Raw genomic sequence first — 57671 nt, 5'->3', positions numbered from 1 at the left:
CGACGAGCTTTACCTGACGCTGAAGCCACTTTCGACCAATAGAGGAGCGGTCGACTACGAGCGGCTGGTCAAAGGCGGCGACATCTTTCCGCACCGCAACCCGGCGGGCGGCTTCGTCCTCTACCGCATCGGCGATGCTGTCGCCTCGAGGAACATTCATGCCGCCGTCTATGACGCCGTGAGGTTCACGCTGAGAACGTGAGGTGCTGCACGAAGGCCCGCGCCGCGCCAGCAAAATACAGGGAACGCTAGTCCAGAAAATACAAACCAGGAAACAAGAAAGGGAGGAGAAAAAATGGGGTTCTTCAGAAACAATGGCGATCGTGTGCCCGCGGCCGTCGAGGAGATGGCCAGGGAGGTCCTGGAAGGCCGCGTCGACCGGCGCGAGTTCCTGGCGCTGGCAAGCGCGCTCGGCGCATCGACGGCGCTCGCCTATGGCATGGTCGGCTTGGCTGTTCCTGCTCCGGCCTTTGCCGAGGAGCCAAAGAAGGGCGGCACGCTTCGCGTATCGATGCCGGTCAAGGCGCAGAAGGATCCCCGCACCTATGACTGGGTGGAACTTGCGAATGTTTCCCGCAGCTGGCTCGAGCCGCTTGTGCGCTACACCCGCGAGTTCACCTTCGAGCCGGTGCTGCTCGAAAGCTGGGACGTCAACGACGACGCGACCGAATATGTCCTGCATGTGCGCAAGGGCGTGACCTGGAACAACGGCGATGCCTTCACAGCCGACGACGTCGCCTACAACCTGACCCGCTGGTGCGAAAAGGCCGCCGCCGGCAATTCCATGGCCGGGCGCATGGGCGCACTGATCGACGAGAAGACCGGAAAGGCGACGGAAGGCGCGATCACCAAGGTCGACGACCATACGGTGAAGCTGAAGCTCAAGGAGCCGGATATCGCGCTCGTCCCGAACTTCACCGACTATCCGGCGCTCATCGTCCATCGCAACTTCGACGCGGATGGCGCCGATCCGGTCAAGAAGCCGATCGGTACCGGCCCCTTCGAACTGGTGTCCTATGCCGTCGGCCAGAAGGCCGTGGTCAAGCGGCGCGAGAACGGCAAGTGGTGGGGTGGCGAGGCCCCGCTCGACGGCGTCGAATTCACCGACTACGGAACCGATTTCAACGCTTCGGTGAATGCGTTCGAGTCGGGCGAGATCGACCTCAACCTGGAGACGCCGGCCGATTTCATCGACATCCTCGACAAGATGGATCTCGTCAAGTCGGAGGTGGCGACCGCCACGACGCTGGTGGCGCGCACCAACGTCACACACAAGCCCTACGACGACCAGCGGGTGCGCAACGCGTTGCAGATGGCTGTCGACAACAATGTCGTGCTGCAGCTCGGCTACAGCGGGCGCGGGACGGTCGGCGAGAACCATCATGTCAGCCCGATCCAGCCCGAATACTACGCGTTGCCCAAGAAGGAGCGCGACGCTGCCGGCGCTAAGAAGCTGATGGCCGACGCCGGCCAGGCCGACTTCGAGCATGAGCTGATAACGATCGAGGACGACTGGCAGAAGAACACCGGCGACGCGATCGCGGCACAGCTGCGCGAAGCCGGCATCAAGGTCAAGCGCACCGTGCTGCCGGGTTCGACCTTCTGGAACGACTGGACGAAGTACCCCTATTCCATGACGATCTGGTACATGCGCCCGCTCGCCGTCCAGGTGCTGGCACTCGGCTATCGCACCGGCGAAGCCTGGAACGAATCCGGCTATTCCAACCCCGATTTCGACGCCAAACTCAAAACGGCGCTTTCCATCAATGATGTCGAAAAGCGGCGCGAGGTGATGAAGGATCTCGAGACGATCCTTCAGGATTCAGGCGTCATCATCCAGCCCTACTGGCAGAAGCTTTATTGCCATATGAGCAAGCGGGTGAAGAATTACGGCATCCACCAGACCTTCGAGATGGATCTGCAGAACGTCTGGCTGGAAGAGGCCTGATCCTGATTCTCCGAGGAAAGCCGGCGCAACGCGCCGGCTTTTGCTTGTCGGATCGAAATTTCAGATCCCTGTCGGCCCCTCGGGAACATTCGCTGTAAGGCAATCGACAAGTTCCCTCTGCTCGGCGAAGGCCGGACGGCTGCGTGCCCAGCTTATCCAATAACCGGCCTCCATGCGCAGCGTGCGATCCGTCAGGCGCTTCAGCCTGCCGGAGGCAATCACGTCCGCGCACAATGCGAGTGAGCCCAGCAAAACGCCGGCGCCCGCTTCAGCTGCCCTCAGCGATTGCACGAAAGTGTCGAACCGCAGCAAAGGCGTTGGCCCGGGCGGCTCGCCCATTGCATTCGACCAATCACGCCAACCGACCCTGGGTCCGGACGTCGCAATGCGCGGCCGCTCCTGCCAGTTCGGGTCATCATCAAGCAGAGATGGCGACGCCAGTGGCGTCAGCTCTTCGGTGAAAAGCTGGATCGCTTCGCGGCCCGCCCAATTGCCGGTGCCGAAACGGATCTCGAAGTCGACTTCCAGGCGCTCATAGTCCGGCAGGTTCTGGATCGTTTCGAATGAAAGCTGCACATGCGGCAGGCGGCGCGCGACGTCACCCAGGTGGGGCACGATCCAGAGTTCGATCACCGAACTGGAAGCCGCGATGCTGATCTTGCGCCGCGGCTGCTCGAAGAGGTTGGCAGCGCTGTGCAGCAGTTCCGCCAGCGCCGCCTGCACGTGAGGCAGCCAGGCCTCTCCTTGCGTCGAAAGAACAACGCCGCGCGCCTGCCGGGTGAAAAGCTGGGTACCCAGATGAAGCTCCAGGTTCTTGATGCGCTGGCTGACCGCGGCCTGCGTCAGGCCCAGTTCATTGGCGGCCGCCGTGAAACTGCCGAGCCGCGCGGCCGCCTCGAAGACGCGGATCCATTCCAGCGGTGGCAGGGTCTGTGGGTTCCGAGGCATAATCAATTTGGGGTCATATCATCAGATATCGTTGTTTGTGCTTATGTGAAGCACAGTGTCAAGCTGCGGCCATTCCATCACGACGCGCTGAGGAGCAACCCATGGCAGGCAACACCCAGATCGAGATATTGGGCGAAGGCGAGGCGCTTGCGCTCGATCTTCCAGGCAAAGGCAGGCGTCGCTTCCACGCCATCTGGCTGCGCGACAATGCCTGGGACGAAACAACCCGCGCACCAGGCAACGGTCAGCGACTGATCACGCTTGGCGATATCCCTGCCGGTACATCGATTGCCTCGGCGCGCGCTGAGGGCGGACAGCTCCATGTGACGTTCCAGCCGGAAGGCAGGACCATCCCTTACGACCTCCATTGGCTTGCCGACCACAGCTATGACAGCGAGGCGAACCGCGTCGCCGGGTGGACCGGGCCGGATATCGAAACCTGGGACGCGACATTGGGTGCAGCGATCCCGATCGGCGATTTCAGCGCGGTCAGCCAGGATCAGCAAGCGCTCGCCGCCTGGCTTGCCGGGGTGCGGCGCTACGGTTTCGGCAAACTTGTCGGGGGCCCGGTCGAAAGCGGGGCCTTGTTCAAGGTGGCATCGCTGTTCGGCTATGTTCGCGAGACGAACTACGGTCGCCATTTCGAGGTGCGGACAGAGGTCAACCCGTCCAACCTCGCCTATACGGGGCTTGGGCTTCAGGCGCACACCGACAATCCCTATCGCGATCCCGTGCCGACCTTGCAGATCCTCTACTGCCTGGAAAATTCGGCCGAGGGTGGCGAGAACATGGTCGTGGACGGATTCCGCGCCTGCGAAAGGCTGCGCGCGGAAAACCCGCGCGGTTTCGACCTTCTGGCAGGCCATTGCGCCCGGTTCGAATATGCCGGCAGCGCCGGCGTGTGTCTGCGTTCGCGAAGGCCGATGATCGAGCTTGCGCCGGACGGTGAACTGGTCGGCATTCGCTTCAACAATCGTTCGGCGGCCGCCATCACCGAAGTCCCATATGATGACATGGCCGACTACTACGCGGCCTATCGCCGGCTTGGCGAACTCATAGACGACACGTCGATGGAAGTGACCTTCAAGCTGTCGCCGGGTGAATCTTTCATTGTCGACAACACACGCGTGCTGCATGCCCGAAAGGGCTATTCGGGCGCCGGCTCGCGGTGGCTTCAGGGCTGCTACGCCGACAAGGACGGCCTGCTCTCCACGCTCGCGGCGATCGAACGCCAGGACCGGGAGGCGGCATGATGGGCAAGCCCAACCCCGACACGTTGACCCCGGATACGATTGTCCCTTTCCTGGCCGATATCTTCGAGCGTCGCGGCGGGGAAGAATATCTCGGCGAACCGGTGACGATGGCCGAACATATGCTGCAGGGCGCCTATCTGGCCGAGCAGCAGGGAGAGCCGGAAATCATCATCGTCGCTGCGCTGCTGCACGACATCGGCCACTTCACCAGCGAGTTCGGCACCTTCTCCATGGACGACACGCATGACAAACATCACGAGGAAGCCGGCGCCGAGGTGTTGCAGCGTTTCTTCCCGGATCTGGTGATCGACTGCGTTCGCTTCCATGTCGCCGCCAAGCGCTATATCTGCGCGACGGACCCATCGTATTTCGGGCAATTGTCGGCGGCTTCGATCCACTCCCTGAACCTGCAGGGCGGGCCGATGAGCTTGGAGGAGATCGCCATCTTCGAGAAGAACCCCAATGTTCGGGAAATTGTGCGGGTTCGCCATCTCGACGACGCGGGAAAGATCGCCGGCCTGGCGACCCCGGGCTTCGCGCATTACGCGCCCATGGTGCAGCGAGTGGTCGACGAGCACTGCGGAGCGGCGGTCTGATTTCGCATGACTAGAAGTTGGAAAGCAGATCCTTGAGCAGGTTGGTTTTCGGCATCTTCTCCAGCGGAAGTCCGGCGTCCTCGAACCATGTCTTGTCGGCTTCCGGATGCGGGCCGCTCAGCACGACCGTTCCTTTTTTGAAAGAGTAGCGCGCTGCCGCGATGTCTCTGTTTTCATAAGCCGCGATCTGCCGGAAGCCCTTATCCCTGCCGGCCTGCGGCAGATAGGGGCCGTCCTGGAAGTAGGCCATGTCCTGGCGTCCCGCCCAACTGACGCGAACGGCTGCATCTTCGATTGTCTTGACCGGGAAGCCGGGACGCCCGACCTCCGAATCCAGGTCATGCGGGATGAGGCCGAAATTCGCCCGGTCGGCAAGATAGGCGCCCATGCAGAGGCCCAGGAAGCCGCCACCCTGTGCGACGAAGTCGCGAATGGCCCTGACACGGGCCTTGCCGAGGCTGCGCAACGCGCCCGGAATGTCCTGGCCGCCACCCGGCTGCACGTAAATGTCGAAGCGCGACAGCGTCTCGGGCGAAATATCGGTTTTCTCGCCCTTGCCTACAAATTCCACGCGATAGGCAGGATCGAGCTTCTCGATCGACGTCCTGGCCGTTTCGGCGCAGCCCTCACAGGAGGCCGGTCCGCGGTACACCGCCACCCTGATGATGTCGGTTTTTGCCTGGGCCGGCATCGCCCCGAGCAGGATCGTCGCGGCCGCCAGCAACGTTGCGAGTTTCATGATGCGCGATACTTTCGAATGGATTGACGAGCCTGTTTTCGAGACCTGTTCTCGGCGGTGTTTCAGGGCTTGCGGTTTCATTACCCCGTCGCGTCCGCTGTCCATCGGATGTGATCGGGTGAAAAAATGGATGCGTTACAACTTTTTCTTTCGACGCATGCCTCGTGGAAAGGTCCCTCGAAAGGCCTAGGAAAGATACGGCTTTGCGGTTCGCATGAGGTCTTTCTCCGCGCCGCATCGTCCTTTTTCAGTTGCCGGAATACTATCTAGGGTTGTGTCTTGGGTATCTGGAGGGTGGACAGTCTCCCTCAGAGCGCTTATATGGCGACCTTGGATTTGGAATATCATTTCCGTTTCCCGGAAGGCTTCTCGGCGATTATTTTTGCCGGCCAATCAGAACGCTCGATATATTGTTCGCAGAAAAGGAAAGCTTATCTGCTGATGCAGCAGATTTTCGACTTGCAATATGGCAACATCTTCTTCTTACACTTCATTAAGTAATGAAAAAATAAAATCGGATGCCTCAAGTGGCATCAAGGTAAGTCTCAAGAACGTTTACAAGGTTTTCGGAGAAGACGCCGGTCGCGCGCTGGAAATGGCGCGTTCGGGCACCAGCAAATCCGAAATTCACGCGTCCACCGGTTGTACGATTGGCGTCGATGACGCGAGCTTCGACATCATGGCCGGCGAGACCTTTGTCATCATGGGCCTGTCGGGCTCCGGCAAGTCGACGTTGCTTCGCCTTCTCAACCGCTTGATCGAGCCGACCGCCGGTGCTGTCGAGATCGACGGTCGCGACATCACGAAAATGTCGAAGCGCGAGCTGATCGAGCTGCGCCGGCGCGACATGAGCATGGTGTTTCAGTCGTTTGCCTTGCTCCCCAATCGCAATGTGCTCAACAACGCCGCCTTCGGATTGGAAATCGCTGGCATGGGCGAGGCCGAGCGCACCGAGAAAGCGCTTGCCGCGCTCAATGCGGTCGGACTGAAGCCTTATGCGAAAAGCAGGCCGGACGAGCTCTCGGGCGGCATGAAACAGCGCGTCGGCCTGGCGCGGGCGCTGGCCAGCGAGCCGACCATCCTGCTCATGGACGAAGCCTTTTCCGCGCTCGATCCGTTGATCCGCACCGAGATGCAGGATGAACTGATGCGCCTCCAGGCGGAGCAGAATCGCACGGTCATTTTCGTCAGCCACGACCTCGACGAGGCCATGCGCATCGGCGACCGCATCTGCATCATGCAGCATGGCAAGGTCGTGCAGGTCGGCACGCCGGACGAGATCGTCTCCCGGCCGGCCAACGACTATGTACGGTCCTTCTTCCGCAATGTGGATGTCTCGCAGGTGTTCAAGGCCGGCGACATCGCCCGCAAGACGCAACTGACCATCATCGATCGGCAGGGCGTCTCCGTGGCAGCGGCGCTGGAGCAAATGGAACAGTCGGGGCGCGACGTTGCAATCGTTGTCGGCCGCGACAGGAAATTCCACGGCATGGTCAGCCAGGATGCGCTGATCGACAAGATCAAGACCAAGGTCGCGGAGCCCTATCGCAACGCCTTCCTCCAGGACGTGGAGCCCATACCTGCCGGCGAACCCCTGTCCAACGTGCTGGGTCGCGTGGCGGAAAGCCGCTGGCCCGTTCCAGTGGTCGACGAGCATGGCCGCTATGTCGGTTCCATCAGCAAGTCGGCGCTTCTGGAAACGCTCGACCGGGCTGGTTGAGCCGAAGGGAAGAAACATGGATTTTGATTTCAGTGTCGGCCATGGCGCCGACGTCACCGTCAACTACATTCTCGATAACTTCACCCCTGCGCTGGACGCGATCGCCACGGCGATCGGCTTCGTTACCGACGGCATCCAGGGCGCGCTGGTGGGTATCCCGCCGGCGGCGGGTATCGCCGTACTGACGCTCCTGTCGCTTTGGCGGGTGGGATGGAAGTTTGCCGTCTTCGCATTGCTGGCGCTCGCCCTGGTCAATCACATGGGCCTGTGGCAAGGCACCATGGAGACGTTGTCGCTGGTGCTTTCAGCCACCATCATCGCAGTCGTCGTCGGAATCCCGGCCGGCATCGCCATGGCGCGATCCGACAGGGTGGCAGGCCTGCTGCGGCCTGTGCTCGACCTGATGCAGACGATGCCGGCCTTCGTCTACCTGATCCCGGCTGCGATGTTCTTCGGTCTGGGTGCCGTGCCCGGCACCATCGCCACGGTCATCTTCGCCATGCCCCCTGTGGTGCGCCTGACCAATCTCGGCATCCGGCAGGTGCATGCCGAGTTCATCGAGGCGGGGCTAGCCTTCGGCTGCACGTCCTCGCAGTTGCTGTTCAAGGTGCAGTTACCGAATGCCATGCCCTCGATCATGGCCGGCGTGAACCAGACGATCATGCTGTCGCTGTCGATGGTCGTCATCGCCTCGATGATCGGCGCGGGCGGGCTCGGCAACCATGTGCTGACGGGCATCCAGCGTCTCGACGTGGGCGCCGGCTTCGAAGGCGGGCTGGCCGTCGTCATCCTGGCCGTGGTGCTCGACCGGATCACCCAGAGCTTCGGCAAGGGCAGCTCGGGCTTTCTGAGATTCCTTGTCTTCCGCAAGGCCGAGAGAGGCCAGCAAGCGACTTCGCCGGACCACGTTCCGGCTGATGACGAGCAGCGCTCCGCCGCCGCTTGAACTTCTAAAATACGAAGGAGAAAACATGTTCAGAACACTGACACGTATAGGGCTCGCCGCGCTCGTTGCCGGCACCATGACCACCGCAGCCTTCGCACAGGACGGCAAGCCCGTGAAGCTGGGCTGGGCTGCCTGGTCGGACGCTGAATTCGTCACCAAGCTCGCCGCCAAGCTCATCCAGGACAAGCTCGGCCAGAAAGTCGAACTCGTGCAGACGGATGTCGCTCCGCTCTACCAGGGTGTCAGCCGCGGCGACATCGACGCCATGATGATGGCCTGGCTGCCCGAAACCCATGCCGACTACTTCAAGCGCGTGGAATCCAAGGTGGAGACGCTCGGCACCATCTATGACGGCGCGAAACTGGGCTGGGTCGTTCCGCAGTATATTCCCGAAAGCGAGATCAGCTCGATCGAGGACCTGAAGAAGGACGAGGTGAAGGAGAAGCTCGGCGGCGAAGTGCAAGGCATCGATCCAGGTGCCGGCCTGACGCGGCTTTCCGAGCAGGCGGTCAAGGACTATGGCCTGGACTACAAGCTGAAGATCTCCAGCGAGGCCGGCATGCTGACCACGGTCGACCGCGCCATGCGTTCCGAGAAGTGGTTCGTCGCCACGGCCTGGAGCCCGCACTGGATGTTCGGCAAATACAAGCTGCGTTACATCGAAGATCCCAAGGGCTCGCTCGGCAAGGCCGAACATATCGACATCCTCGCCCGCAAGGGGTTCAAGGAGGACAACCCCAAGGTCGCGGAACTGCTTTCGCGCATGAACCTGCCGATCCCCGAACTCGAGGCGGCGATGTTCGATGCCCAGGAAACCTCCTACGAAAAGGCGGTCGACAAATACATCGCCGATCATCCCGACCAGGTGAAGAAGTGGGTTGAAGGATGAGGTCGCAGGCTTTCTGGTGATCCAGAAACGACCTCGACTGCTTCTCCGACGGCGGCGCTCGCCGCCGTCACCCTTGCCCGAGAGCTGAAGCTGGCCTGTGGGCAGCCTTTCTCAAAAGGAGACCGGAAATCGTGATCCATCATCATACAATCGACCCTTCCGCCGACACGCTGGGCGGACGGATATCGCTCGCGCGCGAGTTCGCGGGGCTTTCCGTCGCACAGGCCGCGCAGGCGCTCGGCGTCCTGACCTCGAGCTGGAGTGCGTGGGAACGCGATCGCGCCGAATTGCGGGCCAACCGATTGACCACGATGGCCGGTATCCTGGGCGTCAGCCCGATCTGGCTTCTCACCGGCATCGGAAGTGAGCCACGGGAACATGTTCACGACTCCGCGCAACTGCTGCGGGAGCTCCAGAATACGTCCGAGAGCATCGCCACACTGAACAAGCGCGTGCAGCAGCTCATAGTCGGCTTCGAGGGGCTCAAGACAACGGAGGATGGATCAGCCGTCGCATGACGAAGGTTCGTCGTGCCGCCGACCCGCATGGGTCCGTTTTCAAGAGACTATGATCAGGCTCCAGCGGATTCTCAGCCCGAGCGTAGAGCCGTTCCGCGCGTTCTAAATCAGATCAGTTGATTTGCCTCATTTCTGATTGCACAATGCAATCGGATGTGGGGCAACGCTGCGTGGGAAGGAAGTGGCATGGCCAAGCTCGTGTTCGGAATGAACCAGTCGCTGGACGGCTACGTTGACCACATGGCGTTTGGGCCAAGTCCCGCGCTTTTCCGCCACTTCATCGAGGAGGCTCAGGGGCAGGCCGGCAGTATCTACGGTCGCCGCATGTATGAAATCATGTCTTACTGGGACGACGACCATCCTGAGTGGGATGCGGACCGACAGGCTTACGCCGCGGCGTGGCGGAACCAGCCGAAATGGGTCGTCTCGCGCTCGCTGAAGTCTGTCGGTCCCAGCGCCCGACTTGTCGACGGTGATCTTGAGGACGCGATTCGGCAGATCAAGGCCGCGCATGACGGCGAGATCGAAGTTGCCGGCCCGGACCTGGCGCGCAGCCTCACCGAACTTAACCTGATCGATGAGTATCGAATCTACCTGCATCCCGTCGTGCTTGGTCACGGCACGCCATACTTCGCCGGACCCCGGCCGCCGCTCCGCCTCATCGCGCATGATCGGATCGGCGAGGACGTGATCCGGTTGACCTACGCTCCTGCCTGATCTCGCGACTCGCCGGCGAGGCGCCGTGTCATTGCATCGAGCGACGGCCATGGTGGACCCTCGCGTAGGGTGCGGATGAGTTGTCCAGCCCAGTGCCGGCCGTTTGGAAACTGGTCGCCCGCGTCCCACCGCCACGCTGCGACCATCACGAGTACGAGAGTGCGGCACGCGCTCAGCAACGTCTGATCGACGTCCGGATAATGCTCGATGACCGCATCAGGCACATGAGCCAGGTCGAACTCCACCGGCCCACGGCAACATGTCTCAAGGTCGATGAACAGCGGCCCGAACCTGGTGCTGAGCACATTGCCCGGATGTGGTTCGCCGTGCAGCAATTGCTCCGCGGCGGCGCAATCGATGATCGTTTGTGTGAGGCTCTTCAGCATGCTGCGGAGAAGCTCCCGGTCGACATCGGCCAATTCAGGCGTCAGATGATGATTCGCCAGCAGTCGCTCTGCCTCCGCGACCCGATCCGTGAAGCGTGGCGTGGCAATCTCAATCTGTCGCATGCCGATGTGCAGGCGCCGTAGCGAACGCGCATACTCGACCGGTGCGACATCTGGCATCACAGACGTGTGGTAGGTCCAAAATGTGACCGCGAAACCATCGCGCTCATAGACGTGCGGCGGAACGCGAGGTTCGAGCGCAGCTGCAGGGCTCCCGGTCTCGGAGAGCAGCGCGGCAAGCTCGACCTCGAACTGCAGCACCCGATCCCCCAAAGGCCCGATCCGGGCAAGGGTGTCGCAGGGCAGAAGGCGCAGGGTGAGCTTGTTCGAATTCTGAAGAACAACCGCATCATCGACCGTGAGGCCCAACGCCGAAGCGGTCGATCTGGCCGCAGCCACAGCACGCGAAACGTCAGTCGCTTGCAAGATACGGTTCCGTCTTCATCTGCTCAAGGCGCACTTAATTTGGAGAACTCGCCATCGAGCCCGGATAATGAGAGACCAAAAAAGAAGAGATTGAATGGCGGAGAAGGAGGGATTCGAACCCCCGATACCCTTGCGAGTATGCCGCATTTCGAGTGCGGTGCTTTCAACCACTCAGCCACTTCTCCGCAGCGTGGTCGGCCTTGCCGGCGCGGCGCACTAGATAACGGCTGCTTGGCCGGGACACAAGGCCCTAAATGGCCTGATTTCGGCCCTTTTCGGCGAAGCGGGCCGGGCTTTGCCTTGACTCACCGCGAAGCTGCGGTTATGGACGGCCCGCATTCGGCGTGGGGGATTCTCCGCGCCGCTTGTTTTTTGAACCCGCAGACTGACAAAAAGACGGCCGAACCGCCCCGATAAGGACAAGCGGTTCAAAAAGGCCGACCGAACAGCGAAAGGCAAAAAATGTTCGCAGTCATCAAAACGGGCGGCAAGCAGTATCGCGTTGCCGCCAACGATGTGCTCAAGATCGAGAAGCTCGAGGCCAATGTCGGCGACGTCGTCGAAATCGGCCAGGTTCTGGCGCATGGCGAAGGCGAGAATGTCGTGATCGGCGCTCCGTTCGTCGACGGCGCGGTGGTTACCGCCGAAGTCGTCGAGCAGGGCAAGAACCGCACCGTCATCGCTTTCAAGAAGCGTCGTCGGCAGAATTCGCGCCGCAAGATCGGCCACCGCCAGCTTCAGACCACCGTGCGCATCTCCGAGATTCTGGTCGCTGGTGCCAAGCCTTCCAAGAAGGCGGCTGCCAAGGCCGAAGTGAAGGCGGAAACCGCTGCAGAGGCCAAGGCCGAAGCCGCTCCGAAGAAGGAGAAGGCTGCGCCGAAGAAGGCCAAGGCAGAGGACGCCGCTGAGTAAGACTTCTGGGGCGACCATGTCGCCCGAGCAGGCTTGAAACGGAACGCGAACGCGTTCATAAGGGTTTTGAGGCGCCCCCGCGGCGCAAAGGAGCAATGAAATGGCACACAAGAAAGCTGGCGGTTCGTCGCGCAACGGTCGCGATTCGGAATCCAAGCGCCTTGGCGTGAAGAAGTTCGGCAGCGAAGCTGTGATCGCAGGCAACATCATTATTCGTCAACGTGGCACCAAGTGGCATGCCGGCACCAATGTCGGCATGGGCAAGGACCATACCCTGTTTGCGCTGGAAGCCGGCGTCGTAGCCTTCAACAAAAAAGCCAATGGCCGAACCTACGTGTCGGTAAACCCGACTCTTAAGGCCGCGGAGTAGCCGGTTCCGCACCACGACACCGGCACCCCATCTCGGGAACCGGTGTCTGGCCAAGCCAGGAAATGGATCAGGGGAGATGGGTGACCATCTCCCCTTTTTCTCGTGCCTGGAGGACTATCAAAATGGTTGCCGAAGCGGACTACACGGACGACGGAGGCTTCACGATCGATAACCCGGTGCTGCGCACCGAGCGCCTGGTGATGCGCGCGCCTTGCGAGGCGGATATCGATCAACTGGTGGCGCTTGCCGACAACCGCCATGTCGCCGAGATGCTCGCCCGCATGCCGCATCCTTACGGCATCGAGGAGGCCCGCGCCTTCCTGGCCATGGCGCGCGCGCCGCGCGGCGGCATCGTCTACGCGCTGACGCTTGCCGAGAACGGGGCCTTCATCGGCTGCGCCGGCCTGAACAGCACCGACCGCGGCCTGGAACTCGGCTACTGGATCGGCGAGCCGCACTGGAAGCGTGGCTACGCCACCGAGGCCGCGCATGCCCTGGTCGATCTCGCCTTCACCCGCACGACGATCCAGGTCCTGCATGCCTCGACCCGGGTGATCAATCCGGCCTCGCGCCGGGTCATTCACAAGTGCGGCTTCCAGTATGCCGGACAGGGCATGCTGAATTCCATGGTCTCCGGCCAGGTGCCGGTCGAGCGCTACCGGCTCGACCGCAGGACCTGGGCGAGCCTGAGAAGCTGGGTGCGGCTGTAAACCGGTCGGCTGGTGGCATTCGGAGAATGTCGTCAGCGCCGGACAGCAATAGGCAAGACGATGACCGACATAACCTTACCAACCATCGTGCCAATGGCGGAGGCTCATATCGAGGGCTTCCATCATGCGCTCGATACGGTGGCCCGCGAACGCAAATATCTCGCCTTCCTGGAAGCGCCGCCGCTGCCGGGCACGCGCGACTTCGTGCGCGGCATGATCGAGAAGCGCAATCCGCAGTTCGTGGCTGTGGTGCAGGACGAGGTCGTCGGCTGGTGCGATATTTCGCGTCACGAAAGGCCCGTTCATGCGCATAGAGGGACCCTCGGCATGGGAATCATTCCGGCCTATCGCGGTCATGGGCTTGGGCAGCAGTTGATCGAAACGACACTTGAGGAAGCGCGCCGGCAGGGCATCGTACGCGTCGAGCTGTCCGCATATGCCGACAACGCGCGTGCCATCGCCCTCTATCGCAAGGTCGGGTTCGTCCAGGAGGGCGTGGAACGCGATGCGGCCTGCATCGACGGCCGCTATCTCGATATGGTCATCATGGCGACCATCGACAAGGCAAACAGAGATGCCTGGCAAACGTTGGCCTAGCTCCTCAGCCGAGTTCGAGCCAGACGGGCAAATGATCGGAGCCGTCGGCTTTGCGGTCGACCCAGAGGCGTTTCAGCGCGCCGGCCAGCGAGGCGCTGGTGAAGATGTAGTCGATGCGCTTGTGGCGGCTTTCGTCCTCGGGACGGTCGGGGTCGACCCAGGTGACGAGGTCCGGTTCCCCGGCGCCCAGCCGCACGGCGGCGTCGACGGCAAGATCGGCACTGAGATGCAGGCCGAATTCATGATCGGGCATGCCGGCGAATTCGACATATTCGGGCGAACCGGCCAGCATGTTGAAGTCGCCCATCACGACGAAAGCCTCGGGACATGGCGGTTCCGGCAGGCCGATCTCGCCAAGGCCGCTCAGGCCGCCGCCTTCGAGCGCGTAGTTGAGCACACGGTCACGCAGGTAGCGGATCTGCCTGGCGCGTTCGATTGGGTTGCGATGGTCGAGATGGGCCGAATAGAAGCGCACGAAACCGAGCGGTGTCTCAACGAGGGCTTCGATGGCGCCGCGCTGGAAATTCATGGTGCCGACGGAGCGGCTTCGCGGCAGAAGCAGATTGCGCGACAGATGGATCGGTGTCTTCGACAACACCATGTTGCCGAGCTGGAAGGTGATGGTGCGAGCGCGGCCGTCAACGACGGACGAACCGATATTCGCCTCGAAATTCGAGCCATAGACGGCAAAATAATCAGGCAACGCTTCGCTGATCGCGGCAACCATGTCGTGTCCGCCGTTGCGCGGGTTGTTGCGCGAGACTTCCTGCAGGGCGATGACATCGGCGCCACGCACGGCATCGGCGATGCGGGCGAGGTTGTAGCCGCCGTCGAGGCCAATGCCGTACTGGATGTTGTAAGTGACGATCCTCAAACGAACTCTCCCGCCTCCGGCCGCAAAATCGGCCATGCCCGCTCTCGCTCTAGCGCTTTCCATAGTTTAGAGCAGACGGGTTCGTGAAACTCCATAGCAACAGAAATCGCGTCGTCCGATGAAATTCCTCGATCAAGCCAAGGTCTATATCCGCTCCGGCGATGGCGGAGCCGGTGCCGTCTCGTTCCGGCGCGAGAAGTTCATCGAATTCGGCGGACCGGATGGCGGCGACGGCGGTCGCGGCGGCGATGTCTGGGTCGAGGTCGTCAACGGGCTGAACACGCTGATCGACTATCGCTATCAGCAGCATTTCCGCGCCAAGACCGGCGTGCATGGCATGGGCCGCAACCGCACCGGCGCCAAAGGCGCCGACGTGACGCTGAAAGTGCCGGCCGGCACGCAGATCTATGCCGAGGACAATGAGACGCTGATCTGCGATCTGACCGAAGAGGGACAGCGTTTCCGCCTGGCTGCCGGCGGCAATGGCGGTTTCGGCAACCAGCATTTCAAGACCTCGACCAATCAGGCGCCGCGGCGCGCCAATCCCGGCCTGCCGGGCGAAGAGCTGACGATCTGGCTGCGGCTCAAGCTGATCGCCGATGCCGGGCTGGTCGGCCTGCCGAATGCCGGCAAATCAACCTTCCTGGCGGCGGTGACGGCTGCAAAGCCGAAGATCGCCGATTATCCATTCACCACGCTCCACCCGGGCCTTGGCGTCGCGCGCATCGACGCGCGTGAATTCGTGCTGGCCGACATTCCCGGCCTGATCGAGGGTGCGCATGAAGGGGTCGGCATCGGCGACCGTTTCCTCGGCCATGTCGAGCGCACGCGCGTGCTGCTGCATCTGGTTTCCGCGCAGGAGGAAAACCCGGGCAAGGCCTACAAGACCGTGCGCAAGGAACTGGAGGCCTACGGTAACGGGCTGGAGGACAAGGTCGAGATCGTCGCGCTCTCCCAGGCCGACACGCTGGATGAGGATGCACGCAAGAAGAAGCTGGCTTCGCTGAAACGCGCCGCCGGCCGCGCACCGCTGCTGGTTTCGGCGGTCACCGGCGAAGGTGTCGAGGCGGTGCTGCGCGCGCTGATGGCCGTGGTGGCCGAAGCGCGCGATGCTGTGCCGGCAAGGGTCGAGACGCGCTGGGAACAGTAGGAAATGTCCGTGCAGTCTCTGAAGAAATACCGCCGTATCACGGTCAAGATCGGTTCGGCGCTGCTGGTCGACCGCACGACCGGGTTGAAACGCGAATGGCTGGCGTCGCTGGCGCAGGATGTCGGCACGCTGGCTGCCGGCGGCGCGGAAGTCCTTGTCGTATCGTCGGGCGCCATTGCACTCGGACGCACCATACTGGGGCTTGGCAAGCGGGCCTTGAAACTGGAAGAAAGCCAGGCGGCTGCCGCTGTCGGGCAGATCGCATTGGCCGGCGCATGGTCGGATGCCTTGGGCGGTCATGGTTTGAAATCCGGCCAGATCCTGCTCACTTTGGGCGATACGGAAGAGCGCCGGCGCTATCTCAACGCGCGCGCCACCATCTCGACATTGCTCAAGATGAAGGCCGTGCCTGTCATCAACGAGAACGACACGGTGGCGACGTCCGAAATCCGCTATGGCGACAATGATCGCCTGGCGGCGCGTGTCGCCACGATGATGGGCGCGGACCTTCTGGTGCTGCTTTCCGACATTGACGGGCTTTATACGGCGCCGCCGGCGCGCGACCCGAATGCCCAGTTCATTCCGGTTGTCGAGCGCATCACGCCTGATATCGAGGCAATGGCGGGTGCCGCGGCTTCAGAATTGTCGCGCGGCGGCATGCGCACCAAGCTCGATGCTGGCAAGATCGCCAACGCGGCTGGTACCGCCATGGTGATCACCGCGGGCACGCGCCTGTCGCCGCTGATGGCGATCGAGCGTGGCGAGCGCGCCACCTTCTTCAAGCCGAGCCCGACGCCGGTGAAAGGCTACAAGACCTGGATCGCCGGCCAGTTGGAACCGGCGGGGCGACTGACTGTCGACGCCGGCGCCATCGGCGCGCTGATGTCGGGCAAATCGTTGCTTCCGGCGGGGGTGAAACTGGTGAGCGGCAATTTCGCACGCGGCGATACCGTGGCTATCCTGTCGCCCGAAGGCCGCGAGATTGCGCGTGGGCTGGTTGCCTATGATGCGGCCGATGCCGTAAGAATCGCCGGTCTCAAGACAGCCGAGATCGAAACGGTGCTCGGCTATGAGGCGCGTTCGGCAATGATCCACCGCGACGATCTGGTGGTCAGCCATGCTGGTGTGCAAGGTGGAGCCGGCGCGCAAGGTGGAGAATGAGCATGCTGACGCTGCATGAAGGGAAGACGGGCGATACCACTCGGCTCATGGCAGAAATCGGCCGCAAGGCGCGGGCTGCCATGCGACCGCTCGCCATCGCTTCGACCGCTGCCAAGAACGCCGCTCTCTCCGCCATGGCTGACGCCATCCTGCGCAACGAAAAGGCAATCCTGGAAGCCAATGCCATCGATGTGGCGAATGGCGAGGAAGCAGGTCTTTCGCCGTCCTTCATGGATCGCCTGAAGCTCAATCCCGCGCGTATTGGCGCGATGAGCGACGGCATTCGCGAGATCGCGGCACTGAAGGACCCTGTCGGCGACACGATCACCGAGTGGGACCGGCCGAACGGCCTGCACATCGAGCGCGTGCGCACGCCGCTCGGCGTCATCGGCGTCATCTATGAAAGCCGCCCGAACGTGACGGCGGATGCCGGGGCGCTGTGCCTGAAGGCCGGCAATGCAGTAGTCCTGCGTGGCGGATCCGATTCGATCAATTCGTCCGCCGCCATCCATACCTGCCTGGTCGAAGGGCTGAAGGCAGCGGGATTGCCTGAAGACGCGATCCAGCTGGTGCCGACCACCGATCGCGCCGCTGTCGGCGAGATGCTGAAGGGCCTGTCCGGCAATCTGGACGTCATCATCCCGCGTGGCGGGCGCAGCCTTGTCGAACGCGTGCAGAACGAGGCGCGTGTTCCGGTGTTCGCGCATCTGGAAGGCATCTGCCACCTCTACATCGACAAGTCGGCCGATCTCGACATGGCCGTGAAGATCGCGGTCAATGCCAAGATGCGGCGCACCGGCATCTGCGGCGCGGCCGAAACGCTGCTGGTCGACCGGGCCGCAGCGTCCACGCATCTGGTTCCGGTACTGGAGGCCTTGCGCGCCGCCGGCTGCGAAATCCATGCCGATGCCGACGTGCTGAAGGCTTTCTCCAATGCCACGCCGGCAACGGACGCCGACTGGGTGACGGAATATCTCGACGCCATCATCGCGGTGAAGCTGGTCGACGGGGTCGGCAGCGCCATCGACCATATCGAGACGTTCTCGTCGCATCACACCGAGGCGATCGTCGCCGAGGATGCCGCCGCCGTGGAGCGTTTCTTCAACGAGATCGACTCCGCCATCCTGCTGCACAACGCCTCGACGCAATTCGCCGATGGCGGCGAGTTCGGCATGGGCGCGGAGATCGGCATCGCCACCGGCAAGATGCACGCGCGTGGCCCGGTCGGCGTGGAACAGCTTACCTCGTTCAAATATCGCGTGCGCGGCAACGGACAGGTGCGGTCGTAGCACCTTCGGTCGCGTTTTCGATGTAAGGCGGTTGGGGACCAGAATTTGAGATCCGACGGACCCCCGACTGATATTGGCCAACAGGTTGACCAGGCGCGGCCGCCAGCAGGGATCGCCTCGCATTATCTGCGCATGCCCTATGTGGAAAAAGGCATGCAGGTCGGCCTGTTCGGGGGCTCGTTCAACCCACCGCATGCCGGCCATGCTCTTGTTGCCGAGATCGCGCTGAGGCGGCTTGCTCTCGATCAGCTCTGGTGGATCGTCACGCCGGGGAATCCGCTGAAGAGCACACGTGAACTCGCACCGCTGGCCGAGCGCATCCGATTGTCGGAAAAGGTCACCAAGAATCCGCGGATCAAGGTGACGGCTTTCGAAGCAAGCCACCACATACGCTACACCGCCGACACCCTGGCGCTGGTGCGCGCCAAGAACCCCGGAGTCGATTTCGTGTGGATCATGGGGGCGGATTCGCTGCGCGACTTCCACCGATGGCAGCGCTGGCGCCAGATCGCCATGACCTTCCCGATCGCCGTCATCGACCGGCCGGGAGCGACCCTGTCCTTTCTGTCGTCCGTCGTGGCCAAGACGTTCGACTATGCCCGGATCGACGAAGGCGATGCTCCCATTCTGGCGCATATGCGGGCGCCGGCCTGGACCTTCATCCACGGTCCGCGCTCGCTTCTGTCATCGACCGCGATCCGGCAAGCGGCGAAGAAATAGCAGTTTTGCAAGATGGATCAGCGGTTTGACGGTTCGTTTATGACAAGCGTGGGTTAGAGCGTTTCCGGTTTCACGGAAACGCGAAAACGCTCTAACTCTTTGTTTTTTGCGTAATTCCGGGCGCAAAACCGCTTCGCACTTTTGCTGGAATAACTCCAGCTTGTCTTGAAACTGCAATGCGACTCTGCCTATCTATTAGGGGTCACCTGATTTGGTTGGTGACTTCGTTGTTCTTGTCGCGAAAGGAAAGACACTGAGAACAGCACTGCGGAAGAAGGCCGACATCGTGCCTTCGGCGGCCGGGATAGGCGGCATCGACGCCTCGGCCCGCGCCATCAAGACAGTCCTTGCCAGTCTGGAAGACTCCAAGGCCGAAAACATCGTCTCCATCGACATTCAGGGAAAATCGAGCCTCGGCGACTACATGGTTGTCGCGTCCGGCCGATCGAACCGTCATGTCACGGCGGTTGCCGATCATCTCCTCAAAGCGCTCAAGGATGCCGGTTACGGCGATGCGCGCGTCGAGGGGCTGGCCAGCGCTGACTGGGTGTTGATCGATTCCGGCGATATCATCGTGCACGTCTTCCGACCCGAGGTCCGTGACTTCTACAATCTTGAAAAGATGTGGCAGGCACCCGACCTTGAAGAAGAGACCCTCCACTGAACCGTAAGGTTCCGCGGAGCAATTCCAGGAAAAGTGCGTAGCGGTTTTCCGTGCGGAATTGCGTGGAAACAAAGAGTTAGAGCGTTTCCGCGTCTCCGTGAAAAAACGGAAACGCTCTAGAGGCAGGGATGAAGATCATCGTACATGCCGTGGGTCGGATGAAAGCCGGCCCCGAAAGGGATTTGGCAGCTCGCTACTTCGACCGTTTCGCCAAGAGCGGTCCCGCGATCGGTCTTGAATTCTCCGGTGTCACGGAAGTCGCCGAAAGCCGCGGCCAGACCGCCAGCGAACGTCGACGCGAAGAGGGTCAGAGACTGCAGACCCAGCTACAGCCGGGTGGTGCACTGATTCTGCTCGACGAACGGGGACGGCATTTTTCCTCCGAAGAATTCGCCGGTCGTATCGGACTGTTCCGCGATGGCGGCCGCAAGGCCGTGATCCTAGCGATCGGCGGCGCCGACGGCCACGATCAATCGTTGCGCGATCAGGCCGATCTGGTCGTGTCGCTGGGGGCGATGACCTGGCCGCATCAACTGGTGCGGGTCATGCTGGGCGAGCAGCTTTACCGGGCGGCGACGATCCTTGCCGGCCATCCTTATCACCGATCATAGCTGTCCACCTGACCGATTTTCGCCCCAATGCGGTTCGAGAAGCCCTGCGGAGGGACGGTGCGAACACTTATGGTTGATGGTTCGTTAATGAAGCCGGAAATACAGTCGGGCTTCCATGTTTGAGCGTATGAGATCGAAAAACGGCGTTGTGTGCGGCTGCTTGATTGCTGCCGCGTTCGTTGCGTCGTTTTCGGCAAAGGCCGAAGATGGGCCGGATACCGCGCCCGATGCCGATCAGAACCGGGCCGAATATGAACGCGTGGCCAAGGAGATCACGCTTTCGGCCGAGCGCCTGAGCAAGCTTGCCGCCGACATCGCCACAGTGAAGAAGGATTCGGCGTCGATCACGGCCGCACTTATCCAATCGGCCAAGACCGAGCAGAAGCTCGGGCAGGATATCGAAGACATCAGCGGCAAGGTCGGCGGCCTGAAGGAGCAGGAGAAAAAGCTGCGCGAATCGCTCGCGGCCCGCCGTGACGTGTTGGCCGAAGTGCTGGGTGCATTGCAACGCATGGGCCTCAATCCGCCTCCGGCCATTCTGGTCAAGCCGGAAGACGCGTTGTCTTCGGTGCGCAGTGCGATCCTTCTTGGTGCAGTGGTGCCGGAATTGCGCCACCGGGCCGACATCGTGGTGACCGAGCTGAAAGAACTGTCGCGGGTGACGACCTCGATCGAGGCGGAGCGTACTCGACTGGCCGCCGCCGTCACCGATCAGGTGGCTGAGAAGCAGCGGCTCAACCTCTTGCTGCAGGCGAAGGAAAAACTGCAGTCCGAAACTGAAACGGCCCTGGTCGACGAGCAAAAGAAGGCTCGCGACCTCGCGGCGAAGGCCTCTAGCCTGAAAGACCTGATCGCCTCCCTCGATGCCGAGGCTGAAAAGACACGCAAAGCGGCCGAAAAGGCCAGGCAGAACGAGGCCGCCCAGGCGGATGCCGATGCGAAGGCAGCCGCAACCGCCGTTCCGGAAGCGAACCGCCTCGCCTCGTCCGTGCCGTTCTCAGCCATGCAGGGGCAGGTGTCGTTGCCGGTGACCGGCAAGATCCGGCGTCGTTTCGGCGCCGACGACGGGACCGGCGGTGCCATGCTGGGCGACATGGTTGCGACACAATCGGGCGCCATCGTGACGGCGCCGGCGGATGGGAGTGTCCTCTATGCAGGACCTTTTCGTTCCTATGGACAACTCTTGATCCTGAACGCCGGCGACGGCTATCATGTCGTTCTGGCGGGAATGAGCAAATTGAATGTAGCGGCAGGCCAGGCCGTGCTCGCGGGCGAGCCGATCGGAACCATGGGCGAGGCCCGCGTAGCGAGCACATCGGCAACGCAGAATGGAAATACCACGCTGGAGCTCTACATCGAGTTCCGCAAGGATGGAAAACCCGTCGATCCTAACCCATGGTGGGCGGAGCGATTTTCTGGAAGGACGTAAGATGATGCGGAAATTGTCGCTCTTGTTTGCCGGCGCGCTGATGGGTGCGTCTGCCATGAGCCTGGTTTATGGGGTTCCAAGCTCGGCGGCGAACGCGGCAGGCTCCGACACCTATAAGCAGCTTGCCATCTTCGGCGACATCTTCGAGCGCGTGCGCGCTCAATATGTGACGCCGCCGGATGACAAGTCGCTGGTGGAAAACGCCATCAATGGCATGCTCTCGTCGCTCGACCCGCATTCGTCCTACATGAATTCCGAACAGGCGCAGGACATGCGCGTTCAGACCAAGGGCGAGTTTGGCGGCCTCGGCATCGAGGTCACGATGGAGAACGACCTCGTCAAGGTCATCACACCGATCGACGATACGCCTGCAGCCAAGGCCGGCGTTCTGGCTGGCGACTACATCGCCAAGATCGACGGTGAGGAAGTTCGTGGCCTGACGCTCAACGATGCGGTCGACAAGATGCGCGGCGCGGTCAATACGCCGATCAAGCTGACCATCCTGCGCCAGGGTGCCGACAAGCCCATCGATGTGACGGTGGTGCGCGACATCATCAAGGTCAAGGCCGTGAAATACCGGGTCGAGAACGACATCGGCTACATGAAGATCACCTCCTTCACCGAAAAGACCTATGACGATCTGCAGAACGCCATCGCAGAGGTCAAGAAGCAGGTGCCGAAGGACAAGCTGAAGGGCTACGTGCTCGACTTGCGGCTCAATCCGGGCGGCTTGCTCGACCAGGCCGTGTCGGTTTCCGATGCTTTCCTGAAGCGGGGCGAGATCGTTTCGACGCGCGGACGCGATCCCAAGGACGTGACACGCTTCGACGCCAAGACCAAGACGACCGACGAGATCGACGGCAAGCCGCTGGTGGTGCTCATCAATGGCGGTTCGGCCAGTGCCTCCGAAATCGTGGCGGGCGCCCTGCAGGACATGAAGCGCGCCACGGTCGTCGGCACGCAGTCCTTCGGCAAGGGCTCGGTGCAGACCATCATCCCGCTCGGCGAGAATGGCGCGCTTCGCTTGACGACGGCGCTCTACTACACGCCGTCCGGCAAATCGATCCAGGGCAAGGGCATTTCGCCCGACATCAAGGTCGATCAGCCGGTTCCGGCGGAACTGCAGGGTCGCGACCTGACCCGTGGCGAGTCGGATCTGAAGGGCCATATCAAGGGCGTGGAAGAGAGCACGCAGGGCTCCGGCTCGGCCGCCTATGTGCCGCCGGATCCGAAGAACGACCTGCAGCTGATCTTTGCCGAACAGCTGCTGCGCGGCGAGAAGACCGACCCGGCCTTCCCGCCGAACCCCGACAAGGCGGTGATGAACCAGTAAAGCTGGCGGCGGGTTCTCTCAAAGGACACTGGCCGCCTGAACGCAGCAATGCGATGCTGCCGGAACCGCAAGGTTCCGGCAGTTTTGATTCGGGGACTTGCCGGGAGCAATTCCAGGAAAAGTGTGTCGCGGTTTTCCGTCCGGGATTGCGTCAAAACAAAGAGATAGAGCGGGTCGCCGTTTCGTTGAAAATGGTGAACCGCACTAACGCGCCGCGCAGGCGGCAGGGGTTGGCGGCTTGGCTGATTTCACCAAAGAGATCGAACGCCCGCTTGGGCAATCTGTCCGGGCGTCCGCGTCGCGTTCGGCACGACGGTTCGGCCGCGGCCAGATGGTGGCGGCTTTGGGCGTTTTGGCGATTGTCGGCGCTTCTGCGCTGATTGCCTTCGGCGAAAAACCGTTTCGCAAGCCCGAGGTTGTCGCGACTCCGGTGCCTCAGGAAACGAAGCCGGTTGAAACGGCGACTCAGATACCTGCTGCGTCCGAAGTATCGCCAAAATCCGCACCGCAGCCGAAGAAGAGCGGCGGACCGCAGATCATTCACGTTCAGCCGACCGACTCGGGCGGTCAAGCCGGCATCGTCATTCAGGACGCTTCCGCGGTCGGCCAGAACCTGTCGGTGGCGCATCTGCCCGACAAGGCCTTGATCGAAGACGGCGAAGGCGGTCCTCTGCCGATCCGCTCGGCGGATGGGCGGCGACCCTTTGATGTCTATGCTCGTCCCTGGTCCGGCGCGCGTGGGGCTCGCGTCGCCATCGTCATCGGTGGACTCGCCGTGTCGCAGACCGGCACACAATCGGCGATCGCCAAGCTGCCGGGTGAGGTGACGCTCGCCTTTGCCTCGCAAGGCAACAGCATCGGCCGTTGGATGCAGGAAGCGCGCCGGCGCGGCCATGAGATCGTCATGCAATTGCCGCTGGAACCGTTCGATTATCCCAACGTGAATCCGGGTCGCAACACGCTGACGGTCGATGCCGGTGAAGAAGAAAACCTGAAGAATTTGCGCTGGGTGCTGTCACGCACCACGAACTATACGGCGGTGATGAACTATATGGGCGCTCGCTTCTCCACCGATCCAGAGGCATTCGGGCCGGTGATGGCGGAACTTGCCAAGCGCGGCATCGGTTATCTCGACGACGGTTCTTCGGCGCGCAGCGTCGCGCCCGATCTGGCAAAGAAAGACGGCGTGCCGCTGGCGATCGCCGATACCGCGATCGATGGCGTGCAGGAGCGTGGCGCCATCTTGAAGAAACTCGATGAGCTCGAGGCCACCGCGCGCGCCAAGGGATATGCCCTCGGTACGGGGTCGGCTTTCAACGTCACCGTCGATGCCGTTGTGTCCTGGGTGAACGAAGCCAAGAAGCGCGGCATCGAGATCGTGCCGGTCTCGGCAGTGGCGACTGATCCCGAACGGAAGTGAGCATGGCAAAGAAAAAACTGGTCGATCCCGAAACGTTGCCCTATCGCCCTTGTGTCGGCGTCATGGTGCTGAGTGGCAAAGGCCTGGTCTGGGTGGGTCATCGCATCGCCGAACCGGACAGCGAGTTTGCTGGCACGACGCAGCTCTGGCAGATGCCGCAAGGAGGCATCGACAAGGGCGAGGAGCCGCTCGTTGCAGCCAAGCGGGAAATCTATGAAGAGACCGGGATGAGAAGCCTCGATCTTCTTGCCGAGGCTCCGAACTGGATCAACTACGACCTGCCGCGCGATCTGGTCGGGATCGCCTTCAAGGGCCGCTATCGCGGCCAGACGCAGAAATGGTTCGCGTTCCGTTTCCATGGCGATGAAAGCGAAATCAAGATCAATCCGCCACCGGGCGGACATGACGCGGAATTCGACGACTGGGGATGGAAGCCGATGAGCGATCTGCCCAATCTCATCGTGCCGTTCAAACGCAAGGTCTACGAAGAGGTCGTTGCAGCCTTCCGGCATCTGGTGGCATAACCGTTGCGGGAACCAATCGTATTGCCGCACGGGGTCGAAGATGGTCGATGCCGCCAGGATTTCCGGAGCTAGAGCAATTTCAGGAAAAGTGTGCAGCGGTTTTCCGTCCGGAATTGCGTAAAAACAAGGAGATAGAGCGTTTCGCCGTTTCCATGAAACGGTGAAACGCTTTAGACCACCCGAATTGACCAGAACGACGCCTCATACGCCTGCCCAGCCCGATGAAGCGGCAGCCGGCGCCATCCTCACCATCGATCTTGGTGCCATTCGCGAAAACTACCGTCGCCTGAAAGCACGTCTTGATGGCGTTGCCTGCGCCGGCGTTGTCAAAGCCGACGGTTATGGGCTTGGCGCAGCGCAAGTGGCGAATGCCTTGCGAAAGGAGGGCTGCGAAACTTTTTTCGTCGCCCACCTCTGGGAAGGCGTCTTGCTGCGTGACGCGCTTGGTGCCGCGCCAACCATTTTTGTTCTGCACGGCCTGCTGCCCGGATCGGAAGCGCAAGGGGAAGCGGCCGCACTCACACCGGTCATCAACAGCACCGGGCAACTTGTCGCCTGGCGCGGTCTCGCGCGTCAACTTGGCAAGAAGCTGCCGGCGGCGATCCAGGTCGACAGCGGCATGTCGCGCATCGGCATGGCGCCGGTCGAGGTGAAAGCATTGGCGGCTGACCCATCCGGTTTCGACGGCATCGAGCTCAAGCTGGTGATGAGTCATCTCGCTTGCGCTGACGAACCGGAGCATGGCGCCAACGAGGCCGAACGGCTGGAATTCGAACGGTTGCGCAAGATGTTGCCACCGGCACCGCTTTCCTTCGCCAATTCATCCGGCATCTTCCTCGGCAAGCCCTATCATCACGACCTGGCACGGCCGGGGGCGGCGCTTTACGGCATCAACCCGACACCGGGTCACAAGAACCCGATGCAGTCGGTGGTCAAGCTGGAAGCCAAGGTGATCCAGACCAGGCAGATCAATGCCGGCGCAGGGGTCGGTTACGGTCACACTTTTCACGCTGCAGGTCCCCTTCGGACGGCGACGATCGCCCTGGGTTATGCCGACGGCTGGCATCGCCGCACCTCGGCGGCTGCCTTTTTCGACGGTGCCGAATTGCCGTTCATCGGCAGGGTATCGATGGATTCGATCATCCTCGACATCTCTGCGCTGTCCGAAGGACGCCTCAAGGAGGGCGATCTTGTCGAACTCATCGGTCCGTCACATCCGCTCGACACCGTGGCGGATGTCGCGGGCACGATCGGTTACGAGGTTCTGACCAGCCTTGGCCATCGTTTCCATCGGCGCTACCTGGGCGGTTGAGCGGCCTTGCCATGCTTGACAAGCCGTGCCGGGTCGGCAAGGCTCGCCGCATGAGCACTTTTGCCCATAACCGGACCTGTTTCAGGATCTGCCCTATCGCGGGAGCGTAGCCCCGGCGCGGATGCCTTTGTGCGTCCGTTCGTACCGGGGCTTTTTTCAAGAACAGACATGAATTTCGAGCCGACGGCGACTTAGAGCGTCGCGCGCCGGCTCGATTCAAGGCCGCCATGCGTGCGGCCGGCTGCGCATCGTTTCGATGCGCCATCAACATGAAAGGTTTCACCATGCAAAGATCAATCAAGGTTCGTCCGCCCGATACCATATTGGTGACTGCCAGTGACCACGGCCGCTTGACCGGCCTGGCGCGGGCCTCTCTCGACCGCTTGCCCGATACTGCCGAAGAGCTACTTTCCGAGATGGATCGCGCGACCGTGGCCGCTCCCGGCACTTTGCCGGACACCATCGTGCGCATGGGGTCCACGGTCATCGCGCGGAACGGTGACGGCGCCGAACAGCGGATGATGCTGGTGTATCCGGCCGAGGCAGACATCGCCGCGCAACGGATTTCCGTGCTTACGCCGCTGGGCACGGCGCTAATCGGCGCCGAGGTTGGCCACTGCGTTCGATGGACGACGCGCGACGGCCGCGAGATGGTGCTCGACATTGTCGCTGTCGAACCGCCGCATGCGGATCGAGGCGAGGCACGGGCATGAACAGGACCTGCCGCCTTACCACCAAGGATTTCGCAATCCTGGAAACGATGCTGGAACGCCGGCGTGCGCTGGGCGATCCGCTCGCCCCGCTGCTGGAAAAGAAACTTGCCAATGCCAGCGTGGTGCTGATCGATTCCGTCGATCCCGATATCGTGACCATCAACAGCCGCGTCACGTTCCGCATCGGTGCCAATCCGGCGGAGACGCGAACCGTAATCCAGAACGAGGTGCGCGGCGTTGTGGGCGGTAGCCTCCCGGTGACAACGCCATGGGGGCTTTCGCTGCTTGGCATGGCGGAGGGCGAAGCAGGTCTCGTCGAGCGGTCGGGTGGCGAGACCGAGCCGATCCGGGTGGTGAAAGTGCTGTTCCAGCCGGAAGCAGCGCGCCGTGCCAGTATCGCCCGGCAAGTGCGGCCTGCACTCCGACTGGTCTACAGTGCCAATAGCATTGTGCCACCACTTGGCGTGGAGACGAAAATCCGGCAGACAGGGGCCGATGACGACCCAGGCGGCCCAACGGCAGCGTGATTGGGTGGTTGGAGCGCCGCTCGTACGTTCGATGCGGGAAGGGCGCTCCGGTTTTGAAGTTGCGTTCGAAAAGTCTGCAGCTTTTCGGGATCGTGCTCTAGGAGCGGGACTTATGAGAATTCTGGTGCTTGGCAGCGGCGTGATCGGGGTGACCGCCGCCTACTATCTGGCGGAAGCCGGCCATGAGGTGACGGTGGTGGACCGCCAGGCCGGTCCGGCACTGGAAACCAGCTTCGGCAATGCCGGCGAGGTTTCGCCGGGCTATTCTTCGCCCTGGGCGGGCCCCGGCGTTCCGGTCAAGGCGATCAAATGGCTCTTGATGCATTTCGGGCCGCTGGTCATCCGCCCCAAGGTCGATCCGGCCATGGTGTCCTGGGTGCTGAAGATGCTGCGCAACTGCACCGAGGCGCGTTACGCGGTGAACAAGGCGCGCATGGTGCCGATCGCAGAATACAGCCGCGATTGCCTGAAGGCTCTGCGCGCCGAAATCGGCATCCAGTATGACGATCGCGCCAAGGGCACCTTGCAACTTTTCCGCAACCAGAAGCAGCTCGACGGAACCGCCGGCGACATCGAGGTACTGAAGCAGTTCGGCGTGCCCTACGAAGTGCTCGATCCGTCCGGCTGCATCGGCGCGGAGCCGGCGCTTGCCAACGTCAAGGGCAAGTTCGTCGGCGGCCTTCGCCTGCCGGGCGACGAAACAGGCGACTGCAAGATGTTCACCGAGCGGCTGGCCGAACACGCAGCCAAGCGTGGTGTGACCTTCCGCTTCAACACCTCGATCAAGGGCATTGCCACCGAAGGCGGCCGCATCGCCGGTGTCGACACCAGCGAAGGGTTGCTGACGGCGGACGCCTATATCTGCGCGCTCGGCAGCTATTCGCCCGTCATGCTGAAGCCGCTCGGGCTTTCGATCCCGGTCTATCCGATCAAGGGTTATTCGATCACCGTGCCGATCACCGAAGCGGCCGGTGCGCCGGAATCGACCGTCATGGACGAAACCTACAAGGTGGCGATCACGCGTCTCGGCGATCGTATCCGCGTCGGCGGCACGGCCGAGATTTCCGGTTACGATCTGGCCTTGCGTCCCGCTCGGCGGGCGACGCTCGAACATTCCGTCACCGATCTGTTCCCGCGCGGCGGCGACGTTTCGAAGGCCAGCTTCTGGTGCGGGCTCAGGCCGATGACACCTGACGGCCCGCCGATCATCGGCAAGACGCGCTACGACAATCTTTTCCTGTCCACCGGCCACGGCACGCTGGGCTGGACGATGGCCTGCGGTTCGGGACGGGTTCTGGCCGACATCGTGTCGGGCAAGAAGCCGGACATCGACGTCGGCGAACTCGGCATATCCCGCTATGCCTGAAGCAATGCGCCGACGGTGTTCTAGCGCATTGATCTGGCGACGTTGAAGATTATTTCTTCAGCGAACGCGGCTGGTCTTCCGACTGGTACATCGAGATCTGGTGGCCGTCCGGATCGGCGACTTCCGCCGACCATCCTCCGGGGGCATGGCTGACCGGCGTGACGATGGTCACGCCCTTTTCCGCCAGACCGGCGACGACATCGTCGATACCGCCTTCGGCGATCTCGAAGACGATGATGGGCGAATTGCCGGGCCGCGATTCCTGCTGGAAGAAAATCAGTTCGATGCCGTTGATGGTCTGCGCCATCAGCCATTCGTGGCCGTCGCCAGCATCGCCCATGTTCTGGACTTCAAGGCCAAGAACATCGCGATAGAAGGCTTCGGTGCGGCTGATGTCGGAAACGAAATAGCAGATGGTGCCAAGCTTTCTGTTGCGAAACACGGGATGTCTACTCCTGAGTTGAGGGTCTGCGTTCGCTCTGTTGCCGTGCCGCCTGTATTCGTGAGGGGATGTTCACCAAAAAAAGATGGCCGTCGGGATCATGGCTGGCGAGAAGCACCCCGTCGCGTCGCGCCGGTCCGAGCAAAGCGCGGCGGATGCTGCCGAAATGCAGCGTGCCGCCGAGGCCGGGGATTTCCTCGAGCCGGTTTCCGCCTGTATCGCGCCAACGTCGCCTGATCTCGGCGATGCGTTGCCGCAGGGCAGGATCCGACAGGCGCAGCAGCCACATGATTTCCTGGCGCGTATGGCCGGTCAGCACCAGAAGCGCGGTGGTTCTGAGTGCTGCGGGCAGCGCAGCGACAAAAGCCCTGGGCATATCCTCGCGCACAACGGATGTCGCCGGCTCGGCTTGCCAACGCGTTTCGCGCTGTCTCCGTCTGACGGCGGTGCGGGCTTCGAATGCCGCCCGCTTGTGGATGGCGCCTTGCAGCCATCGGCGGTTGTCGGGACAGGAAAGATCCGAACGGCCGGCCTCGATTGCCGAGAGCAGCACCGCCTGCAGGAGATCTTCCGCCTCGTCGGGTCGTCTCGACGCGCGTTGGGCCTGGCGCAGCAGTTCCACATAGGGCCGTGACAACAAGGTTCTCTCCCGAGATCTCGGTCGGTTCAAAGAAACAGGGCGCGGTCCTTTTCGACAAGCCCTGCGATGAAAGACGCGACGACCTGGATGCGCCGTAGCTGGCGCACGCTCTCATGATAGACCAGCCAATAGGCGCGGCGGATGGGGGGAGCTGCTTCCACCGGCACCAGTTCCGGCATCGAGCGGGCGACAAAGGTATGCAGGATGCCGACACCGGCGCCGGAGCGCACGGCCTCGGCCTGACCCATGGCGGAGGATATGGCGAAGGTGGAATGCCAGTCGTGGCTGAATTCGGCGGCATAGTCGAGCGACTGGCTGACAATCAGGTCCGGGACGTAGCCGATCAGAGGGTGATTTTTCAGCTCTTCCCGGCTCCGAGGCAGGCCATTTTTTTCGGCATAGATGCGCGAGGCGTAGAGGCCGAGCGTATAGTCGACCAGCTTGCCGGCGACGAGCCGGCCTTCCGTCGGTCGCTCCACCGTGATCGCAATATCGGCCTCGCGGCGGGACAGGGAAAAGGAACGGGGCACCGGCACGAGCTGCACCGTGAGTTCCCGGTGCAGGGCCGTCAGCGCGCCGAGCCGCGGCGCGAGATAGGCGACGCCGAAACCGTCCGGCGCGCCGATGCGCACTGTGCCGGAAATATCGTCGCCTTCGCCGGCAACCGTCGAGCGGGCGGCGATCATCTCGGCCTCCATGCGCTCGGCAATGTCGAGAAACCGTTCGCCCGCCGGTGTCAGTTCGGAACCGGTGGTAAGCCGGCGAAACAGTTTGGTGCGCAAGGCCTCCTCAAGGGTAGCGATGCGCCGGGAGACCGTGGCGTGGTTCAGTTCCAGGCGCTTGGCCGCGCCCAGGATCTGGCCGGAGCGGGCAACGGCGAGGAAAATACGCACGTCATCCCAGTTCATGATATCTCCATGGCGGCCGCGACTTCCTGGTGGTGAGGAAAGAAAAGTCGGCGTTATCTTTGCGCCGTTTAATGCTTGTGTCCAGGCCGATATACAATTCTTGCACAACGGCTGCGATTTCCCTCGCGTTGCGTTCCCGTGCTTAAAGGCGGACAATGGCCTCATCAAAATCCAGGGAGAGAACCATGATCGACTACGGTCATTTCATCGGTGGCAAGCGCGTCGCCGGCACCAGCGGGCGCAAACAGGATGTGATGCAGCCGATGGACGGCTCGGTGCGCGGAACCGTGGCGCTGGCCTCGAAATCGGAACTTCGCGCGGCTGTCGAGAATGCGAAGGCAGCGCAGGTGAAATGGGCCGCGGTCAATCCGCAGCGCCGTGTGCGCGTGCTGATGAAGTTCCTGGAACTCGCCAACCGCGAATATGACGCGCTCGCCGACATTCTCGCCCGTGAGCACGGCAAGACTATCGCCGACGCCAAAGGCGATATCCAGCGTGGTCTGGAAGTGGTCGAGGTCTGCATCGGCGCCCCACACATGATGAAGGGCGAGTTCACCGACGGCGCCGGCCCCGGCATCGACGTTTATTCGATGCGCCAGCCGCTCGGCGTGGTCGCCGGCATCACTCCCTTCAACTTCCCGGCCATGATCCCGCTGTGGAAGATCGCGCCGGCGATCGCCTGCGGCAATGCCTTCATTTTGAAACCATCCGAGCGTGACCCGGGCGTGCCGCTGCGCATCGCGGAACTGTTCATCGAGGCAGGCCTGCCGGAAGGCGTCCTCAATGTCGTCAACGGCGACAAGGAAGTGGTCGACGCGATCCTCGACGACCCGGACATCAAGGCCATCGGCTTCGTCGGCTCGACGCCGATCGCGCAGTACATCTATTCGCGCGGCTGTGCCGCCGGAAAGCGGGTGCAGTGCTTCGGCGGCGCCAAGAACCACATGATCATCATGCCCGACGCCGACATGGACCAGACCGTCGACGCCCTGATCGGCGCAGGCTACGGTTCGGCCGGTGAGCGCTGCATGGCGATCTCGGTCGCGGTTCCTGTCGGCAACGACACCGCCAACCGGCTTATGGAAAAGCTGATCCCGCGCGTCGAGAGCCTGAAGGTCGGCCCGTCGACCGACTCCGCCGCCGATTTCGGCCCGGTCGTGACCAGCCAGGCGCTGGAACGCATCAAGGGTTATGTCGACCTCGGCGTGAAGGAAGGCGCCAAGCTCGTTGTCGATGGCCGTGGCTTCAAGATGCAGGGTTATGAGAACGGCTACTATATGGGCGGTTGCCTGTTCGACGAAGTGACGCCGGACATGACGATCTACAAGGAAGAGATTTTCGGCCCGGTGCTTTCGGTGGTGCGCGCCCCACGCTACGAGGATGCCATCAAGCTCGCCAACGACCACGAGATGGGCAATGGCGTCGCCATCTTCACCCGTGACGGGGATGCCGCGCGTGATTTCGCCAGCCGCGTGCAGGTCGGCATGGTCGGCGTGAACGTGCCGATCCCGGTTCCGATCGCCTATTATACATTCGGCGGCTGGAAGGCATCGTCCTTCGGCGATCTCAACCAGCACGGCCCGGATGCATTCCGCTTCTACACCAAGACCAAGACGGTCACTTCGCGCTGGCCGTCCGGCGTCAAGGACGGTGCGGAATTCGTCATCCCGACGATGAACTAGCCGTTGCTTAAACGTTGTGAACTGAAACGGGCGCCTCAGGCGCCCGTTTTCATATCTCGTCCGGCTCCCTGGCCACCTTCGCGATTGCGAGGTTCAGTCAGGACCGCTTGTTTTTGTCCGAACCACCACCATATCGATTCGTAGAGCCCCGCGATAAGCCGGGGCCGGACGGGAAACCAGAAGGAGCGACGCGATGAGGTCGCCGCGCCCAGCCTGGAGCGTACCGGTATATTGAGGCTGCCCATGTGCCTCCCTTTGCCGACACGCGAGGGCAAGGAGGTGCCAAATGGCACGCTATTTCACCTACCGCTCGATCAAGCTGAGTGCCATCAGCATGCTGATGGCGCTCATGCCGTTACAGGCTGAGGCGCAGGTCAGTTGCGGTGATCGCGACGTCATCGTCGCCAGGCTTGGCCAGCTCTTCCAGGAACACCGGATCGGCTACGGTCTTGTCGGACAGGCGGCGGTTGTCGAGATCTATGTTTCCGCAGCCGGTACCTGGACGGTGCTGATGACCGATGTCGGCGGCCAAACCTGCATCATGGGCGCCGGCGACAGCTGGGAGAACACGTTGATGGCTCACGCCAAGGAACGTGACAGCTGAGTGGATTTTTCAGCGCATCGCAGCGGCCTGGGCGTGCAGGCGCAACAGTGCCATCAGCCGATCGGCTTCCGCGGCCGCTGCATCTTCATCGCGTTCCAGAATCGCGCGGATCAGTGTGACGTGGTTCCCGGCTACTTCGGCGAGCCCTGTGCCGCTTTGGAAGCGAAACCAGAAACGCCGGCTGTGGGTCTGTAGCGGTGCGACGAGCCGGGCGGCGAATTGATTGTCGGCGGCGAGCGCCATTGCCTCATCGAGCGATTTGTCCGCTTCGAGGTATCCGATGATGTCATTGGTTATGACGGCATCATGGATTGCGAGTGCCGTGGCCTGCAGGCGACCGGCGACTTCCTGGGTAGAGAAGCGGGCGGCCGAGCGAGCGAGAATGATTTCGATGCCGCGACGCGCGTCGAGCACCCTCAGCCAGTCACCGGCGTGGAGGGGAGCGATTTCGAGGCCGGCACGCGGGCGGACCGTGACGAGCCCTTCCCAGGCGAGCCGCTGAACCGCTTCCCGGACAGGAGTGCGACCGAGCGACAATTTTTCGATCAGGGCCCTTTCGGTGGTCACACTGCCGGGAGCGAGTTCGAGCGTGACGATCAATTTTTCGAGCGCGCGATATGCTTTGGCACTGACCGATTCAGCGCTTTCGCCGCGTTCCGTTTCAAGCTCTGCTGTGTTCAAGGCCGCTTCGTCCGATTGATATATTTTTGATATATCAGCCAGAAAAGCCAATTGACAGAAGGAATTCATAAAAGATATATCAGTGATATATCAGGTTGAGAGGCTTTGTGTGGATCGTAACTTTCGCCTGGGAGTCTGGCCGTGCGCCGGCGCGCCCGAATGAAAGACACGGCTTCCTGCACCCGGGGAATCCGGGCATCGGCAAGCTGAGCCGCACATACTCTTTGGACGAGCGCTCAAACTGTCCGGGGTGCATGCGCGCTCCTTGCGGTGCCGCAATCTCGGCCGGCATGGCGCAGTTCACCGCGAAAGAGGGCGACGATTTCATGCACGAACCAGTCATCGGCTCGCTGTTCGGTGCGGGCGGCGGAGAAAGCTGTTTCGGTGGCTGGCAAGCCTGCTATCGTGCCTTCAACAAGGGGCTGGGCACGCATGAGGGGACTGGATACGATCTTCATCGACGACCGCGATCCGTTCGCTCACGGTTTCATCGTCAACCAAGGGATCCAAAATGTGTTTGTCGACGAATAAGGAGAAAAAGTGACAGGTCGAAAACGCGCAAGAATTCGTCTTTTCAACCGATCTTGATGACTGAATCTTCGAAAACGGGTGCAAACTAATTCGGAATCGTCAAAGACATTGCTTTGTGCCAATGATACGGTCCGCCATAGTCCACGAACCGGGCAACGATAATAAGGCAGTCGCGAGGCGTGCTGGAGACACGCGCCAGACGATAAAAAAGGCCGTTGCAATCCAGGTTTGAGACCTTACGACTAGGGGAAATACGAGAGAGACGCACCAGGGCAGGTGACGTTTCAGGGGAGCCTCGGGAATATGCAATATTTCGTTCAGCAGCTTGTGAACGGGCTGACGCTCGGGTCCATCTATGGACTGATCGCGATCGGCTACACGATGGTCTACGGCATCATCGGCATGATCAACTTCGCCCATGGCGACATCTTCATGGTCGGAGCGTTCACTGCGTTGATCGTCTTCCTGATCCTGGCCGCGGCCTTCGGCTCCGTGCCGGTCGTCGTCGCCCTCCTGGTGATGATGATCGTGGCGATGCTGCTTACCAGCCTCTACAACTGGACGATCGAAAAAGTCGCCTATCGTCCTCTGCGTGGCTCCTTCCGTCTCGCTCCGCTGATCACTGCCATCGGCATGTCGATCGCCCTGTCCAATTTCGTGCAGGTCACACAGGGCCCGCGCAACAAGCCGATCCCGCCGATGGTCAGCCAGGTCTATAACATTGGCGGCATTTCCGTTTCGCTGAAGCAGATCATCATCGTGGCGGTCACGGCGGTATTGCTCGCGGTGTTCTGGTATCTGGTCAACAGGACGGCGCTTGGCCGCGCCCAGCGCGCCTGCGAGCAGGATCGCAAGATGGCCGCGCTGCTTGGCATCGATGTCGACCGTACCATCTCCATCACCTTCATCATGGGCGCAGCGCTTGCTGCAGTCGCCGGCACGCTGTTCCTGATGTATTACGGCGTCGTTTCTTTCTCGGACGGCTTCGTGCCCGGCGTGAAGGCCTTCACCGCGGCGGTTCTCGGCGGCATCGGCTCGCTGCCGGGTGCGGTACTGGGTGGTCTGCTGATCGGTTTCATCGAGAGCATGTGGTCGGCCTATTTCTCCATCGACTACAAGGACGTTGCCGCCTTCTCGATCCTGGCGATCGTGCTGATCTTCCTGCCTTCCGGCATCCTCGGCCGGCCAGAAGTCGAAAAGGTCTGAGCTCATGGCCGTCACCGTTTCCAACAACACGGGCGAGACCGTCGCCAATCCGATGGCTCGCGCCTTCCGCGAGGCGATCTATGCCGGCCTGGTCGCGTTAGGGCTGTTCGTCCTGTTCATCGGCTTGAGGACAGACCAGAACATTCGCAACGAACTGGTGCTGATCCAGCGCTGGGGATTGCTGGCGACTGTGGTGATCATCACTGCCGTCGGAAGGTTCCTCTATGTGGCCTTCGCCATACCGGCGATCGAACGCGCCAAGGCGGAAAAAGCCAGCGCGCCTGCCGCGGTGGCCGAACCAGGGTTCATTCGCCGCAATTTCAACTCGCTCGGCATTGCCGTGCTGGTGCTCTATCCCATCGTGGTGGTGTCGCTGGTCGGTTTCCAGAGTTCGCTGAAATGGGTCGACAATTTCGGCATCCAGATCCTGATCTATGTGATGTTGGCCTGGGGCCTGAACATCGTCGTCGGTCTGGCAGGTCTGCTCGACCTCGGCTATGTCGCATTCTACGCGGTGGGCGCTTATGCCTACGCGCTGCTCGGTACGCATTACGGCCTGTCCTTCTGGATCCTGTTACCGGCCGCCGGCATCATGGCCGCGTTCTGGGGTGTACTGCTCGGCTTCCCGGTGCTGCGCCTGCGCGGTGACTATCTTGCGATCGTCACGCTTGCTTTCGGTGAGATCATCCGCCTGGTGCTGATCAACTGGCGCGAGGTCACCAACGGCGCCGCTGGTATCTCCGGCATTCCCAAGGTTTCGTTCTTCGGCCTGATGTCGTTCAACGTGTCGGATCCGAATTACATCTCCAAGGTGTTGGGCATCGCCCAGTCGGGCGCCTACTACAAGATCTTCCTCTACTATCTGGCGTTGGCTCTGGCGCTGCTGACCGCCTTCGTCACCATCCGGTTGCGCCGCATGCCTGTGGGGCGAGCCTGGGAGGCACTGCGCGAGGACGAGATCGCCTGTCGTTCGCTCGGCATCAACACCACCACCACCAAGCTCACCGCTTTTGCCACCGGCGCGATGTTCGGCGGCTTCGCCGGCTCCTTCTTCGCGGCACGACAAGGTTTCGTGTCGCCGGAATCCTTCGTCTTCATCGAATCGGCAATCATCCTGGCGATCGTGGTGCTGGGTGGCATGGGCTCGCTCGGCGGTATCGCGGTCGCCGCGGTGGTGATGATCGGCGGCACCGAAATCCTGCGCGAGCTGGACTTCCTGAAGGTCGTGTTCGGACCGGACTTCACGCCCGAACTCTACCGCATGCTCCTCTTCGGCATGGCCATGGTCATTGTCATGTTGTGGAAGCCTCGCGGCTTCGTCGGCAGTCGAGAACCGACTGCGTTCCTCAGGGAACGAAAAGCGGTTTCAAGTTCCTTCACCAAGGAAGGACACGGCTGATGGATGCGAGTGCTCCCATGAACAAGACGCTTCTTCAGGTCGAGCACCTGTCGATGAAATTCGGCGGCCTTGTCGCCATCGGTGACCTGTCCTTCGAGGTCAGGCGCGGCGAGATCACCGCACTGATCGGTCCGAACGGCGCCGGCAAGACGACGGTGTTCAACTGCATCACTGGTTTCTACAAGCCGACCGAGGGCATGATCCGCTTCACCGGCCAGGGTGGTTCGGAATTCCTTCTGGAGCGGATGCCAGACTTCCAGATCACCGCGAAGGCAAAGGTCGCCAGAACCTTCCAGAACATCCGCCTGTTCTCGGGCATGACCGTGCTCGAAAACCTGCTCGTCGCCCAGCACAACAAGCTGATGCAGGCTTCGGGCTACACGATTGTCGGCCTGCTCGGCCTCGGCAGCTACCGCCGGGTGTCGGGCGAATCGGTGGAGCTTGCCAAGCACTGGCTGGAAAAGGCCGATCTCATCGATCGCGCCGACGATCCGGCCGGCGATCTGCCCTATGGCGCACAACGCCGGCTGGAAATCGCGCGTGCCATGTGCACGGGCCCCGAACTGCTCTGCCTCGACGAGCCTGCCGCCGGTCTCAATCCGAAGGAATCGCTGGCGCTCAATGATCTGCTGATCGACATCAAGAACAGCACCGGCACCTCGATTTTGCTCATCGAGCACGACATGTCAGTGGTGATGCAGATCTCCGATCATATCGTCGTGCTGGAATATGGCCGCAAGATCTCCGACGGCGATCCGGCTTTTGTGCGCTCCGATCCCAAGGTGATTGCCGCCTATCTCGGCGTCGATGACGAAGAGGTCGAGACCGTACTCACCGATGTCGGTGACGAAAACATCATCGAGCAGCTCGAAGCTCATCCGGATGTCGCGCATGGACCGAGCACCTCGGCATCGATGCTGGCGGGGCCGATAAGCGATACCATCGACCATGTCGAAGGCGAGCGGGTTACCGTTGCCAAGGGCGCGTCGAAGGCGGCCCTGGTGGAGGCGCGGACAAATGCCGCCTCGGCAACCCCTGCCGGATTGGTCGGCGGCAAGGCGTCCAGAGGCAAAGCGGCGAAGACTGCAAGCGGCGCAAAAGCGGGTGGTTCGGCAGCCAAGGCAGGCAGTGCGACCAAAGCGAAAGCCCCCCAGTCTTCGGGAAGTGTGGCGCCGAGTGTTCAATCCACGGCAAGGAAGCCGGTCGCGAAGACGGCCCCCGCCAAGGCTGCCAGCAAAGCCGTACAGGTAAAACCGGCAACCAAGGCCGCCCCTGCGAAGGCCGTGCCGGCGAAAGCAGAAGCAAAGACCGCTTCCGCGAAGCCCGCAGCGCCCGCAAAAGCGGCGGAAGCGCCTGCGGCAAGAACAGCGAAGGCCAAGGTGCCTGCAGCCAAGCCGGCTGCTGCTGCGAAACCGTCAGCCGGGATTTCCAACCGTCTTTCCGCGCCGCGTGGCGGCAAGGCCGACAACCTGACCCGCATCAAGGGCATCGGCTCGGTCAACGAAAAGAAGCTGAACGGCCACGGCATCTATCATTTCGACCAGATCGCCAGCTGGAAGAAGGCCGATGTCGTTGCGGCCGAAGCCTATCTCGCCTTTGACGGGCGCATCGCCCGCGAAGACTGGATCGGCCAGGCGAAGCTGCTTGCCAAGGGCAAGGACACGGAATTCTCGCGTCGGGTCGACGCGGGCGATGTACCAACCAGCCATGCGTCGGCAAAGTCCGCGGCGGCCAAGCGCGGAGGGCGTAAATAATGGCCGGTGCACCGCTGCTCGATATCAAGGGCGTCCACACCTATTACGGCAACATCCGGGCGTTGAACGGCGTCAATGTCAGCGTCAACGAGGGCGAGATCGTCGCCTTGATCGGTGCCAACGGCGCCGGCAAGTCGACGCTGATGATGACTGTCTTCGGCGCGCCGCGGGCGCGTACGGGAACGATCACTTTCGCGGGCACCGACATCACGCAGATGCCGACGCATGAAATCGCCAGGCTGCGCATCGCCCAGTCGCCGGAAGGGCGTCGCATCTTCCCGCGTATGACGGTGATGGAAAACCTGCAGATGGGGGCCAGTCTCGACAACCTCAAATACTACAACGAGGATGTCGAGAAGGTCTTCACCCTGTTCCCGCGCCTCAAGGAGCGCATCAGCCAGCGTGGCGGCACGCTTTCTGGCGGCGAGCAGCAGATGCTGTCGATCGGGCGTGCGCTGATGGCGCGGCCGAAACTGCTTTTGCTGGACGAGCCGTCGCTTGGTCTTGCGCCGCTGATCGTCAAGCAGATCTTCGACGCCATTCGCGAGCTCAATCGCACGCAGGGACTGACAGTGTTCCTGGTCGAGCAGAACGCCTTCGGCGCGTTGAAGCTCGCCACGCGCGGCTATGTCATGGTGAACGGCAACGTCACCATGAGCGGCACCGGCAAAGACCTGCTTGCCAATCCGGAAGTCCGCGCCGCCTATCTCGAAGGCGGGCATCACTGAACCCAGGGGGTCTTCATCATGCAAGGCATCATCTATGAAGAAGCCTCGATCTGGCAGTTCTTCTTCGTCACCTGCCTGTTGGGCGGATGGGCTGCCTGGATGACAGGCAGGGCCTGTGCGCAGACATGGCGCACGCGGCCGATGCTGTTCGTCTACATCCTGGGCTTGGGGCTCGGCGTGCGGTTCATCCATCACGCCCTTTTCGAAGGCACGATGTTCACGCTGCAGTACTACATCGTCGATACGATCGTTCTGATGGTGCTGGCTTTTCTCGGCTACCAGTATACGCGGACGAACCAAATGGTAACGCAGTATAGCTGGCTATATGAAAAGGTTTCACCGCTCAGCTGGAAGGCGAAAGCCTGATGTTTTTGACTCACGCCGCTTCGACCAAGAATCGGCGTGACAAGGCCTCAAAATGAGGCAAAGTACGTTTTCTGCGATTGGGGTGGGCATCGCGTGAAGACTCTATCCTCGCCCGCCCGGTAAATGGGAGCGTTTCAATGAAAAAATCACTTTTGTCCGCCGTGGCCCTGACCGCGCTGGTTGCGTTCAGCGGCAACGCGTGGGCTGACCTTCAGGTTGCCGTTGGTGCCCCGATCACTGGCCCCAATGCTGCCTTCGGCGCGCAGTTGCAGAAGGGCGCCGAAATGGCCATCGCCGAGATCAATGCGGCCGGCGGCATCAATGGCGAGCAGGTCAAGCTGTCGGTCGGCGACGACGTGTCCGATCCGAAGCAGGGTATTTCGGTTGCCAACAAATTCGTCGCCGACGGTGTCAAGTTCGTGGTCGGCCACTTCAACTCGGGCGTGTCGATCCCTGCCTCGGAAGTCTATGCCGAGAACGGCATCGTCGAAGTGACGCCGGCCGCAACCAACCCGGTCTTCACCGAACGCGGCCTGTGGAACGTGTTCCGCACCTGCGGCCGTGACGACCAGCAGGGCGGCATTGCCGGTGCCTACATCGCCAAGAACTTCAAGGATGCCAAGATCGCGGTCATCCATGACAAGACCCCTTACGGCCAGGGCCTCGCTGACGAGACCAAGAAGGCGATGAATGCCGCTGGCGTCAAGGAAGTCATGTATGAAGGCGTCAACGTCGGCGACAAGGACTTCTCTGCCCTGATCGCCAAGATGAAGGAAGCTGGCGTCACCCTGATCTATTGGGGCGGCCTGCACACCGAGGCTGGTCTGATCATTCGCCAGTCGACCGACCAGGGCCTGAAAGCGCCATTGATGTCGGGCGACGGCATCGTCTCGAACGAACTTGCTTCGATCGCCGGCGATGCAGTGGCAGGCACGCTGAACACGTTCGGCGCCGATCCACGTCTCAATCCGGACAACAACGATCTGGTCGCGAAGTTCCGCGCCCAGGGCTTCGAGCCCGAAGCCTACACGCTGTATTCCTACGCAGCGGTGCAGGTGATCGCTCAGGCTGCCGCCGCCGCCAAGTCGAACGATCCCCAGGAAGTCGCCAAGGCGATGCACGAGAAGGGACCGTTCAAGACTGTTCTGGGCGAACTCGCCTATGACGAAAAGGGCGACCCCAAGCTTCCGGGCTATGTCATGTACATCTGGAAGAAGGGTGATGACGGCAAGTACACCTACGTGCCGAAGGTCGACTGATCTTTTATTCAGTTCCTGATGGAATGCCCGGCGCAACGCGCCGGGCATTTTCTTTTGCCGGATGCGTTTTATTGAGAAAACGGCTCGGTCGGCAGCCTTTTACGAAGGCAATTGTTTGCGTTTCTTGACCTGCATGACGCAACGGAATTTCTGCGCCTTTCCCGTTTCCCGACGTCTGCGCTGCCTGATCCGTATTCATTTCCGAAGGGTGCTTATTTTAGTTGCACTGCAGCATTTTCCCGCTAATCATGCGCCCGCCTTTCTTCCCTAGAGCGCTGGAGCAATCACTTGGCAATCACGAAGATCCTTGTCGCCAACCGTTCCGAGATCGCTATCCGCGTCTTCCGCGCGGCCAACGAACTGGGGCTCAAAACGGTGGCGATCTGGGCGGAAGAGGACAAGTACTCGCTGCATCGCTTCAAGGCCGACGAAAGCTATCAGGTCGGCCGCGGCCCGTGGCTTGCCAAGGACATGGGACCGATCGAAGCCTATCTTTCGATCGACGAGGTGATCCGCGTCGCCAAGCTCTCGGGCGCCGATGCCATCCATCCGGGTTACGGCCTTTTGTCGGAAAGCCCGGAATTCGCCGAAGCCTGCGTTGCAAACGGCATCACCTTCATCGGCCCGAAGCCGGAGACCATGCGCCGGCTCGGCAACAAGGTGGCGGCGCGCAACCTCGCCATCGAAGTCGGCGTTCCTGTCGTGCCGGCCACTGATCCGCTGCCAGACGATGCCGGGGACATCAAGAAACTGGCCAAGGCGATCGGCTATCCGGTCATGCTCAAGGCTTCGTGGGGCGGCGGCGGGCGCGGCATGCGCGCGATCCGCAGCGAAGCCGACCTCATCCGCGAGGTCACCGAAGGCAAGCGCGAGGCCAAGGCGGCTTTCGGCAAGGATGAGGTCTATCTCGAGAAGCTGGTCGAGCGGGCCCGCCATGTCGAGGTTCAGATACTCGGCGACACGCATGGCAACGCCGTGCATCTGTTCGAGCGTGACTGTTCGATCCAGCGCCGCAATCAGAAGGTCGTCGAGCGCGCACCGGCCCCCTATCTCAGCAATGAGCTGCGCCAGGAACTCTGCGGCTATGCGCTGAAGATCGCCAACGAGACCAGCTATATCGGCGCCGGCACCGTCGAATTTCTGCAGGACGCCGATACCGGCAAATTCTACTTCATCGAGGTCAATCCCCGTATCCAGGTGGAGCACACCGTCACCGAGCAGGTGACCGGCATCGATATCGTCAAGGCACAGATCCATATCCTCGACGGCTTCGCCATCGGCGCGCCGGAATCGGGTGTGCCGGCGCAGAAGGACATCCGGCTGAACGGCCATGCCCTGCAGTGCCGCATCACCACCGAAGATCCGGAGCAGAATTTCATTCCCGACTACGGCCGCATCACCGCCTATCGCGGTGCCACCGGCTTCGGCATCCGCCTCGATGGCGGCACGGCCTATTCGGGTGCGGTCATCACTCGCTACTACGATCCGCTGCTCGAGAAGGTGACGGCCTGGGCACCGACGCCCGATGAAGCAATTTCGCGCATGAACCGTGCGTTGCGCGAGTTCCGTATTCGCGGCGTGGCGACCAATCTCACCTTCCTCGAAGCGATCATCAATCACCCGAGCTTCGCCGACAATTCCTACACGACGAAGTTCATCGACTCGACGCCGGAACTGTTCGCGCAGGTCAAGCGCCAGGACCGTGCCACCAAGCTGCTCAACTATCTGGCCGACGTCAGCGTCAACGGGCACCCCGAGACGCGGGGGCGGCCGAAGCCCAATCCGGATGCAGCAGCACCGATCATCCCGTGGTTCACCGCGCCGATCCCTGACGGCACCAAGCAAAAACTCGATCAGCTTGGTCCGGAAGAATTCGCCAAGTGGATGCGCGCGCAAAAGCAGGTGCTGGTCACCGACACCACCATGCGCGACGGCCATCAGTCGCTGCTGGCGACACGTGTGCGCACACATGACATTGCCCGCATCGCAGGTACCTATGCGCGTGCCTTACCACAGCTTCTGTCGCTTGAATGCTGGGGCGGTGCCACCTTCGACGTCGCCATGCGCTTCCTGACCGAGGACCCGTGGGAACGGTTGTCGCTGGTGCGCGAAAGGGCGCCGAACATCCTCCTGCAGATGCTGCTGCGCGGCGCCAACGGCGTCGGCTACACCAATTATCCCGACAATGTTGTGCAGCATTTCGTCAAGCAGGCTGCAGACGGCGGCGTCGATCTGTTCCGCGTCTTCGACTGCCTGAACTGGGTCGAGAACATGCGTGTCGCCATGGATGCGGTCGGCGCCGAGGGCAAGCTGATCGAAGCGGCGATGTGCTACACCGGCGACATCCTCGATCCGAACAGGGCCAAATACAGCCTGACCTACTATGTCGGATTGGCCAAGGAACTGGAAGCCGCCGGCGCCCACATCATCGCCGTCAAGGACATGGCCGGCCTGCTCAAGCCGGCAGCCGCACGCGTTCTGTTCAAGGCGCTGCGCGAGGCAACCGACCTGCCGATCCATTTCCATACGCATGACACCTCCGGCCTGTCGGCCGCGACCGTGCTGGCGGCGGTGGAAAGCGGGGTCGATGCCATCGATGCGGCCATGGATGCCTTCTCCGGCAACACCTCGCAACCTTGTCTCGGTTCTGTCGTCGAGGCGTTGAAGGGTACTGATCGCGATCCAGGCCTCGACCCGAAATGGATCCGCAAGATCTCGTTCTACTGGGAAGCGGTGCGCAACCAGTATGCCGCCTTCGAAAGCGATCTCAAGGGGCCGGCGTCGGAAGTCTATCTGCACGAAATGCCCGGCGGGCAGTTCACCAACCTCAAGGAGCAGGCCCGCTCGCTCGGACTGGAAACACGCTGGCACGAGGTGGCGCAGGCCTATCACGACGTCAATCTGATGTTCGGCGATATCGTCAAGGTGACGCCATCCTCCAAGGTCGTTGGCGACATGGCGCTGATGATGGTCAGCCAGGACCTGACGGTGACCGATGTCGAGAACCCGGGTAAGGATATCGCCTTCCCGGATTCCGTCGTTTCGATGCTGCGTGGTGATCTCGGCCAGTCGCCGGGCGGCTGGCCGGAGGCTCTGCAGAAGAAGGCGCTGAAGGGCGACAAGCCGGTCACGGTGCGCCCCGGCTCGCTTCTCAAGCCGGCGGACCTGAAGAAGAACCGCAAGGAGATCGAGGAAAAGCTCGGCCGCAAGCTGCCCGAGAACGAATTCGCCTCGTGGCTGATGTATCCGAAGGTGTTCTCCGATTTCGCCGCCGCGCAGGAAACCTATGGTCCGGTCAGCGTGCTGCCGACGCCGACCTATTTCTACGGCATGAAGCCGGAGGACGAGGTTTTCGTCGACATCGAAAAGGGTAAGACGCTGGTCATCCGTTGCCTTGCCGTCGGTGACACCGACGAAAAGGGCATGGTCACCGTCTTCTTCGAGCTCAACGGCCAGCCGCGCCGCGTCAAGGTGCCGGACCGGGCGCATGGCGCCTCAAACGGCAAGGCAAGGCTGAAGGCCGAGGCGGGTAACGACGCGCATCTCGGCGCGCCCATGCCCGGCGTCGTATCGGGCGTGTCGGTTTCCGCCGGACAGAGCGTCAAGGCTGGCGACGTGCTTCTGTCCATCGAGGCGATGAAGATGGAAACGGCACTGCATGCCGAGCGCGACGGCGTCATTGCCGAGGTGCTGGTGAAGGCGGGCGATCAGATCGACGCCAAGGATCTCCTGGTGGTGTTCGGCTGACGCAACATCAAGACATTGCTGACAATCAGGCCTTGACCTGCCAGGTCCGGTCGGGCATCGAACCGGCCGGAAAACCGGTTGCCGCTTGCCCGAGTCGTGGCCGCTGAAGAAGAATGGAGACCATTATGGCCGACGAAATCACCGAGACCAGCCAGACTGTTGCCGCCGGCCAGTTGCGGGCGCTCATCGAGCGCATCGAGCGTCTCGAGGAAGAAAAGAAGACGATCGCTGATGACATCAAGGATGTCTACGCGGAAGCCAAAGGCACCGGCTTCGACACCAAGGCTATCCGTGCCATCGTGCGCCTGCGCAAGCAGGACCAGGCAGAGCGCCAGGAGGCGGAATCGATCCTCGACCTCTACAAGGCCGCGCTCGGCATGGTGTGATCCGCCTTTAACCGTTACGATATCTGGGCACCTTTCGGGTCCCACGTCGCCCCGCAGGCTCACCGCCTTGCGGGGCTTTCTTTGCAGAAATTGGTGACCCTCGTCCCCTCAACCGTCCAAGGCTTGCGAGGCGGGGCTCGGTCTGTTTCCCTGCTTGAGGCGGGTGTTGTTCCGATTCGTGGCTCGTGCCCCAAAGTCTCGGACCGACAAGGCGAACATTTGGAAGGAAGACAGCAATGAACGCCAGGCCGGGAATCACCGAGATGAAACCCAGGATCACCGTGGTCGGGGTGGGCGGCGGCGGCGGCAATGCCGTCAACAACATGATCGCCACCGGATTGCAGGGCGCGGAGTTCCTGGTCGCCAACACGGATGCGCAGGCGCTTGCCATGTCAAAGGCACCGCGGTTGATCCAGTTGGGGGCGGCCATTACCGAAGGGCTGGGGGCGGGTTCGGTGCCGGAAGTCGGTGACGCAGCGGCGCAAGAGTCGATCAGCGAGATCATGGATCACCTGGCGGGAACACATATGTGCTTCGTGACCGCAGGTATGGGAGGCGGAACGGGAACGGGTGCTGCCCCCGTCATCGCACATGCGGCACGGCAGGCCGGCATCCTGACGGTTGCCGTCGTCACCAAGCCGTTTGCCTTCGAAGGAAAGCGCCGCATGGCGGCGGCGGAGGAAGGCATCGAGCGACTTCGCGAATGCGCCGACACGGTAATCGTCATCCCGAACCAGAACCTCTTCAGGATTGCCGATGCCAGGACGACCTTCGAGGATGCTTTCGTCATGGCCGATCGCGTCCTTTATGCCGGCGTCGGTTGCATCACCGACCTCATCATGAAGGAAGGGCTGATCAATCTCGATTTCGCCGATGTGCGCGCGGTGATGCGCGGTATGGGCCGGGCAATGATGGGTACGGGCGAGGCTTCAGGCGAGGGGCGGGCAAAGGCGGCGGCCGAAGCGGCAATCGCGAACCCGCTTCTCGACGAGGCATCGATGGGGGGTGCAAGAGGCGTGCTGGTGTCGATCTCCGGCGGGCCAGACATGACGTTGTTCGAGGTCGATGAGGCAGCAACCCGTATCCGTGAGGAAGTCGATGCCGATGCCGACATCATAGTCGGCGCCATATTCGATCAGGCGCTGGAAGGAAAGTTCAGGGTATCCGTCGTCGCAACAGGCCTGCGGCAGAAGGCGCAGGTACTCGAATTCGAGCAGAGAACGGCTTGAAAACCGGCTTTCCGGCAGGTCTTCAGATAGAACGGCAAGGCTCTACGTCCGGGGGACGGCTACAGTGCTCACGAGCGCGCTGCTCTGGAGCAGAGCGCAGCGTCCTCCATTCGGTCACGTGGCAGGCCTAAACGGCTTGGCCAGAGATGCCGGGAAGTGCAGCGAGAGTGTCTGGCGGTTCTGCGATATGATGACCAGCACAATGATCGTTGCCAGATAAGGCAAGGCGGAAAGCAGTTCCGATGGAACGGCCAGGCCCAGCGCCTGCCCCTGCAGTTGCAGAATGGTCATTCCACCGAACAGCCAGGCTCCGAGCAAGATGCGCAGAGGCCGCCAGGTGGCAAAGACCACCAGCGCAAGTGAAATCCAGCCTTTGCCGGCGGTCATGTTCTCCACCCACAGCGGTGTATATGCCACCGACAGATAGGCGCCGGCGAGACCGGCCATCAGCCCGCCAAAGAGCACCGCGAGATAGCGGATGCGGATCACTGGATAGCCGATTGCATGGGACGTCTCGGGTGACTCGCCGATCGTGCGAAGGATCAGTCCGCTTTTCGTCCGGTACAGGAACCAGCTGATGACGAAGAACATCAGGATGGCGAAATAGACCATCGGGTCGAAGCGAAAGAACATCGGTCCGATAACAGGAATGTCGGACAATAGCGGGATGTGGATGCGCTTGAGTGCGTCGATTGGCGCCGAGCCGAAGCCGCGTCCGAGGAAAGCCGAGACACCCGATCCGAAGATGGCAAGCGCGAGTCCCGCGGCATACTGATTGGTCAAAAACGTGAGTGCCAGCACGCCAAACAACAGCGAGGCGGCCGCGCCGGCGAGCGCGCCTGCGAGAATCGCAACCGGCATGGGCAGCCCGGCGATAACAGCCCAGAAAGCGGCGGCTGCTCCCACCAGCATCATTCCTTCGATGCCGAGGTTGAGCACGCCGGATTTCTCGACGACGAGCTCGCCGAGCGCTGCAAAAATCAGCGGCGTGGCGGCTATGGCCGTGCCGGTGAAGATGGCGATGAAAAGATCCATCAGGCGTGCTCCGGGACGCGGCGAAACCGGTAGAAGATGAAGAAATCGGTGGCCAGCAGGAAGAACAGAAGAATACCCTGGAAGATGCGGGTCAGCGACGACGACAAACCAAGGTTCATCTGCACAGTCTCGCCACCAAGGAACAGGAGCGACATCAGCAACCCGCCGAGGACGATACCGAAGGCGTTCAGCCGGCCGATGAAAGCGACAATGATGGCGGCGAAACCATAGCCCGGCGAGATCTGGGGTGAGAGTTGTCCGAGTGGTCCGGCAACTTCGGCCATGCCTGCAATGCCCGCGGCAGCGCCGCCCGCGAGCAGGCCGGTCCACACCGCCGAGGATTCGCGGAAGCCCGCGTAGCGGGCCGCATGCGGGGCCGCACCGCTGACCTTCATCTTGTAGCCGAGGAAACTGCGGTCGGTGAAAAGCCACATCAGCACGACCGCGACGACGGTGATGAACACCGACGAGTTGACACGGTAGGCATAGTCAAAGGGTTCGAACATGGCTGCCGCCGGCAGCAGCGCCGTCTGCGGGTAGTTGAAGCCTGCTGGGTCGCGCCATGGTCCATGCACGAGCCACGAGAGAAAGAGCGTGGCGATGTAGGTCATCATCAAGGTGACCAGGATTTCGTTCGTGTTCAGCCTGGCGCGGAGAAATGCCGGAATCGCAGCCCAGGCCATGCCCGCAGCGGCGCCTGCGACAAACATCAACGGCAGCAGGATCGGGCTTTCGGGATTGGGGTAGAACAGCCCGACGCCGCAAGCTGCGATAGCGCCGATGATCAACTGGCCCTCTGCACCTATGTTCCAGACATTGGCGCGGAAGCCCACGGCCAAGCCACAAGCGATCAGGATCAGCGGCGACGCTTTCAGCAACAGTTCCGACAAACCGTTCAAAGAACTGATTGGGGTGATGAAGAAAGCCTGCAAGGTGGATACCGGATCATAACCCAGACCGGCAAACATCGCCGAACCCACAGCGATCGTAAGTGCTGTGGCGATTATTGGAGCGGCTATGCGCATGGAAGCGGACGGCTCGGGCCGCTGTTCAATTCTGTACAGCAACTTCGCTTCTCTCCTCGATATCATTGCCGCGGTCGGCCCCTGTCATGAGGAGGCCAACTTCTTCACGGTTGGTTTTTGTTCTGATGAGCGGTGGCGAGACCTGGCCCTGACAGATGACGAGCAGCCGGTCGCAGATCTCAAACAGCTCGTCGAGTTCCTCCGAGACCACCAGCACGGCGGAACCTGCGCGGCTCAGATCCAGGATGTTCTGCCGGATGAAGGCTGCCGCACCCACGTCAACGCCCCACGTTGGTTGGGAGACGAGGAACAGCTTCGGTTTCAGCGCGATCTCGCGGCCGACGATGAATTTTTGAAGATTGCCGCCGGACAGGCTCTGGGCACTTGAGGAGGGGCCGTTGGCCTTGACCTTGAAGCGTTCAATGATGTCTCGCGCAAAGCCGGCCGCCTTGCCGCGATCGACCATACCGTGCCGCACCAGCCCGCCGCGGCGATTGGCGGTCAAAACCGCATTTTCCCACAATGTGTGGGGCGGCACCGCACCTCGACCGAGACGCTCCTCCGGTACAAACGCCATGCCGAGCCCGCGCCGCTCGCTGGCGTTGAGATGGCCAGCCGCCTTGCCGTCGATGCGCACTACGGATGCATCGGCGTGTCGGCGCTCGCCGCTGAGCAGTGCGATCAGATCCGCCTGGCCGTTGCCGGAGACGCCGGCCAATCCAACAATCTCACCACCATGGACCTCAAACGAAACATTCTTCAGCGCGACTCCATATTTGTCGCGGGCCGGCGATGTGAGGCCCCGCACTTCGAGCACGGGCCTGGCGCTCGGCACCGAGGGGACCACACGCATTTCAGGCAGTTTCGAGCCAACCATCATACGGGCGAGTTCCAGCGACGTCGTTTCCTTGGGCTTCGCCGAGCCCGTCACCTTTCCGTTTCGCAGCACGGTGGCGGAGTCGCATAGCTCCTGCACTTCATCGAGCTTGTGGCTGATGTAGACGATCGAACAGCCCTCGGCGGCGAGTTGACGCAAGGTTTCGAACAATTTCCCAACCGCTTGCGGTGCCAGCACCGATGTCGGCTCGTCGAGGATCAGGAGCTTTGGGGCCTGCAACAGGCAGCGCACGATCTCGACACGCTGGCGCTCACCGACCGACAGGTCGAGCACGCGGCGATGAGGATCGATCGGCATTCCATATCGGTTCGAGAGGTGGGTGATCTGGCGGGCAAGCGTCTTGAGATCGAAGGTGCTCGAGACGGACAGCGCGATGTTCTCGACCACCGTGACGGATTCAAACAGCGCAAAGTGCTGGTAAACCATCTCGATGCCCAGCGCCCGCGAACTCGCCGGATTGTGCGCTTCTATCCGCTTGCCGTCGCACCAGATTTCGCCGGAGTCGGCCTGGGCCACGCCATAGATGATTTTCATCAAGGTGGACTTGCCGGCACCGTTTTCGCCGAGCACGGCATGGATTTTCCCTGGCATGATCGACATCGAGATGTCGTCATTTGCAACGATGCCGGGGTAGCTCTTGGTGATGTTGCGCAATTCAAGGCGCGGGATCATAGCCGGTCCTGCCATTGGGGTTGGACGGAAGAGCACAGTCATACCTACCGGCGCATCTGCTTTCCGGCAGGTATGATCTGAAAGGGAGACGGTCAGCCGAGCTTGCCGATCATTCCTTTGACGAACCAGTTCATGCTGCGGATGTCCTTGTCTTCCAGCACCGAGCCGGCGGCGACCTTCACGTTGCCGTCCTGATCCTTCAGCTCGCCCGCATAGGGGTGCACCTTGCCGGAACCCACGTCCGTCTCGAGTTGCTTGAGCTTGGCAACGACGTCGGCAGGAATCCCCTCATTGTAAGGCGCCATCTTGACGATACCGGCAGCCAGACCATCCCAGCGCGCCTCGGGTTTCCAATTGCCCTCGGCAACGCCTTTGGCTGCCCGCAAATAGTCGGCCGACCAATCGAGCGTGAAAGCGGTCAGTTGCTTGCCGGAACCGAACTTCGCCATGTCGCTTGCGTAGCCGATCGACCAGGCGCCGCCTTCGCCAGCCACCTGCACGCCAGTGGCGGTATCAGTCATCGAGCAGATGACGTCACAGCCCTGTGACAGCAGCGTGTTGGCCGCTTCCTTTTCCTTGCCCGGATCGAACCAGGAATTGAGGAAGATGGCATTGCAGGTGATGTCCGGCTTGACGCTCTGGGCACCAAGCAGCAAGGCGTTCGCCGGACCGACGATGTCGGGAATCGGGAAGCCGCCGATGAAGCCGATCTTGTTCGACTTGCTCATATGCGCGCCGGACGCGCCGGCCACATAGGAACCCTCGTAATACTTCGCCTCGAAAGTGCCTAGGTTGGCGAGATGAACGATGCCGGAGCAATGTTCGAAGGCGGTTTTCGGGAACCGTGGCGCGACCTTCTGCATCGGCGTGCCATGCGAAAAGGACGTACCGAAGATCAGTTGGTTGCCCGAGGCCGCCAATTCGCGGAACACGCGTTCCGCGTCCTGCGGCATGAAGATATTGTCGATGACGGTGATGGCGGCCTTGTCGCCGAATTCCTGTTTGATGGCCTCGACACCAAGGCTGTGTTGCTTGGTCCAGCCGATTTCGGCGACCGGGGAAACGTAGACGACACCGATCTTGAGCGGGTCCTGGGCACGCGCGGCGCCGGATATGCCGCCAGTGGTCAGCGCAGCTCCCGCCGCGCCCGTATACTGCAAGAATTTTCGTCTGCTGAGATTGAGCATTATGGTGTAACCCTCTGTTGGTTTGCCCGGCTTGTCCGCCGGTTCTATTCGTCGGCGTGAACGTGGGCGTGTGCCCGCGTTTTGCTCTCCTTTTTCTCTTTCCTTGGCGCGGGCTTCGGTTGTTCGCCCGCCTTCGTGTTCAGGTAAGGTTCGAGCGCCTCGCGGGGGGTCAGTTCAGGGAAGACCTGTCTGTCCATGATGTAGCCGCGCACGACACTCCTGTGATGCGCGTCGATCAATTCCATGGCTTGCTTCAGCCGTCCTTTCTCGAGCAGCTCGATCACCCGCGCATGGTCGTCGAGCAGGTTGCAGTAGTCGAAATCGGCGGTGATGAGCGATCTGAGCAGAGTGGTGCGCCGCACGAGCTGGGCATGGATTTCCTGCATCACCTTGTTGCGGCTGAGACGCACGAATACGGTGTGGAACTCCTGCCCCAGCACGTCGGCCAGCGCGTCATTGCCGACTGCGACCGCCTGACGCTGACGCTCGACATGCTGGCGCAATTCCGCCCAGCCGGCAGGGCCGAGGCGGTCGCTGAGCTGCGCTGCAACGCCCTGTTCCACCAGGGTCAGGGCGTCGTAGATTTCCATTGCGTCCTGCATGCTCGGGTGAGCGACGAAGGCGCCCCGGTTGCGTTCGATCTGAGCGAGGCCGTCGTCGGCGAGACGTATGAGGGATTGGCGAATGACGATACGGCTGACGTCGAAAATCTCGGAAAGCTCACGCTCGCCAAGTTTGCAGCCCGGGACAAGCCGGTGATCGAGGATCGCCCGGGTCAATGTGTCAGCAATCGCCTGCGAGCGGCTGCTCATGACAACTTCCTCCCCCGTCAGTGCCTTTGGCTTGCTGACGGTCAGCTCTCGTGTTCGCGAGGCCGACGGCGCCGCATATCCCGAGTTACGAATTCCATATCGGTATTCAATCAAGTTTCCCTGTCAACCAAAATTCTTGGATTGATATGCAGATTCTTATTGATTGATATCCAATCCTGTGTTTCCAATTATGTCATAACAGAGCTAGGTTCATGGGGAAGTGCTAGCCAGGGAGGGTGCCATGAGCAAAGCAGCCCTTTGTAGCGACAGAGTTCTTCTTAACGATTGGCATGTGGTGGCGGACCTGACGAATCTGTCGTCGGATGAGCCATTCCACACCCGGCTTCTCGGAGCCGACCTCACCATTCACAGCCGGGGACGCTACGACAAGGAAGTGGTCCGCAACGATACCGGCACATTGGTCAAATCGACCAAGCGTTACGGATTTCTTTGGGCTTGTCTGGGCAAGCCCGAGCGCGACATCGTCTTCGTACCGGAGGCTGAAGAGGGGGATCGACATCTCGTCACCGGCGGCTCCATCGCGGTTCGGGTCTCGGGTCTGCGGGCTGTCGAGAATTTCCTCGACATGGGGCATTTTCCCTTCGTTCACACAGGCTGGCTTGGTGATGAGCCGCATACGGAAGTCGCGCCCTACAAGGTCGAATTGACGGCTGCCGACGAACTGGTTGCGACCGAATGCCAGTTCTATCAGCCGGTTGCCTCGCCGACGGCCAAGGAAGGTTTCATCGTAGACTATGTCTACAAGGTGATTCGGCCCTATACGGTGGCGCTCTACAAGAGCAATCCGGTGCAGAAGCATCGCCTGGATGTCATCACCCTGTTCGTGCAGCCGGTCGACGAGGACAATTGCGTCGCTCATCCCTTCCTCTGCTATCTCAAGGAGGGCATCGACGAGGCCGGGATCCGCAGCTTCATGCAGCTGATCTTCGCCCAGGACAAGCCGATCCTCGAAAACCAGGTTCCAAAACGGCTGCCACTCGATCCGCGGGCAGAAACGCCGATCCGTGCCGACGCCGTTGCCGTACTCTATCGGCGTTGGCTGCGCGACAAATCAGTTACCTATGGCGCGATACCGGCGCGGATGTGAGCTTCGATGAGGGATTCTTTCATGGCCAAAACGCGATGCACGGACCAGGTGATCCTCAACCTATGGCACCCGCTGGCTGCGTTGTCGGAGGTGAAGCCAAACGTGGTTGTCGATACCATATTGCTCGAGGAACGCCTCAGTTATGCCGTCGATGGAAAGGGCAATGCCGCCGTCTGGCGCGATCGCGCGGATCTCATCGAGGGGAGCACGGTGGACGTCGCGACCGTTGCCGACCAACTGCCGGTCAAGCATGCCTATGGCTATATCTGGACTTCGCTCGGCGATCCACAGGCAGATTTGTTCCCGATTCCGGAGTTCGACGAAGCAGATCGCCGCAGGCTCAATGCCGCGACAATTGGTGTGAATGTGTCGGCACCGCGGGCAATCGAGAACTTTCTCGACATGGGGCATTTTCCCTATGTCCATACCGACATTCTGGGTGCGGAGCCGCACACGGAGGTGAAGGAGTACGATGTCGAGATTTCGGTCGACCGCGACGAAATCCTCGCCACGCGTTGCCGGTTCTTTCAACCGATGGCAGCGGCGACGGCCTCGGGCGGCGCCGACGTCGACTACGTCTATCGGGTGCCGCACCCGTTTTGCTCGGTGCTCTACAAATCCAGCCCGCTGGACGAGAGCAGGCGTGATGTGATCGCGGTGTTTCTGCAGCCCATCGACCAGGAACATGTGCGCGCGCACATGATGTTGTGCCTGCTTGATGAAGACAATGAGGACAAGGTCATCAAGCGCTTCCAGCAGACGATCTTCGGCCAGGACAAGCCGATCCTGGAGAACCAGTTCCCGAAGCGGCTGCCGCTCGATCCGCGCGCTGAAACTCCCATTCGTGCCGACAAGTCGGCCATCGCCTATCGCCGCTGGCTCAGTCAGAAGGGTGTGACCTACGGGGTCATCCCTGCCGCCACCTGAGCGTGAGCCGCGCAAGACCATTTCTGGAGACAACAATGCTCGATACCGCCAAGACCAGATGGCATCCCATTGCCGCGTCCTACGATCTGCCTTTTCGCCATGTCTTCCACGGCCAGCTCCTTGGCCGCGAATTCGCCGTCTGGCGTGCCGACGACGGCTATATCAACGTTTGGGAAAACCGTTGTCTGCACCGTGGCGTTCGCCTGTCCATCGGCATCAACGACGGTCGTGAACTGAAGTGCCAGTATCATGGCTGGCGTTACTCGAACCGCACGGCAGGCTGCACCTACATTCCTGCTCATCCAGCCGATGCACCTGCCCGCACCATTACCAATCGGACCTTCGCGGCAGTGGAGCGCTATGGCCTGGTCTGGTCGGCCGAGGAACCGCAAGGAGAGGTACCGGAGTTGCCGGGCTTTGCCGAAGGTGAGTTGCTCACCTTGCGCGGCATTGCGGTCAACGCGCCGGCTGACGCGGTTGCGGCCAGGCTCCGGAGCTATCGCTTCCAGCCGACCGGCCAGATCGATGGCAGCGATGCCAAGGTCACCGTCGAGGCGGCAAACGATTTTTCCGTAGCGCTTCGCGCTGTCGAGGGCAGCTCGACAACGCTCGCCGTGTTCTTCGTCCAGCCGGTTGACTCCAATCGCTCGGTGATCCGGGGCGTGCTCGAGGGTAGGGCTGAGGGTGCCGTTCGGATGGCTGTCCTGCACCATCACAACGACCGGCTGTCGAAGTTGCGCGACGTCGTCGAGCGCGAGGCGGTGGCGAGGCCGGCACCCGCGCCGCTTGAGCCAGTTATCGAGCGCGTTTCCCCTGAACTTGCCGAGATGCCGGAAGAGACCAAGCATGGCCGCAAGGCGACGATCCGTGTCGAGGTGGCAAGGAAATGGCAGGCGGCGGACGGCATTGCCGGCTTCGAACTGCGTCCTATCAGAGGGCTGTTGCCGACATTCCAGCCTGGTGCCCACATCGACGTCCACATGCCGAACGGACTGATCCGGCAATACTCGATCACGAACGGTCCCGGTGAGAGCGAGAGCTACGTCATCGGGGTGAAGCTCGAGAAGGAGTCCAAGGGCGGTTCAATCTGCATGCACGAAACGCTGCGCCAGGGAGACGTGCTGGCGATCTCGGAGCCGCGCAACAATTTCCCTCTGCGGCGAGACGCGGTGAAGACGATCTTTATCGCCGGCGGCATCGGTATCACGCCGCTGATCGCCATGGCGCAGGCGCTTCACAACCAGAATCTCGCCTTCGACCTTCACTATTTCGCGCAGAACGAAGCACAGCTGGCGTTCCCTGAAAAGACATCGGGTCTGGGTGGGGCGCTCAAGCCGCATCTTGGCCTGACACCGGAGGCGACCGGTGCCAAGCTGCGTGAGATCCTGGCAAACTATCAGCCTGGCAGGCATCTCTATCTGTGCGGACCCGGGCCGATGCTTGAAGCGGCGCGCAACGTTGCCACTGAGGCCGGCTGGCCGGAAGCGGCCGTGCACTTCGAGTACTTCAAGAACACCAACAAGATCGATGATAGCTCGAGCTTCGAGGTCGCCTTGGCGCGCTCCTGCGTCACGCTCAAAGTGCCCGCCGGCCGCACCATCCTCGATGTTATGCGCGAAGCTGGTGTCGACATGCCGTCTTCCTGCGAGCAAGGGGCCTGCGGTACCTGCCTGGCAACCGTCATCGAAGGCGAGCCGGATCATCAGGATGTTTATCTCAACGACGCCGAGCGCAAGTCCGGCACCAAGATCATGACCTGCGTCTCACGCGCCAAATCGGCGCGGCTCGTTCTCGATCTATAGGAAGCAAGCCGATGATCACGCTCTACGATTACGAACTGTCGGGCAATTGCTACAAACTCAGGCTGCTGATGAGCATGCTGGGTGTCGACTACAAGACCGTACCGATCGACTTCTATCCCGGCCGCGAACACAAGTCGGAATGGTTCCTCAAGATCAATCCGCTTGGCCAGTTGCCGGTAATCGATGACGACGGTCTGGTGCTGCGCGATGCTCAGGCGATCCTGGTCTATCTCGCGTCGAAATATGACCCGTCTGGTACCTGGTATCCGCGCGACGAGGCGGCTTTGCTTGGCGAGATCAGTCAGTGGCTTGCCTTCGCCGATGGTATCACCGGCACGGCCTCGGCAGCGCGACTGCACGACGCGCTGTTCTATGACTTCGATGTCGAGGCCGCGCGCGTCGGTGCTCACCGCTTGTTCCGCATTCTCGACGAACACCTGTGGTTCGGCGAACAGGAGGGACGGATCTGGCTCTGTTCGGCTGCGCATCCGACCATCGCCGACATTGCCTGCTTTCCCTACATCATGCTCTCGGAAGAGGGCGGCATACCGAGGCAGGACTATCCGGCAATCCGCCGCTGGTGCGATCGCGTCAAACGCCTGAAGGGCTTCATGGTCATGTCCGGCGTGTTCCCGGCCGGACCGGCCAAGGCGGCATAAACAACCAGGCAATTTGGCCAGGCTGCGGTCCAGCCTGCGAAACATTTTTGGAGTAGGACGATATGAAAACCCGCGCCGCAGTAGCTGTTGGAGCCGGCAAGCCGCTTGAGATCCTGGAAGTTGATCTCGAGGGCCCGCGCGAGGGCGAGGTGCTGGTTGAGGTGAAGGCGACCGGCATCTGCCACACCGACGAGTTCACGCTGTCGGGCGCCGATCCGGAAGGCATCTTCCCGGCGATCCTCGGCCATGAAGGTGCCGGCGTCGTCGTCGATGTCGGCAAGGGGGTGACCAGCCTGAAGAAGGGCGACCATGTCATCCCGCTCTATACGCCCGAATGCCGCTCGTGCCCGTCATGCCTGTCGCGCAAGACCAACCTGTGCACGGCGATCCGCGCCACCCAGGGCCAGGGCCTGATGCCGGACGGCAGCTCGCGCTTCTCGATCGGTGGGGAAAAGATCTTCCACTATATGGGCTGCTCGACCTTCTCGAATTTCACGGTGCTGCCCGAGATCGCGCTGGCCAAGGTCAACCCGGACGCACCGTTCGACAAGATCTGCTACATCGGCTGCGGCGTCACCACCGGCATCGGCGCCGTCATCAACACCGCCAAGGTGGAGGAGGGCGCGACCGCTGTGGTGTTCGGGCTCGGCGGCATTGGCCTGAACGTCATCCAGGGGCTGAGGCTTGCCGGTGCCGACATGATCATCGGTGTCGATCTCAACAACGACAAGAAGGCCTGGGGCGAGCGCTTCGGCATGACGCATTTCGTCAACCCGAAGGAGGTCGATGGCGACATCGTGCCTTACCTGGTCAACCTGACCAAGCGTGGCGCCGACCAGATCGGCGGTGCCGACTACACCTTCGACTGCACGGGCAACACCAAGGTGATGCGCCAGGCGCTGGAGGCGGCGCATCGCGGCTGGGGCAAGTCGATCGTCATCGGTGTTGCCGGTGCCGGCCAGGAGATCTCGACGCGCCCGTTCCAACTGGTGACGGGCCGTACCTGGATGGGCACGGCGTTCGGCGGCGCGCGCGGCCGCACCGATGTGCCGAAGATCGTCGACTGGTACATGGACGGCAAGATCGAGATCGATCCGATGATCACCCACACGCTGAAGCTCGACGAGATCAACAAGGGCTTCGATCTCATGCATGA

The 57671-nt window shown here is 61.7% G+C and carries 57 protein-coding genes, 1 tRNA gene and 1 pseudogene (1 of these 59 running past the window's edge); 44 read left to right on the top strand and 15 right to left on the bottom strand.

What is annotated here, in order from left to right:
• On the top strand, positions 1-202 hold the 3' end of the coding sequence (locus tag AO692_RS09430) for an NADH:flavin oxidoreductase (RefSeq protein WP_054309808.1). Its footprint begins 1850 nt before the window's first position; the window shows 202 of its 2052 coding nt (coding positions 1851-2052); its start codon lies off the left edge, out of view; the stop codon is at positions 200-202.
• 93 nt (positions 203-295) lie between these two features.
• Complete coding sequence (locus AO692_RS09425; RefSeq protein WP_054309807.1) at positions 296-1948, top strand: ABC transporter substrate-binding protein; 1653 nt, start codon at positions 296-298, stop codon at positions 1946-1948.
• Between the two features lie 60 nt (positions 1949-2008).
• Here the strand turns inward: AO692_RS09425 and AO692_RS09420 are convergent, their stop codons facing one another.
• Entirely contained in the window at positions 2009-2896 is an 888-nt protein-coding gene (locus tag AO692_RS09420) for a LysR family transcriptional regulator (RefSeq protein WP_054309806.1), read from the bottom strand.
• A gap of 101 nt (positions 2897-2997) precedes the next feature.
• Here AO692_RS09420 and AO692_RS09415 point away from each other — a divergent pair, with 101 nt between their 5' ends.
• A complete protein-coding gene (locus tag AO692_RS09415) occupies positions 2998-4149 on the top strand; it encodes a TauD/TfdA family dioxygenase (RefSeq protein ID WP_082407274.1) in 1152 nt (383 codons plus the stop codon).
• Complete coding sequence (locus tag AO692_RS09410; protein WP_200911719.1) at positions 4146-4745, top strand: HD domain-containing protein; 600 nt, start codon at positions 4146-4148, stop codon at positions 4743-4745. The genes AO692_RS09415 and AO692_RS09410 overlap by 4 nt, the downstream gene beginning before the upstream one ends.
• 10 nt (positions 4746-4755) lie before the next feature.
• On the opposite strand, the gene AO692_RS09405 is transcribed toward AO692_RS09410, so the two are convergent.
• The gene (locus AO692_RS09405) at positions 4756-5484 is read right to left on the bottom strand and encodes a BPL-N domain-containing protein (protein ID WP_054309804.1); all 729 of its coding nucleotides are present in this window, start codon (positions 5482-5484) and stop codon (positions 4756-4758) included.
• A gap of 508 nt (positions 5485-5992) precedes the next feature.
• On the opposite strand from AO692_RS09405, the gene proV reads away from it, so the two are divergent.
• From proV to AO692_RS09375, 5 genes are all read left to right on the top strand, one after another.
• Positions 5993-7204 (top strand): glycine betaine/L-proline ABC transporter ATP-binding protein ProV, encoded by a 1212-nt coding sequence (proV, locus tag AO692_RS09395; protein WP_054309844.1) that lies wholly within the window; start codon positions 5993-5995, stop codon positions 7202-7204.
• Between the two features lie 16 nt (positions 7205-7220).
• Complete coding sequence (locus AO692_RS09390) at positions 7221-8150, top strand: proline/glycine betaine ABC transporter permease (protein ID WP_054309802.1); 930 nt, start codon at positions 7221-7223, stop codon at positions 8148-8150.
• A gap of 25 nt (positions 8151-8175) precedes the next feature.
• Positions 8176-9039 carry a glycine betaine ABC transporter substrate-binding protein gene (locus tag AO692_RS09385; protein ID WP_054309801.1) on the top strand — a complete coding sequence of 288 codons (864 nt, stop codon included), beginning with the start codon at positions 8176-8178 and terminating at the stop codon, positions 9037-9039.
• A 131-nt stretch (positions 9040-9170) separates the two neighbouring features.
• A complete protein-coding gene (locus AO692_RS09380) occupies positions 9171-9557 on the top strand; it encodes a helix-turn-helix domain-containing protein (RefSeq protein ID WP_054309800.1) in 387 nt (128 codons plus the stop codon).
• A 186-nt stretch (positions 9558-9743) separates the two neighbouring features.
• Complete coding sequence (locus AO692_RS09375) at positions 9744-10274, top strand: dihydrofolate reductase family protein (protein WP_054309799.1); 531 nt, start codon at positions 9744-9746, stop codon at positions 10272-10274.
• Here the strand turns inward: AO692_RS09375 and AO692_RS09370 are convergent.
• Both AO692_RS09370 and AO692_RS09365 read right to left on the bottom strand, forming a co-directional pair.
• Entirely contained in the window at positions 10259-11089 is an 831-nt protein-coding gene (locus AO692_RS09370; RefSeq protein WP_200911718.1) for an aminoglycoside phosphotransferase family protein, read from the bottom strand. The two genes, AO692_RS09375 and AO692_RS09370, sit on opposite strands and share 16 nt — an antisense overlap.
• 152 nt (positions 11090-11241) lie before the next feature.
• Positions 11242-11331, bottom strand: a tRNA-Ser gene (locus tag AO692_RS09365).
• Between the two features lie 277 nt (positions 11332-11608).
• Here AO692_RS09365 and rplU point away from each other — a divergent pair.
• The 4 genes and pseudogenes from rplU to AO692_RS09345 all read left to right on the top strand — a co-directional run.
• Positions 11609-12055, top strand: a pseudogene (gene rplU, locus AO692_RS09360) (50S ribosomal protein L21); the annotation flags it as partial.
• Positions 12056-12158: 103 nt separating this feature from the next.
• On the top strand, positions 12159-12428 hold the full coding sequence (gene rpmA, locus AO692_RS09355; protein WP_054309796.1) for a 50S ribosomal protein L27: 270 nt from the start codon (positions 12159-12161) through the stop codon (positions 12426-12428).
• A gap of 122 nt (positions 12429-12550) precedes the next feature.
• Positions 12551-13138 (top strand): GNAT family N-acetyltransferase, encoded by a 588-nt coding sequence (locus tag AO692_RS09350; RefSeq protein WP_054309795.1) that lies wholly within the window; start codon positions 12551-12553, stop codon positions 13136-13138.
• Between the two features lie 60 nt (positions 13139-13198).
• Positions 13199-13735 (top strand): GNAT family N-acetyltransferase, encoded by a 537-nt coding sequence (locus tag AO692_RS09345; protein ID WP_054309794.1) that lies wholly within the window; start codon positions 13199-13201, stop codon positions 13733-13735.
• Between the two features lie 4 nt (positions 13736-13739).
• Here the strand turns inward: AO692_RS09345 and AO692_RS09340 are convergent, their stop codons facing one another.
• Positions 13740-14609 (bottom strand): endonuclease/exonuclease/phosphatase family protein, encoded by an 870-nt coding sequence (locus AO692_RS09340; protein ID WP_054309843.1) that lies wholly within the window; start codon positions 14607-14609, stop codon positions 13740-13742.
• A gap of 118 nt (positions 14610-14727) precedes the next feature.
• On the opposite strand from AO692_RS09340, the gene obgE reads away from it, so the two are divergent.
• The 14 genes from obgE (at position 14728) to AO692_RS09270 (ending at position 28828) form a co-directional block, all read left to right on the top strand.
• The gene (gene obgE / locus AO692_RS09335; RefSeq protein WP_054309793.1) at positions 14728-15759 is read left to right on the top strand and encodes a GTPase ObgE; all 1032 of its coding nucleotides are present in this window, start codon (positions 14728-14730) and stop codon (positions 15757-15759) included.
• Positions 15760-15768: 9 nt separating this feature from the next.
• The gene (proB, locus tag AO692_RS09330) at positions 15769-16920 is read left to right on the top strand and encodes a glutamate 5-kinase (protein WP_152979773.1); all 1152 of its coding nucleotides are present in this window, start codon (positions 15769-15771) and stop codon (positions 16918-16920) included.
• 2 nt (positions 16921-16922) lie between these two features.
• A complete protein-coding gene (locus AO692_RS09325) occupies positions 16923-18209 on the top strand; it encodes a glutamate-5-semialdehyde dehydrogenase (RefSeq protein ID WP_054309791.1) in 1287 nt (428 codons plus the stop codon).
• A gap of 132 nt (positions 18210-18341) precedes the next feature.
• On the top strand, positions 18342-18929 hold the full coding sequence (locus AO692_RS09320) for a nicotinate-nucleotide adenylyltransferase (protein WP_054309790.1): 588 nt from the start codon (positions 18342-18344) through the stop codon (positions 18927-18929).
• A 286-nt stretch (positions 18930-19215) separates the two neighbouring features.
• Positions 19216-19593: a ribosome silencing factor gene (rsfS, locus tag AO692_RS09315; protein ID WP_054309842.1), complete on the top strand. Its 378-nt coding sequence runs from the start codon at positions 19216-19218 to the stop codon at positions 19591-19593.
• Positions 19594-19721: 128 nt separating this feature from the next.
• Positions 19722-20204: a 23S rRNA (pseudouridine(1915)-N(3))-methyltransferase RlmH gene (rlmH, locus tag AO692_RS09310; protein ID WP_054309789.1), complete on the top strand. Its 483-nt coding sequence runs from the start codon at positions 19722-19724 to the stop codon at positions 20202-20204.
• A 115-nt stretch (positions 20205-20319) separates the two neighbouring features.
• On the top strand, positions 20320-21633 hold the full coding sequence (locus tag AO692_RS09305) for a murein hydrolase activator EnvC (RefSeq protein WP_054309788.1): 1314 nt from the start codon (positions 20320-20322) through the stop codon (positions 21631-21633).
• A 1-nt stretch (position 21634) separates the two neighbouring features.
• Complete coding sequence (locus AO692_RS09300) at positions 21635-22966, top strand: S41 family peptidase (protein ID WP_054309787.1); 1332 nt, start codon at positions 21635-21637, stop codon at positions 22964-22966.
• 238 nt (positions 22967-23204) lie between these two features.
• Positions 23205-24386, top strand: a complete 1182-nt coding sequence (locus AO692_RS09295) for a divergent polysaccharide deacetylase family protein (RefSeq protein ID WP_054309786.1) — start codon at positions 23205-23207, stop codon at positions 24384-24386.
• Between the two features lie 2 nt (positions 24387-24388).
• Complete coding sequence (locus AO692_RS09290) at positions 24389-24910, top strand: RNA pyrophosphohydrolase (RefSeq protein WP_054309785.1); 522 nt, start codon at positions 24389-24391, stop codon at positions 24908-24910.
• Positions 24911-25094: 184 nt separating this feature from the next.
• Entirely contained in the window at positions 25095-26222 is a 1128-nt protein-coding gene (gene alr, locus AO692_RS09285; RefSeq protein ID WP_054309784.1) for an alanine racemase, read from the top strand.
• Positions 26223-26506: 284 nt separating this feature from the next.
• Positions 26507-26935 carry a nucleoside diphosphate kinase regulator gene (gene rnk, locus AO692_RS09280; RefSeq protein WP_054309841.1) on the top strand — a complete coding sequence of 143 codons (429 nt, stop codon included), beginning with the start codon at positions 26507-26509 and terminating at the stop codon, positions 26933-26935.
• Positions 26932-27462 carry a hypothetical protein gene (locus AO692_RS09275; RefSeq protein ID WP_054309783.1) on the top strand — a complete coding sequence of 177 codons (531 nt, stop codon included), beginning with the start codon at positions 26932-26934 and terminating at the stop codon, positions 27460-27462. The genes rnk and AO692_RS09275 overlap by 4 nt, the downstream gene beginning before the upstream one ends.
• A gap of 112 nt (positions 27463-27574) precedes the next feature.
• The gene (locus AO692_RS09270; RefSeq protein WP_054309782.1) at positions 27575-28828 is read left to right on the top strand and encodes a D-amino acid dehydrogenase; all 1254 of its coding nucleotides are present in this window, start codon (positions 27575-27577) and stop codon (positions 28826-28828) included.
• A 49-nt stretch (positions 28829-28877) separates the two neighbouring features.
• Here AO692_RS09270 and AO692_RS09265 read toward each other — a convergent pair whose 3' ends face one another.
• The 3 genes from AO692_RS09265 to AO692_RS09255 are packed head-to-tail and all read right to left on the bottom strand — an operon-like array spanning position 28878 to position 30818.
• Positions 28878-29270: a VOC family protein gene (locus AO692_RS09265; RefSeq protein WP_054309781.1), complete on the bottom strand. Its 393-nt coding sequence runs from the start codon at positions 29268-29270 to the stop codon at positions 28878-28880.
• 7 nt (positions 29271-29277) lie between these two features.
• Positions 29278-29907: a transcriptional regulator gene (locus AO692_RS09260; protein ID WP_200911717.1), complete on the bottom strand. Its 630-nt coding sequence runs from the start codon at positions 29905-29907 to the stop codon at positions 29278-29280.
• Positions 29908-29936: 29 nt separating this feature from the next.
• Entirely contained in the window at positions 29937-30818 is an 882-nt protein-coding gene (locus AO692_RS09255) for a LysR family transcriptional regulator (protein ID WP_054309779.1), read from the bottom strand.
• A 185-nt stretch (positions 30819-31003) separates the two neighbouring features.
• Between AO692_RS09255 and AO692_RS09250 the strand changes: the two genes are divergently transcribed.
• Complete coding sequence (locus tag AO692_RS09250) at positions 31004-32500, top strand: CoA-acylating methylmalonate-semialdehyde dehydrogenase (protein ID WP_054309778.1); 1497 nt, start codon at positions 31004-31006, stop codon at positions 32498-32500.
• 286 nt (positions 32501-32786) lie between these two features.
• Entirely contained in the window at positions 32787-33104 is a 318-nt protein-coding gene (locus AO692_RS09245; RefSeq protein WP_244483299.1) for a hypothetical protein, read from the top strand.
• 9 nt (positions 33105-33113) lie between these two features.
• On the opposite strand, the gene AO692_RS09240 is transcribed toward AO692_RS09245, so the two are convergent.
• On the bottom strand, positions 33114-33785 hold the full coding sequence (locus tag AO692_RS09240) for a GntR family transcriptional regulator (protein ID WP_054309839.1): 672 nt from the start codon (positions 33783-33785) through the stop codon (positions 33114-33116).
• A gap of 270 nt (positions 33786-34055) precedes the next feature.
• Here AO692_RS09240 and AO692_RS33925 point away from each other — a divergent pair, with 270 nt between their 5' ends.
• The 7 genes from AO692_RS33925 (at position 34056) to AO692_RS09210 (ending at position 41028) form a co-directional block, all read left to right on the top strand.
• Positions 34056-34316: a proline racemase family protein gene (locus tag AO692_RS33925; protein WP_348271454.1), complete on the top strand. Its 261-nt coding sequence runs from the start codon at positions 34056-34058 to the stop codon at positions 34314-34316.
• A gap of 303 nt (positions 34317-34619) precedes the next feature.
• Positions 34620-35522, top strand: coding sequence for a branched-chain amino acid ABC transporter permease (locus tag AO692_RS09235; protein WP_054309777.1), 903 nt, complete (start codon positions 34620-34622; stop codon positions 35520-35522).
• Between the two features lie 4 nt (positions 35523-35526).
• Positions 35527-36921: a high-affinity branched-chain amino acid ABC transporter permease LivM gene (gene livM / locus AO692_RS09230; protein ID WP_054309776.1), complete on the top strand. Its 1395-nt coding sequence runs from the start codon at positions 35527-35529 to the stop codon at positions 36919-36921.
• Positions 36921-38675, top strand: coding sequence for an ATP-binding cassette domain-containing protein (locus AO692_RS09225; protein WP_054309775.1), 1755 nt, complete (start codon positions 36921-36923; stop codon positions 38673-38675). Before livM ends, AO692_RS09225 begins: the two co-directional genes overlap by 1 nt.
• Positions 38675-39403, top strand: coding sequence for an ABC transporter ATP-binding protein (locus tag AO692_RS09220; RefSeq protein ID WP_054309774.1), 729 nt, complete (start codon positions 38675-38677; stop codon positions 39401-39403). The genes AO692_RS09225 and AO692_RS09220 overlap by 1 nt, the downstream gene beginning before the upstream one ends.
• Positions 39404-39421: 18 nt before the next feature.
• Complete coding sequence (locus AO692_RS09215) at positions 39422-39769, top strand: DUF6867 family protein (protein ID WP_054309773.1); 348 nt, start codon at positions 39422-39424, stop codon at positions 39767-39769.
• Positions 39770-39906: 137 nt separating this feature from the next.
• The gene (locus AO692_RS09210; RefSeq protein ID WP_054309772.1) at positions 39907-41028 is read left to right on the top strand and encodes a branched-chain amino acid ABC transporter substrate-binding protein; all 1122 of its coding nucleotides are present in this window, start codon (positions 39907-39909) and stop codon (positions 41026-41028) included.
• 4 nt (positions 41029-41032) lie between these two features.
• Here the strand turns inward: AO692_RS09210 and AO692_RS32735 are convergent, their stop codons facing one another.
• Positions 41033-41227 carry a hypothetical protein gene (locus AO692_RS32735; RefSeq protein WP_152979771.1) on the bottom strand — a complete coding sequence of 65 codons (195 nt, stop codon included), beginning with the start codon at positions 41225-41227 and terminating at the stop codon, positions 41033-41035.
• Positions 41228-41316: 89 nt separating this feature from the next.
• Here AO692_RS32735 and pyc point away from each other — a divergent pair, with 89 nt between their 5' ends.
• The 3 genes from pyc to ftsZ all read left to right on the top strand — a co-directional run bounded on the left by pyc (position 41317) and on the right by ftsZ (position 46390).
• A complete protein-coding gene (gene pyc / locus AO692_RS09205) occupies positions 41317-44775 on the top strand; it encodes a pyruvate carboxylase (RefSeq protein WP_054309771.1) in 3459 nt (1152 codons plus the stop codon).
• Between the two features lie 125 nt (positions 44776-44900).
• Positions 44901-45161, top strand: coding sequence for a DUF2312 domain-containing protein (locus AO692_RS09200; protein WP_054309770.1), 261 nt, complete (start codon positions 44901-44903; stop codon positions 45159-45161).
• A 236-nt stretch (positions 45162-45397) separates the two neighbouring features.
• On the top strand, positions 45398-46390 hold the full coding sequence (gene ftsZ, locus AO692_RS09195) for a cell division protein FtsZ (protein WP_054309769.1): 993 nt from the start codon (positions 45398-45400) through the stop codon (positions 46388-46390).
• Positions 46391-46504: 114 nt separating this feature from the next.
• Here ftsZ and AO692_RS09190 read toward each other — a convergent pair whose 3' ends face one another.
• The 5 genes from AO692_RS09190 to AO692_RS09170 all read right to left on the bottom strand — a co-directional run bounded on the left by AO692_RS09190 (position 46505) and on the right by AO692_RS09170 (position 52019).
• Positions 46505-47425 (bottom strand): ABC transporter permease, encoded by a 921-nt coding sequence (locus tag AO692_RS09190; RefSeq protein WP_082407271.1) that lies wholly within the window; start codon positions 47423-47425, stop codon positions 46505-46507.
• Positions 47425-48492 carry an ABC transporter permease gene (locus AO692_RS09185; protein WP_161808053.1) on the bottom strand — a complete coding sequence of 356 codons (1068 nt, stop codon included), beginning with the start codon at positions 48490-48492 and terminating at the stop codon, positions 47425-47427. The genes AO692_RS09190 and AO692_RS09185 overlap by 1 nt, the downstream gene beginning before the upstream one ends.
• A complete protein-coding gene (locus AO692_RS09180; protein ID WP_054309767.1) occupies positions 48476-50020 on the bottom strand; it encodes an ABC transporter ATP-binding protein in 1545 nt (514 codons plus the stop codon). The genes AO692_RS09185 and AO692_RS09180 overlap by 17 nt, the downstream gene beginning before the upstream one ends.
• 92 nt (positions 50021-50112) lie before the next feature.
• The gene (locus AO692_RS09175; RefSeq protein ID WP_054309766.1) at positions 50113-51207 is read right to left on the bottom strand and encodes a BMP family ABC transporter substrate-binding protein; all 1095 of its coding nucleotides are present in this window, start codon (positions 51205-51207) and stop codon (positions 50113-50115) included.
• Positions 51208-51251: 44 nt separating this feature from the next.
• Positions 51252-52019: a GntR family transcriptional regulator gene (locus tag AO692_RS09170; protein WP_054309765.1), complete on the bottom strand. Its 768-nt coding sequence runs from the start codon at positions 52017-52019 to the stop codon at positions 51252-51254.
• Between the two features lie 241 nt (positions 52020-52260).
• On the opposite strand from AO692_RS09170, the gene AO692_RS09165 reads away from it, so the two are divergent.
• From AO692_RS09165 to AO692_RS09145, 5 genes are all read left to right on the top strand, one after another.
• The gene (locus AO692_RS09165) at positions 52261-53127 is read left to right on the top strand and encodes an aromatic ring-hydroxylating dioxygenase subunit alpha (RefSeq protein ID WP_054309764.1); all 867 of its coding nucleotides are present in this window, start codon (positions 52261-52263) and stop codon (positions 53125-53127) included.
• A gap of 21 nt (positions 53128-53148) precedes the next feature.
• Positions 53149-54054 carry an aromatic ring-hydroxylating dioxygenase subunit alpha gene (locus AO692_RS09160; RefSeq protein ID WP_054309763.1) on the top strand — a complete coding sequence of 302 codons (906 nt, stop codon included), beginning with the start codon at positions 53149-53151 and terminating at the stop codon, positions 54052-54054.
• A 35-nt stretch (positions 54055-54089) separates the two neighbouring features.
• The gene (locus AO692_RS09155) at positions 54090-55856 is read left to right on the top strand and encodes a Rieske 2Fe-2S domain-containing protein (RefSeq protein ID WP_054309762.1); all 1767 of its coding nucleotides are present in this window, start codon (positions 54090-54092) and stop codon (positions 55854-55856) included.
• 11 nt (positions 55857-55867) lie between these two features.
• Positions 55868-56515, top strand: coding sequence for a glutathione S-transferase (locus tag AO692_RS09150; RefSeq protein ID WP_054309761.1), 648 nt, complete (start codon positions 55868-55870; stop codon positions 56513-56515).
• Positions 56516-56577: 62 nt separating this feature from the next.
• Positions 56578-57671 (top strand): S-(hydroxymethyl)glutathione dehydrogenase/class III alcohol dehydrogenase (locus tag AO692_RS09145; RefSeq protein WP_054308570.1); only part of this gene is annotated, 1094 nt, incomplete at its 3' end.

The sequence above is a fragment of the Mesorhizobium sp. 1M-11 genome, assembly GCF_001303895.1.
Taxonomy (GTDB): domain Bacteria; phylum Pseudomonadota; class Alphaproteobacteria; order Rhizobiales; family Rhizobiaceae; genus Mesorhizobium.
This window is presented reverse-complemented; position numbering and strand designations above follow the sequence as displayed.

Coding starts and splice junctions, on each gene's coding strand:
- AO692_RS09425 (WP_054309807.1), top strand. CDS start 296: ATGGGGTTCTTCAGAAACAATGGCGATCGTGTGCCCGCGGCCGTCGAG.
- AO692_RS09420 (WP_054309806.1), bottom strand. CDS start 2,896: ATGCCTCGGAACCCACAGACCCTGCCACCGCTGGAATGGATCCGCGTC.
- AO692_RS09415 (WP_082407274.1), top strand. CDS start 2,998: ATGGCAGGCAACACCCAGATCGAGATATTGGGCGAAGGCGAGGCGCTT.
- AO692_RS09410 (WP_200911719.1), top strand. CDS start 4,146: ATGATGGGCAAGCCCAACCCCGACACGTTGACCCCGGATACGATTGTC.
- AO692_RS09405 (WP_054309804.1), bottom strand. CDS start 5,484: ATGAAACTCGCAACGTTGCTGGCGGCCGCGACGATCCTGCTCGGGGCG.
- AO692_RS09390 (WP_054309802.1), top strand. CDS start 7,221: ATGGATTTTGATTTCAGTGTCGGCCATGGCGCCGACGTCACCGTCAAC.
- AO692_RS09385 (WP_054309801.1), top strand. CDS start 8,176: ATGTTCAGAACACTGACACGTATAGGGCTCGCCGCGCTCGTTGCCGGC.
- AO692_RS09375 (WP_054309799.1), top strand. CDS start 9,744: ATGGCCAAGCTCGTGTTCGGAATGAACCAGTCGCTGGACGGCTACGTT.
- rpmA (WP_054309796.1), top strand. CDS start 12,159: ATGGCACACAAGAAAGCTGGCGGTTCGTCGCGCAACGGTCGCGATTCG.
- AO692_RS09350 (WP_054309795.1), top strand. CDS start 12,551: ATGGTTGCCGAAGCGGACTACACGGACGACGGAGGCTTCACGATCGAT.
- AO692_RS09345 (WP_054309794.1), top strand. CDS start 13,199: ATGACCGACATAACCTTACCAACCATCGTGCCAATGGCGGAGGCTCAT.
- obgE (WP_054309793.1), top strand. CDS start 14,728: ATGAAATTCCTCGATCAAGCCAAGGTCTATATCCGCTCCGGCGATGGC.
- AO692_RS09325 (WP_054309791.1), top strand. CDS start 16,923: ATGCTGACGCTGCATGAAGGGAAGACGGGCGATACCACTCGGCTCATG.
- AO692_RS09320 (WP_054309790.1), top strand. CDS start 18,342: ATGCCCTATGTGGAAAAAGGCATGCAGGTCGGCCTGTTCGGGGGCTCG.
- rlmH (WP_054309789.1), top strand. CDS start 19,722: ATGAAGATCATCGTACATGCCGTGGGTCGGATGAAAGCCGGCCCCGAA.
- AO692_RS09305 (WP_054309788.1), top strand. CDS start 20,320: ATGTTTGAGCGTATGAGATCGAAAAACGGCGTTGTGTGCGGCTGCTTG.
- AO692_RS09300 (WP_054309787.1), top strand. CDS start 21,635: ATGATGCGGAAATTGTCGCTCTTGTTTGCCGGCGCGCTGATGGGTGCG.
- AO692_RS09290 (WP_054309785.1), top strand. CDS start 24,389: ATGGCAAAGAAAAAACTGGTCGATCCCGAAACGTTGCCCTATCGCCCT.
- rnk (WP_054309841.1), top strand. CDS start 26,507: ATGCAAAGATCAATCAAGGTTCGTCCGCCCGATACCATATTGGTGACT.
- AO692_RS09275 (WP_054309783.1), top strand. CDS start 26,932: ATGAACAGGACCTGCCGCCTTACCACCAAGGATTTCGCAATCCTGGAA.
- AO692_RS09270 (WP_054309782.1), top strand. CDS start 27,575: ATGAGAATTCTGGTGCTTGGCAGCGGCGTGATCGGGGTGACCGCCGCC.
- AO692_RS09255 (WP_054309779.1), bottom strand. CDS start 30,818: ATGAACTGGGATGACGTGCGTATTTTCCTCGCCGTTGCCCGCTCCGGC.
- AO692_RS09250 (WP_054309778.1), top strand. CDS start 31,004: ATGATCGACTACGGTCATTTCATCGGTGGCAAGCGCGTCGCCGGCACC.
- AO692_RS09245 (WP_244483299.1), top strand. CDS start 32,787: ATGGCACGCTATTTCACCTACCGCTCGATCAAGCTGAGTGCCATCAGC.
- AO692_RS09235 (WP_054309777.1), top strand. CDS start 34,620: ATGCAATATTTCGTTCAGCAGCTTGTGAACGGGCTGACGCTCGGGTCC.
- livM (WP_054309776.1), top strand. CDS start 35,527: ATGGCCGTCACCGTTTCCAACAACACGGGCGAGACCGTCGCCAATCCG.
- AO692_RS09225 (WP_054309775.1), top strand. CDS start 36,921: ATGGATGCGAGTGCTCCCATGAACAAGACGCTTCTTCAGGTCGAGCAC.
- AO692_RS09220 (WP_054309774.1), top strand. CDS start 38,675: ATGGCCGGTGCACCGCTGCTCGATATCAAGGGCGTCCACACCTATTAC.
- AO692_RS09215 (WP_054309773.1), top strand. CDS start 39,422: ATGCAAGGCATCATCTATGAAGAAGCCTCGATCTGGCAGTTCTTCTTC.
- AO692_RS09210 (WP_054309772.1), top strand. CDS start 39,907: ATGAAAAAATCACTTTTGTCCGCCGTGGCCCTGACCGCGCTGGTTGCG.
- AO692_RS32735 (WP_152979771.1), bottom strand. CDS start 41,227: ATGAATACGGATCAGGCAGCGCAGACGTCGGGAAACGGGAAAGGCGCA.
- AO692_RS09200 (WP_054309770.1), top strand. CDS start 44,901: ATGGCCGACGAAATCACCGAGACCAGCCAGACTGTTGCCGCCGGCCAG.
- ftsZ (WP_054309769.1), top strand. CDS start 45,398: ATGAACGCCAGGCCGGGAATCACCGAGATGAAACCCAGGATCACCGTG.
- AO692_RS09190 (WP_082407271.1), bottom strand. CDS start 47,425: ATGGATCTTTTCATCGCCATCTTCACCGGCACGGCCATAGCCGCCACG.
- AO692_RS09180 (WP_054309767.1), bottom strand. CDS start 50,020: ATGATCCCGCGCCTTGAATTGCGCAACATCACCAAGAGCTACCCCGGC.
- AO692_RS09175 (WP_054309766.1), bottom strand. CDS start 51,207: ATGCTCAATCTCAGCAGACGAAAATTCTTGCAGTATACGGGCGCGGCG.
- AO692_RS09170 (WP_054309765.1), bottom strand. CDS start 52,019: ATGAGCAGCCGCTCGCAGGCGATTGCTGACACATTGACCCGGGCGATC.
- AO692_RS09165 (WP_054309764.1), top strand. CDS start 52,261: ATGAGCAAAGCAGCCCTTTGTAGCGACAGAGTTCTTCTTAACGATTGG.
- AO692_RS09160 (WP_054309763.1), top strand. CDS start 53,149: ATGGCCAAAACGCGATGCACGGACCAGGTGATCCTCAACCTATGGCAC.
- AO692_RS09155 (WP_054309762.1), top strand. CDS start 54,090: ATGCTCGATACCGCCAAGACCAGATGGCATCCCATTGCCGCGTCCTAC.
- AO692_RS09150 (WP_054309761.1), top strand. CDS start 55,868: ATGATCACGCTCTACGATTACGAACTGTCGGGCAATTGCTACAAACTC.